This is a genomic window from Pseudarthrobacter cremeus, assembly GCF_051857465.1.
GTDB lineage: Bacteria > Actinomycetota > Actinomycetes > Actinomycetales > Micrococcaceae > Arthrobacter.
On sequence record NZ_JBPZHC010000006.1, the window covers coordinates 167,537 to 222,420 of the forward strand.

Annotated in this window: 54 protein-coding genes and 3 tRNA genes (2 of these 57 running past the window's edge); 38 read left to right on the forward strand and 19 right to left on the reverse strand. The window is 64.8% G+C overall.

Features of this window, described 5'->3' with window-relative positions; translation table 11 throughout:
* From ACS5PJ_RS12910 to ACS5PJ_RS12925, 4 genes are all read right to left on the reverse strand, one after another.
* On the reverse strand, positions 1 to 496 hold the 5' end (the start) of the coding sequence (locus ACS5PJ_RS12910; RefSeq protein WP_439435281.1) for a C40 family peptidase. The gene continues 983 nt to the left of window position 1, outside the view; only the first 496 of its 1,479 coding nucleotides appear in the window; the start codon lies at positions 494 to 496; the stop codon falls past the left edge of the window.
* A gap of 218 nt (positions 497 to 714) precedes the next feature.
* Complete coding sequence (locus ACS5PJ_RS12915; protein ID WP_439435282.1) at positions 715 to 1,635, reverse strand: cation diffusion facilitator family transporter; 921 nt, start codon at positions 1,633 to 1,635, stop codon at positions 715 to 717.
* Between the two features lie 10 nt (positions 1,636 to 1,645).
* Complete coding sequence (locus ACS5PJ_RS12920) at positions 1,646 to 2,074, reverse strand: metallopeptidase family protein (RefSeq protein ID WP_439435283.1); 429 nt, start codon at positions 2,072 to 2,074, stop codon at positions 1,646 to 1,648.
* A gap of 39 nt (positions 2,075 to 2,113) precedes the next feature.
* The gene (locus ACS5PJ_RS12925; protein WP_439435284.1) at positions 2,114 to 3,094 is read right to left on the reverse strand and encodes a DMT family transporter; all 981 of its coding nucleotides are present in this window, start codon (positions 3,092 to 3,094) and stop codon (positions 2,114 to 2,116) included.
* 126 nt (positions 3,095 to 3,220) lie between these two features.
* On the opposite strand from ACS5PJ_RS12925, the gene ACS5PJ_RS12930 reads away from it, so the two are divergent.
* On the forward strand, positions 3,221 to 3,904 hold the full coding sequence (locus tag ACS5PJ_RS12930; RefSeq protein WP_439435285.1) for a DsbA family protein: 684 nt from the start codon (positions 3,221 to 3,223) through the stop codon (positions 3,902 to 3,904).
* Positions 3,905 to 3,910: 6 nt separating this feature from the next.
* Here the strand turns inward: ACS5PJ_RS12930 and ACS5PJ_RS12935 are convergent, their stop codons facing one another.
* Positions 3,911 to 4,930: a PHP domain-containing protein gene (locus ACS5PJ_RS12935; RefSeq protein WP_439435286.1), complete on the reverse strand. Its 1,020-nt coding sequence runs from the start codon at positions 4,928 to 4,930 to the stop codon at positions 3,911 to 3,913.
* Positions 4,931 to 5,097: 167 nt separating this feature from the next.
* On the opposite strand from ACS5PJ_RS12935, the gene ACS5PJ_RS12940 reads away from it, so the two are divergent.
* The 8 genes from ACS5PJ_RS12940 (at position 5,098) to ACS5PJ_RS12975 (ending at position 7,879) form a co-directional block, all read left to right on the forward strand.
* Positions 5,098 to 5,170: transfer RNA gene (locus ACS5PJ_RS12940), tRNA-Glu, on the forward strand.
* A 91-nt stretch (positions 5,171 to 5,261) separates the two neighbouring features.
* A tRNA-Asp gene (locus ACS5PJ_RS12945) sits at positions 5,262 to 5,335 on the forward strand.
* 48 nt (positions 5,336 to 5,383) lie between these two features.
* Positions 5,384 to 5,459: transfer RNA gene (locus ACS5PJ_RS12950), tRNA-Phe, on the forward strand.
* 120 nt (positions 5,460 to 5,579) lie between these two features.
* Positions 5,580 to 6,062, forward strand: coding sequence for an Asp23/Gls24 family envelope stress response protein (locus ACS5PJ_RS12955; protein ID WP_439435287.1), 483 nt, complete (start codon positions 5,580 to 5,582; stop codon positions 6,060 to 6,062).
* On the forward strand, positions 6,059 to 6,250 hold the full coding sequence (locus ACS5PJ_RS12960; protein ID WP_108599379.1) for a DUF2273 domain-containing protein: 192 nt from the start codon (positions 6,059 to 6,061) through the stop codon (positions 6,248 to 6,250). The genes ACS5PJ_RS12955 and ACS5PJ_RS12960 overlap by 4 nt, the downstream gene beginning before the upstream one ends.
* Positions 6,247 to 6,627, forward strand: a complete 381-nt coding sequence (locus ACS5PJ_RS12965; protein ID WP_439435288.1) for a hypothetical protein — start codon at positions 6,247 to 6,249, stop codon at positions 6,625 to 6,627. Before ACS5PJ_RS12960 ends, ACS5PJ_RS12965 begins: the two co-directional genes overlap by 4 nt.
* Positions 6,624 to 7,271 carry a hypothetical protein gene (locus ACS5PJ_RS12970; RefSeq protein WP_439435289.1) on the forward strand — a complete coding sequence of 216 codons (648 nt, stop codon included), beginning with the start codon at positions 6,624 to 6,626 and terminating at the stop codon, positions 7,269 to 7,271. The genes ACS5PJ_RS12965 and ACS5PJ_RS12970 overlap by 4 nt, the downstream gene beginning before the upstream one ends.
* The gene (locus tag ACS5PJ_RS12975; RefSeq protein WP_439435290.1) at positions 7,268 to 7,879 is read left to right on the forward strand and encodes a hypothetical protein; all 612 of its coding nucleotides are present in this window, start codon (positions 7,268 to 7,270) and stop codon (positions 7,877 to 7,879) included. The genes ACS5PJ_RS12970 and ACS5PJ_RS12975 overlap by 4 nt, the downstream gene beginning before the upstream one ends.
* Positions 7,880 to 7,905: 26 nt before the next feature.
* On the opposite strand, the gene ACS5PJ_RS12980 is transcribed toward ACS5PJ_RS12975, so the two are convergent.
* Entirely contained in the window at positions 7,906 to 9,741 is a 1,836-nt protein-coding gene (locus ACS5PJ_RS12980) for a glycoside hydrolase family 13 protein (protein ID WP_439435291.1), read from the reverse strand.
* Positions 9,742 to 9,868: 127 nt separating this feature from the next.
* Between ACS5PJ_RS12980 and ACS5PJ_RS12985 the strand changes: the two genes are divergently transcribed.
* From ACS5PJ_RS12985 to ACS5PJ_RS13005, 5 genes are all read left to right on the forward strand, one after another.
* Positions 9,869 to 11,161, forward strand: coding sequence for an ABC transporter substrate-binding protein (locus tag ACS5PJ_RS12985; RefSeq protein WP_439435292.1), 1,293 nt, complete (start codon positions 9,869 to 9,871; stop codon positions 11,159 to 11,161).
* A 7-nt stretch (positions 11,162 to 11,168) separates the two neighbouring features.
* Positions 11,169 to 12,206 carry a carbohydrate ABC transporter permease gene (locus tag ACS5PJ_RS12990; RefSeq protein ID WP_439435293.1) on the forward strand — a complete coding sequence of 346 codons (1,038 nt, stop codon included), beginning with the start codon at positions 11,169 to 11,171 and terminating at the stop codon, positions 12,204 to 12,206.
* On the forward strand, positions 12,203 to 13,099 hold the full coding sequence (locus tag ACS5PJ_RS12995) for a carbohydrate ABC transporter permease (RefSeq protein ID WP_439435294.1): 897 nt from the start codon (positions 12,203 to 12,205) through the stop codon (positions 13,097 to 13,099). The genes ACS5PJ_RS12990 and ACS5PJ_RS12995 overlap by 4 nt, the downstream gene beginning before the upstream one ends.
* Entirely contained in the window at positions 13,096 to 13,347 is a 252-nt protein-coding gene (locus ACS5PJ_RS13000; protein ID WP_439435295.1) for a hypothetical protein, read from the forward strand. The genes ACS5PJ_RS12995 and ACS5PJ_RS13000 overlap by 4 nt, the downstream gene beginning before the upstream one ends.
* A 147-nt stretch (positions 13,348 to 13,494) precedes the next feature.
* Positions 13,495 to 14,562, forward strand: a complete 1,068-nt coding sequence (locus ACS5PJ_RS13005) for a LacI family DNA-binding transcriptional regulator (RefSeq protein WP_439435296.1) — start codon at positions 13,495 to 13,497, stop codon at positions 14,560 to 14,562.
* Between the two features lie 56 nt (positions 14,563 to 14,618).
* Here ACS5PJ_RS13005 and ACS5PJ_RS13010 read toward each other — a convergent pair whose 3' ends face one another.
* Both ACS5PJ_RS13010 and ACS5PJ_RS13015 read right to left on the reverse strand, forming a co-directional pair.
* Complete coding sequence (locus ACS5PJ_RS13010) at positions 14,619 to 15,629, reverse strand: DUF8083 family protein (RefSeq protein ID WP_439435297.1); 1,011 nt, start codon at positions 15,627 to 15,629, stop codon at positions 14,619 to 14,621.
* Positions 15,630 to 15,663: 34 nt separating this feature from the next.
* Complete coding sequence (locus tag ACS5PJ_RS13015) at positions 15,664 to 16,470, reverse strand: exodeoxyribonuclease III (protein WP_439435298.1); 807 nt, start codon at positions 16,468 to 16,470, stop codon at positions 15,664 to 15,666.
* Between the two features lie 277 nt (positions 16,471 to 16,747).
* Here ACS5PJ_RS13015 and ACS5PJ_RS13020 point away from each other — a divergent pair, with 277 nt between their 5' ends.
* Genes ACS5PJ_RS13020 through ACS5PJ_RS13040 form a run of 5 tightly spaced genes read left to right on the forward strand, consistent with a single transcriptional unit; the run spans position 16,748 to position 21,805 of the window.
* Positions 16,748 to 18,247, forward strand: a complete 1,500-nt coding sequence (locus ACS5PJ_RS13020; protein ID WP_439435299.1) for a CoA-acylating methylmalonate-semialdehyde dehydrogenase — start codon at positions 16,748 to 16,750, stop codon at positions 18,245 to 18,247.
* Entirely contained in the window at positions 18,247 to 19,347 is a 1,101-nt protein-coding gene (locus tag ACS5PJ_RS13025; RefSeq protein WP_439435300.1) for an enoyl-CoA hydratase/isomerase family protein, read from the forward strand. Before ACS5PJ_RS13020 ends, ACS5PJ_RS13025 begins: the two co-directional genes overlap by 1 nt.
* Positions 19,340 to 20,311, forward strand: a complete 972-nt coding sequence (gene mmsB, locus ACS5PJ_RS13030) for a 3-hydroxyisobutyrate dehydrogenase (protein ID WP_439435301.1) — start codon at positions 19,340 to 19,342, stop codon at positions 20,309 to 20,311. Before ACS5PJ_RS13025 ends, mmsB begins: the two co-directional genes overlap by 8 nt.
* On the forward strand, positions 20,308 to 21,084 hold the full coding sequence (locus ACS5PJ_RS13035) for an enoyl-CoA hydratase (protein WP_439435302.1): 777 nt from the start codon (positions 20,308 to 20,310) through the stop codon (positions 21,082 to 21,084). Before mmsB ends, ACS5PJ_RS13035 begins: the two co-directional genes overlap by 4 nt.
* A gap of 43 nt (positions 21,085 to 21,127) precedes the next feature.
* Complete coding sequence (locus tag ACS5PJ_RS13040) at positions 21,128 to 21,805, forward strand: DedA family protein (protein WP_439435303.1); 678 nt, start codon at positions 21,128 to 21,130, stop codon at positions 21,803 to 21,805.
* Between the two features lie 66 nt (positions 21,806 to 21,871).
* Here ACS5PJ_RS13040 and ACS5PJ_RS13045 read toward each other — a convergent pair whose 3' ends face one another.
* On the reverse strand, positions 21,872 to 22,378 hold the full coding sequence (locus ACS5PJ_RS13045) for a MarR family winged helix-turn-helix transcriptional regulator (RefSeq protein WP_439435304.1): 507 nt from the start codon (positions 22,376 to 22,378) through the stop codon (positions 21,872 to 21,874).
* A 166-nt stretch (positions 22,379 to 22,544) separates the two neighbouring features.
* Between ACS5PJ_RS13045 and ACS5PJ_RS13050 the strand changes: the two genes are divergently transcribed.
* Positions 22,545 to 23,678: an acyl-CoA dehydrogenase family protein gene (locus ACS5PJ_RS13050; protein ID WP_439435422.1), complete on the forward strand. Its 1,134-nt coding sequence runs from the start codon at positions 22,545 to 22,547 to the stop codon at positions 23,676 to 23,678.
* An 87-nt stretch (positions 23,679 to 23,765) separates the two neighbouring features.
* Here the strand turns inward: ACS5PJ_RS13050 and ACS5PJ_RS13055 are convergent, their stop codons facing one another.
* The gene (locus ACS5PJ_RS13055; RefSeq protein WP_013599688.1) at positions 23,766 to 23,969 is read right to left on the reverse strand and encodes a cold-shock protein; all 204 of its coding nucleotides are present in this window, start codon (positions 23,967 to 23,969) and stop codon (positions 23,766 to 23,768) included.
* Between the two features lie 145 nt (positions 23,970 to 24,114).
* On the opposite strand from ACS5PJ_RS13055, the gene ACS5PJ_RS13060 reads away from it, so the two are divergent.
* Complete coding sequence (locus ACS5PJ_RS13060; RefSeq protein ID WP_439435305.1) at positions 24,115 to 24,864, forward strand: glycosyltransferase family A protein; 750 nt, start codon at positions 24,115 to 24,117, stop codon at positions 24,862 to 24,864.
* Between the two features lie 16 nt (positions 24,865 to 24,880).
* Here ACS5PJ_RS13060 and ACS5PJ_RS13065 read toward each other — a convergent pair whose 3' ends face one another.
* From ACS5PJ_RS13065 to ACS5PJ_RS13085, 5 genes are all read right to left on the reverse strand, one after another.
* On the reverse strand, positions 24,881 to 25,807 hold the full coding sequence (locus ACS5PJ_RS13065) for an alpha/beta fold hydrolase (protein ID WP_439435306.1): 927 nt from the start codon (positions 25,805 to 25,807) through the stop codon (positions 24,881 to 24,883).
* A gap of 36 nt (positions 25,808 to 25,843) precedes the next feature.
* A complete protein-coding gene (locus tag ACS5PJ_RS13070; protein ID WP_439435307.1) occupies positions 25,844 to 26,875 on the reverse strand; it encodes an alpha/beta hydrolase in 1,032 nt (343 codons plus the stop codon).
* Positions 26,876 to 26,973: 98 nt separating this feature from the next.
* The gene (locus tag ACS5PJ_RS13075; RefSeq protein ID WP_439435308.1) at positions 26,974 to 28,185 is read right to left on the reverse strand and encodes an acetyl-CoA acetyltransferase; all 1,212 of its coding nucleotides are present in this window, start codon (positions 28,183 to 28,185) and stop codon (positions 26,974 to 26,976) included.
* Positions 28,182 to 28,883, reverse strand: a complete 702-nt coding sequence (locus ACS5PJ_RS13080) for a 3-oxoacid CoA-transferase subunit B (RefSeq protein WP_439435309.1) — start codon at positions 28,881 to 28,883, stop codon at positions 28,182 to 28,184. The genes ACS5PJ_RS13075 and ACS5PJ_RS13080 overlap by 4 nt, the downstream gene beginning before the upstream one ends.
* A 28-nt stretch (positions 28,884 to 28,911) precedes the next feature.
* Positions 28,912 to 29,628: a CoA transferase subunit A gene (locus ACS5PJ_RS13085; protein WP_439435310.1), complete on the reverse strand. Its 717-nt coding sequence runs from the start codon at positions 29,626 to 29,628 to the stop codon at positions 28,912 to 28,914.
* 209 nt (positions 29,629 to 29,837) lie between these two features.
* Here ACS5PJ_RS13085 and ACS5PJ_RS13090 point away from each other — a divergent pair, with 209 nt between their 5' ends.
* Positions 29,838 to 30,623, forward strand: a complete 786-nt coding sequence (locus ACS5PJ_RS13090) for an IclR family transcriptional regulator (RefSeq protein ID WP_439435311.1) — start codon at positions 29,838 to 29,840, stop codon at positions 30,621 to 30,623.
* A 93-nt stretch (positions 30,624 to 30,716) separates the two neighbouring features.
* Positions 30,717 to 31,631 (forward strand): NADP-dependent oxidoreductase, encoded by a 915-nt coding sequence (locus tag ACS5PJ_RS13095; protein WP_439435312.1) that lies wholly within the window; start codon positions 30,717 to 30,719, stop codon positions 31,629 to 31,631.
* 34 nt (positions 31,632 to 31,665) lie between these two features.
* Here the strand turns inward: ACS5PJ_RS13095 and nadE are convergent, their stop codons facing one another.
* Together nadE and ACS5PJ_RS13105 are read right to left on the reverse strand one after the other, a co-directional pair.
* Positions 31,666 to 32,487: an NAD(+) synthase gene (nadE, locus tag ACS5PJ_RS13100; protein WP_439435313.1), complete on the reverse strand. Its 822-nt coding sequence runs from the start codon at positions 32,485 to 32,487 to the stop codon at positions 31,666 to 31,668.
* 33 nt (positions 32,488 to 32,520) lie between these two features.
* Entirely contained in the window at positions 32,521 to 33,534 is a 1,014-nt protein-coding gene (locus ACS5PJ_RS13105; protein WP_439435423.1) for a LacI family DNA-binding transcriptional regulator, read from the reverse strand.
* 220 nt (positions 33,535 to 33,754) lie between these two features.
* Between ACS5PJ_RS13105 and ACS5PJ_RS13110 the strand changes: the two genes are divergently transcribed.
* From ACS5PJ_RS13110 to ACS5PJ_RS13180, 15 genes are all read left to right on the forward strand, one after another.
* A complete protein-coding gene (locus ACS5PJ_RS13110; protein ID WP_439435314.1) occupies positions 33,755 to 34,612 on the forward strand; it encodes a sugar phosphate isomerase/epimerase family protein in 858 nt (285 codons plus the stop codon).
* Entirely contained in the window at positions 34,609 to 35,622 is a 1,014-nt protein-coding gene (locus ACS5PJ_RS13115; protein ID WP_439435315.1) for a Gfo/Idh/MocA family protein, read from the forward strand. Before ACS5PJ_RS13110 ends, ACS5PJ_RS13115 begins: the two co-directional genes overlap by 4 nt.
* A gap of 194 nt (positions 35,623 to 35,816) precedes the next feature.
* Positions 35,817 to 37,343 carry an ABC transporter substrate-binding protein gene (locus tag ACS5PJ_RS13120; RefSeq protein ID WP_439435316.1) on the forward strand — a complete coding sequence of 509 codons (1,527 nt, stop codon included), beginning with the start codon at positions 35,817 to 35,819 and terminating at the stop codon, positions 37,341 to 37,343.
* Positions 37,344 to 37,461: 118 nt separating this feature from the next.
* Positions 37,462 to 38,403 (forward strand): ABC transporter permease, encoded by a 942-nt coding sequence (locus tag ACS5PJ_RS13125; RefSeq protein WP_439435317.1) that lies wholly within the window; start codon positions 37,462 to 37,464, stop codon positions 38,401 to 38,403.
* On the forward strand, positions 38,400 to 40,292 hold the full coding sequence (locus ACS5PJ_RS13130) for a dipeptide/oligopeptide/nickel ABC transporter permease/ATP-binding protein (RefSeq protein WP_439435318.1): 1,893 nt from the start codon (positions 38,400 to 38,402) through the stop codon (positions 40,290 to 40,292). Before ACS5PJ_RS13125 ends, ACS5PJ_RS13130 begins: the two co-directional genes overlap by 4 nt.
* Positions 40,289 to 41,194 (forward strand): ATP-binding cassette domain-containing protein, encoded by a 906-nt coding sequence (locus tag ACS5PJ_RS13135; protein WP_439435319.1) that lies wholly within the window; start codon positions 40,289 to 40,291, stop codon positions 41,192 to 41,194. The genes ACS5PJ_RS13130 and ACS5PJ_RS13135 overlap by 4 nt, the downstream gene beginning before the upstream one ends.
* Before the next feature lie 48 nt (positions 41,195 to 41,242).
* A complete protein-coding gene (locus ACS5PJ_RS13140; RefSeq protein WP_439435320.1) occupies positions 41,243 to 42,112 on the forward strand; it encodes a sugar phosphate isomerase/epimerase family protein in 870 nt (289 codons plus the stop codon).
* Positions 42,113 to 42,142: 30 nt separating this feature from the next.
* Positions 42,143 to 43,309: a Gfo/Idh/MocA family protein gene (locus ACS5PJ_RS13145; RefSeq protein ID WP_439435321.1), complete on the forward strand. Its 1,167-nt coding sequence runs from the start codon at positions 42,143 to 42,145 to the stop codon at positions 43,307 to 43,309.
* Positions 43,310 to 43,334: 25 nt separating this feature from the next.
* Positions 43,335 to 44,402, forward strand: a complete 1,068-nt coding sequence (locus ACS5PJ_RS13150; RefSeq protein WP_439435322.1) for a LacI family DNA-binding transcriptional regulator — start codon at positions 43,335 to 43,337, stop codon at positions 44,400 to 44,402.
* A 74-nt stretch (positions 44,403 to 44,476) separates the two neighbouring features.
* Positions 44,477 to 45,883 carry a glucuronate isomerase gene (uxaC, locus tag ACS5PJ_RS13155; RefSeq protein ID WP_439435323.1) on the forward strand — a complete coding sequence of 469 codons (1,407 nt, stop codon included), beginning with the start codon at positions 44,477 to 44,479 and terminating at the stop codon, positions 45,881 to 45,883.
* Complete coding sequence (locus ACS5PJ_RS13160) at positions 45,880 to 47,289, forward strand: mannitol dehydrogenase family protein (protein ID WP_439435324.1); 1,410 nt, start codon at positions 45,880 to 45,882, stop codon at positions 47,287 to 47,289. The genes uxaC and ACS5PJ_RS13160 overlap by 4 nt, the downstream gene beginning before the upstream one ends.
* 254 nt (positions 47,290 to 47,543) lie before the next feature.
* Complete coding sequence (gene uidB / locus ACS5PJ_RS13165) at positions 47,544 to 48,950, forward strand: glucuronide transporter (RefSeq protein ID WP_439435325.1); 1,407 nt, start codon at positions 47,544 to 47,546, stop codon at positions 48,948 to 48,950.
* 35 nt (positions 48,951 to 48,985) lie between these two features.
* Positions 48,986 to 50,215: a D-mannonate dehydratase ManD gene (gene manD, locus ACS5PJ_RS13170; RefSeq protein ID WP_108600586.1), complete on the forward strand. Its 1,230-nt coding sequence runs from the start codon at positions 48,986 to 48,988 to the stop codon at positions 50,213 to 50,215.
* 76 nt (positions 50,216 to 50,291) lie between these two features.
* Complete coding sequence (locus ACS5PJ_RS13175; protein WP_439435424.1) at positions 50,292 to 52,565, forward strand: gluconokinase, GntK/IdnK-type; 2,274 nt, start codon at positions 50,292 to 50,294, stop codon at positions 52,563 to 52,565.
* 143 nt (positions 52,566 to 52,708) lie between these two features.
* A complete protein-coding gene (locus tag ACS5PJ_RS13180; protein ID WP_439435326.1) occupies positions 52,709 to 53,980 on the forward strand; it encodes an FAD-dependent oxidoreductase in 1,272 nt (423 codons plus the stop codon).
* Here the strand turns inward: ACS5PJ_RS13180 and ACS5PJ_RS13185 are convergent.
* A complete protein-coding gene (locus ACS5PJ_RS13185; RefSeq protein ID WP_439435327.1) occupies positions 53,959 to 54,201 on the reverse strand; it encodes an acyl carrier protein in 243 nt (80 codons plus the stop codon). The genes ACS5PJ_RS13180 and ACS5PJ_RS13185 overlap by 22 nt on opposite strands.
* On the reverse strand, positions 54,198 to 54,884 hold the final stretch of the coding sequence (locus ACS5PJ_RS13190) for a dihydrolipoamide acetyltransferase family protein (protein WP_439435328.1). 834 nt of this gene lie beyond the right edge of the window; 687 of the gene's 1,521 nt are visible here — the last part of the coding sequence; its start codon lies beyond the right edge, outside the window; the stop codon is at positions 54,198 to 54,200. The genes ACS5PJ_RS13185 and ACS5PJ_RS13190 overlap by 4 nt, the downstream gene beginning before the upstream one ends.

Consider the following 54,884-nt stretch of genomic DNA (forward strand, 5'->3'; position numbering starts at 1 on the left):
CGGCCTGCTGCAGGGCTTCGCCGTTGCCGCTGACGAAGGTGGTCAGGGTCGGGTTCAGTCCGCCGTTGCGGTAAAGGTCGCCTGCCAGTTGGCCCACCTGCTTGCGGGTCCTGTCCTGCAGGTCTGCTGCAGTTTTTGCCTTGGCGGTGGCAGCATCAGCTGCCAGCCGGCGGTCCTGCAGTTCCACCAAGGACTCACCGTAGGCGTTGTTTGCCTGCAACGTCAGGGCGAAGGTGGCCTGCTGGGCGTTCGCAGCATCGGCCAGGAGGCGTTCGATGGCGGTGACCTGGTCCGCAGTCGCGCTTTCACTGGACTTTGCAGCCGCGATGTCTTCCGCGGAGGGAACCTCCGGCGACGCCGGCCGCTGGCCGGCTGCGGCGGTGACACCGGTCAACTGGGAAACGGGGTCTGCCTGGGCGGGGAGTGCAAGGCTTCCGGACAGTACGACGGCGGCGCACAGTACGGCGGCGGTCAGGCCTGATCCAGTCAAACGCATTCGCAGAACCTCGCACGATAAGGCTGGGGAGCGAGGTTCGGTGGCGGCACAATAAGCCCCTCTACTGATCTCCCAGCAGTCCGAGGCTACGTGACGCCCTGCACTTTAGCAACACTGGTCACATCAATAACATAAACAACAAGAGTGTGATTCAGGCACATCCGCATCGGCGTGTCTGGAATGTGACGGGCCGCGGTGCCGCTGGCACCGCGGGGGCGTTACGCGTGCTGGCGCGACTCGTGTTCTGAATGGCTGGCGGGCTCCAGCTGGAAGGTGCAGTGCTCGGTGTCGAAATGGGAGCCGAGGCAGGTGGTGAGCTTGTCCAGCAGCTGGTCCGCGCCGCGGGCGTTCAAAACGCCGTCTTCCACCACCACATGTGCCGAAAAGACCGGCACTCCGGAGGTGATGGTCCAGATGTGGATGTCGTGGACATCCACCACGCCGTCAACGCTGAGGATGTGTTCGCGGATCATCTGCACCTCCACGCCCTTGGGGGTTGCCTCAAGCAGGACGTCCACCACATCGCGGAGCAGGTTCCAGGCCCGCGGCAGGATCATCAGGGCAATGAGCACCGAAGCGATGGTGTCGGCCGCCTGGTAGCCGGTGAACAGAATGACCACTGCAGCGATGATTACGGCGATGGAGCCCAGGAGGTCACCGAGTACTTCAAGGTACGCGCCGCGGACGTTCAGGCTGTCCTGGTGTGCCCCGCGCAGGATCAGCAGTGAGACCAGGTTGGCAACGGCGCCCAGGACCGCGGCGATGAGCATGATGTCGGTGTGAACCTCGGGCGCGTCACCAATTCGCCGGATCGCCTCCGTGAAGATGACCACCGAGATGACCACCAGGATCAGCGCGTTGGCCAGCGCGGCCAGGACTTCGGCCCGCTGGTAGCCGTAGGTGCGCTGGTCACTCGCCGGCCGGCCGGCGATCCATGCGGCCAAAAGCGCAATGGTCACCCCGGCAGCGTCGGAGAGCATGTGCCCGGCATCGGCAAGCAGTGCCAGCGATCCGGAGAACGCTGCACCCAGTACCTGTACGGCGACAACGGCGAGGGTGATGGCCAGGACGGCGACAAGCCGTTTGCGGTGACGGCCCGTTGCCGTGATCCCGTGGGTATGGCTGTGATCGTGTCCCATGCCTACAAGGCTAGTCCCAGCCGAGCTCGTGCAGCCGCTCGTCGTCGATGCCGAAGTGGTGGGCAACTTCGTGGACCACGGTGACGGCCACCTCGTGGATCACCTCGTCGCGTGAGGTGCAGATATCCAGGATGGGCTGCCGGAAGATGGTGATGCGGTCCGGAAGGGAACCGGCGTCCCACCAGGAATCCCGTTCAGTCAGCGGAACACCCTCGTAGAGGCCAAGAAGAACAGTGTCCGGGTCCTCGCCTGGAGACGGGATGTAGTCGTCCTGGACAAATACCGCCACGTTGTCCATGACGGCGGCAAGCTTGGCGGGGATCCGGCCCAGGGCGTCGGTGACGGCGGATTCAAAGTCGTCGTCCGACATCTCAAAGGGAATCGGCTCCTGGGGCCCATCCGGGATGATGGGCAGTCCGGGCGGCAGGTTGGCGGGCATGACCTGACTTTAGCGCGATCCGCGGATCCACCGCTGTGCCTACGGTATCCGGGCCACCCGGGTCCTGCGGCGGGTCAGTCCCACACCCACCAGGCAGACCACGCCGCCCACCAGGCCCCAGATGGAGGGGACTTCGCTGAGCAGCAGCCAGGAGATGAGGATGGTGGTGCCCGGCACCAGATACGTTGTGGCGGCCAGTTTTCCTGCGTCGATCAAGGACAGTGCGTAGGCCCAGGTAGTGAAGGCGATGGCGGTGGGAAAGACGCCCAGATACACCAGGCCCAGGGTCGCGGGCAGCGGGGCGGCCTGCAGTTCGGACACAAGCTGCCCGGTGAAGGGCAGGCAGCAGAGCGCACCCACCATGATCCCGAACCACGTGGCCTGGCCGGCCGGGAACTTCCGCAGCACCGGCTTCTGGATAATGACGCTGACGGCGGCGAGCACGGCGGCAAGGAGGCACAGCAGCACACCCGCGACATCCGCCGTCGGACGTTCCCCCGAACCGGCGCCGGAGCCCGATCCAAGCGCGATCAGCGCGACGCCGCCGAACGCCACCAGGCTGCCGATCAGCAGCCACCGGGGGAAGCCCTCTTTGAGAAAGAAGCCGGCCATGATGGCAACAAGGATGGGGTTGACGTTGATCAGCAAGGCGGCGGCCCCGGCATCCAGCAAATGTTCCGCGGCGTTCAATGCCACGTTGTAGCCGCCGAACCACATCACGCCATAGCCGAGGATGGGCCACCACTCGCGGCCGCGGGGCAGGAGCCGGCTCTTGAACAGTTGCGGCAGCACCAGCGCACCGAGCACGACGGCGGCAACCGCCAGCCTGCCAAGGGTCAGGGGCCCCGGAGAAAAGGTGGGTCCGATGGCCCTGATTCCGACGAAGGCCGATGCCCAGAGCACGACCGTGACCAACACTGCGGCCACGCCGAGGGCGCTGCCGCCTCCGGCCGGTGCAGTAACGGTTGCGGGTGGGGCGGCGTCGGTACGGGGGTTTGACGCGGGGTGGGTTGAAGCCATGCTGCCAATCTAGCCCGGATGCTGCGCTGCGGGCTGGCGGAAATCAGCCACCTCTAGTCGAGTTCCTGCCAAAAGGGCGCGGCCTGGCATCCCGGCGAAATAAGTCCCTCCATGAGGATGCATTCCATGGCCTCAGCTTCCATTTCTTCCCCACGCGACACAGCCAGGCGCGCACGCCTTGTCCTCTGGATCCTGCTGGCCGTCCTCGTGGCAGTCGGGACCGCCTGGTACTTTGCGCTGACCCCGGCCAAGCCGTCCCAGGCGCCCGCGGTGGCAGGGGCGGAACAGCTCGTCCGCACGGAGAGCCACCGGCTGACATCCCCTGCAGTTGAAAAAGCGCAGCTTGTGCAGTTCCTGGACTTCGAATGCGAAGCCTGCCGCTCGATTCACCCCTTTGTGGAGGAGTTGAAACAGGAATTCGGCGACAGGATCACCTTCGTCACCCGCTACTTCCCGCTGTCCTCGCACCCAAACTCGGGCCAGGCCGCCCTGGCGGTTGAAGCAGCCGCACGGCCGGGCAGGTTTGAAGCGATGTCAGCCAGGATGTTTGAGACCCAGGAACAGTGGCATGGCAAAGCCGAGTCGCAGGCACCGCTGTTCAGGACCTTCGCCGGCGAACTCGGCCTGGACCTCGCCGCGTTCGACGCCGCCGTTGCCGACGGCAATACGAAGGAACGCATCCGGGCGGACATCACCGACGGCACTGCCCTCGGGGTGACGGGCACCCCAACGTTCTTCCTCAACGGCGAAAAGCTGACGCTGAGCACGAAGCAGGATTTCCGGCAGAAGCTCCTCGACGGCGTGAAGTAGCCCCGCTCAGGACTTTTTCGCCCACTCCAGGAGCCTGTCCAGGGGCCAGGTGGTGATGATCCGTTCGGCAGGGACGTTGTTCTTGGCGGCGCGGGCTGCCCCGTACTGGAGGAAATCGAGCTGCCCCGGCGCATGGGCGTCACTGTCGATGGAAAAGAGGCACCCGGCTTCCAGGGCGAGCTGGATCAGGCTGTCCGGCGGGTCCTGCCTTTCGGGGCGGGAGTTGATCTCCACCGCCACGTTGTGCTCGGCGCAGGCGGCAAACACCTTTTCAGCATCGAACTCGGACTGCGGCCGGGTCCCGCGCGATCCTTCCACCAGGCGGCCTGTGCAGTGGCCCAGCACATTGGTGTGCGGATCCCTGATGCCACCGAGCATCCGTTCGGTCATGGTGTCCCGGGCGGACCGCAGCTTGGAGTGGACGCTGGAGACCACAATGTCCAGCCGGTCCAGCATCTCCGGAGACTGATCGAGCTCACCGGACTCCAGGATGTCCACCTCGATTCCGGTCAGGAGCCGGAAGCCGTTTGCGGTGCTGCCGTTAAGGTCCGCCACCACGTCCAACTGCTCGGTCAGGCGCTCGGCGCTGAGGCCGTTGGCAACTGTCAGGTTGGGAGAGTGATCGGTGAGGGCAAGGTATTCGCGGCCCAGAAGCCTTGCGGCGTCAGCCATCAGGGGGATGGGCGAACCGCCGTCGGACCAGTCGCTGTGGCTGTGGAGATCGCCGCGAAGTGCGGCGTAGAGCCCGCCCCCCTCAGTCGTGAGCGGCTCGGCACTGCGCTCCCGCAGGTCCGCAAGGTATTCGGGCACCTCGCCATCCACCGCCTGGCGGACCACCTGGTAGGTCCTGTCGCCGATTCCCTTCATGCTTTTCAGCCTGCCGTCCCGCGCCCTGGCCGCGACTTCGGCAGGGTCGAGCCCGGCGATGATCCCGGCGGCCTTCCGGAAAGCCTGGACCTTGAACGTGGCAGCGCGTCCGCGCTCCAGCCAGAAAGCGATCTCGTTGAGCGCAGCGGCAGCATCCATGTGTCCATCTTCGCCTGTCCCGGCCACCGCATTCACGTGCAGGCAGGCCGATTTTGGATAATTCCTGCGGAGGCCCTATAGTTTTAGAGTCCAGTTCGGAGAAACTGCAAACGAAAAGACTGAGAGCCTCGGCTTGAAGCCTTTTATTTTGTGCCGAACGGGTTCTGGCCCCCATCGTCTAGCGGCCTAGGACACCGCCCTTTCACGGCGGCGGCACGGGTTCGAATCCCGTTGGGGGTACGCAAGGAACTGGTCAGGCAGGCAGTAAATGTCTGGTAGGCTGGAAGCCTTGAAAAAAGCGGTAGCGATACTGCGGAAGCAAGAAAAGCAAGGCCCTGTAGCGCAGTTGGTTAGCGCGCCGCCCTGTCACGGCGGAGGTCGCGGGTTCAAGTCCCGTCAGGGTCGCTCTGATTGTCGGAAGAGATTTCGGCTGTCATGGTGACTAGTCACCTAGGCTCTGTAGCTCAGTTGGTAGAGCGTTCGACTGAAAATCGAAAGGTCACCGGATCGACGCCGGTCGGAGCCACCACTGGGAAGCATCAGTTCTTCGGAACTGGTGCTTTTCTTCTTTAACCTCACTGCCCCCGGATTCCACCGCTGTGGCTGATCCACGGGATAGGGTGGGGATCAACAGAAGGGGGAGTGCCTGATGGAGTACCAGAATCCACAACCCGATGCGGGCGTCGAGAGCCAAATGGTTGCCACCCAACATGCTTCCAGTCCCGTGCCTGAACACGCACCTGGGGTTGGCCGCACAGTGATCGCCGAGACCGCCGTGGCAAAAGTCGCCGGCATAGCCGCCCGCGCTGTTCCGGGCGTCTATTCCCTGGGGTCGGTGCCGTCCCGGGCGCTCGGAGCCATCCGCGACGCCGTCGGCAGCTCCGACCACGCCGCCGGTGTCCGTGCGGAGGTCGGCGAGACCCAGGTGGCCGTGGACATCAGCCTGGTGGCCACCTACGGCACGCCCCTGCATTCCCTGGCCAACCAGGTCAGGGCCGCGGTCTATCGTGCCGTGGAAGAACTGGTGGGCCTGCAGGTCATCGAAGTCAATGTCGAAATAACCGACGTGTTCGTGGCGCCGCCGCCGAAGTCAGCTTCGCCCGCCGGCACAGAAAGGGAAGCCCTGCTGTGAATCTGACCGTTGTAGGCATCGCCGTGGGCGCCTTCGTGGCGTTTATGTCCTTCCAGTTCGGGTTGTGGGGCTTCCTTGTCGCCCTGCTCTTTATGGCCATCGGTGCCCTTCTGGGCCGCGCTGCGGAAGGGAAATTGGACCTTCGCGGCGTCTTGGATGCCATCATCGGCCGGCGCTCCTCGTCATGAGCGCATCCGCCCCTTCCCTTCAGGGTCAGGCCCTGAGCGGCCATAACCGCATCAGTACACAGGCGCTGACCAGCCTCGCCAAGGCAGCTGCCGCAGAGGCCCTGGGTGTGGACACACACGATGTCAGGGCGGACTGGGCGGACGACGCCGGTCTGCTGGCTCTGTCCCTGGTGTCGCCCATCAGGATCCCGCCACTGCCTGCAGTGGTCCGGGATGCAGGCAGGGTCGCCGCCTTCGGGGGATCAATCCTGGAGCGCACCGTCGCTGCCAAAGCCCGGATCCTGTCGACCGTCACGGCCCTGAGCGGAGCCCGTCTGAGCCGCGTGGACATCCGGATCAGCGGCGTCAAACCCATCGAGGGAGGCAGGGTCCTATGAGCCAGGGTTCACTCGGCGGGAAGCTGATGGACACCGCGGACGGCAACCCGGCGTCCGGGGAACGGAAGCCTGATATGCGCAGGATCCTCTACCGGGAGACCCATTCCTCCCGTGCGGCAGTGGCAACGGTCGCCGCAGTCCTGGTGATGGCAGCGGCGGCGTACGGCCTCTTGGAGTCCGGAGTGCACGCCATTGGGCAGCCCGCGTGGCTGATCGAACCCCAGCTGGCGGCGGAGCGCATTGTCGCCCTCCCGGCCGGCATCCCGCCCCTGCTGCTCGGTGCCAGCGGCGCCGTGGTGGCCATGGCCGGACTTTTCTTCCTGCTCAACGCTGTCCTGCCCGGCAGGCGCGCCCGGCATGTTCTGGACGGCATGGGGACTTCGGCTGCCGTGGTGGTGGATGACGAGGTCATCGCGTCCGCCCTGGCCCGCAGCGCCCGGCTCGCAGCCAACGTCACTCCTGAACAGGTGATGGTGGTCGTCTCCCAACGACAGGTCATCGTCAATGTCCGCCCCACCTCGGGAGTCCCCGTCGCCGAAACAGCTGTGCTGGCCGCAGTACAGGAAGAGGTCCGCGAGATGTCCCTGTTTCCGTTGCCGGAGGTCCGCGTCAACATCGCCACTGCCGGGGTGATCGGGGCATGAACAGCACCCCGTCAGTACTTAACCGGATCCTGATCGGGATCCTCGGACTGATCCTGCTCGCCGTGGGTTCCCTGCTGGTTGCGCTGGCCGCGGTGCCCTCGGTGGGGCCGTGGTGGCACACGTGGTCGCGGTCGGCCTGGGACGGCCTCAACCAGGCGTTCGACGACACCCGGTTTCCCGGCCGTCCCGAAAGCTGGCTATGGATCGTCATGGCCGTCGCCCTGCTGGTGCTGATCGGGCTCATGGTTGCCTGGATTGCGCAGCAAGGCAAGGGCCGGAGCGACGTTCTTGCCGCGGAGTTCGATCCCGGAACCGTGGCCGGGGACGTGCGGATCGCCGGCGGAGTGGCTGAACAGGCACTGAAGCATGCCCTTGCCGAGCGGCCGGACCTCGCCGGGGCCACAGTGGCCACCTACGACGTTCACGGCCGCCCGGCCCTGAAGATCCGGCTGCAGCCGCGTCAAGGCGTGGCCCCGCACCTTTTGGCGGCCGACGTCTCTGCCCTCGTGGACGCCTTGGACGAGGTGGTGGGGAAACGGATCCCGGCGGTTATCCACATCGGTGCCGGCGCCAGGACGCGGTTCAGCCGAGCCGAACGCGTGCGCTGACAGCACGCAGCGGATTCACCATGCCCTCACTTGGTCAGGAAGACCGTGCAGTCCGGCGGCACCTCGGTCACGGCGCCTGCTGCCACGGCTGTGCTTGTCATCGCGACGACATACCCGGTCGGGACCGGCACCGCGGTCCGCCCCAGATTGCTCAGGACCAGGACTTTCCGGTTGTGGAATGCCAGTACACCGAGACCCGGCTGATGGACATCGGCCCACCGGAAATCTCCGGATCCCAGCCCTTGGGCGGCCCGGAACGCCAGCGCAGAACGATATAGCTCCAGGGTGGATCCTTCGACGCCGTCCTGCCTGTCCACGGCGAGCTCCCGGAATGACCCGGGCTGGGGCAGCCAGGGTGCTGCCGGTTGGCGAGGGGCTGACCCCGCTGCGCCGCCGTCGTCCCCGCCCGGACTGAACGCCGCTGCAAAGCCGTAGCCGGGCTCCGAAGCCTTCCACGGCAATGGAACCCTGCAGCCGTCGCGGCCGATCTCCGCACCGTTGGTGCGGAAGAATGTGGGATCCTGACGCGCCTCGTCCGGGAGCGTGGTGTGCTCCGGGAGGCCGAGTTCCTCGCCCTGGTAAAGATACGCGGAGCCGGGGAGTGCCAAGGAGACCAGCGTGGCCGCGCGGGCACGCGCCAACCCCAGGGCTGCATCGGGCTGCTCGTCGTGTGCGCCGAGGCCCTTGGGGAACGTGGTCGGATCTTTCAGCCCGAACCGGGTGGTGTGCCTGACGGTGTCATGGTTGCTCAGCACCCAGGTGGACGGAGCCCCCACCGAGGCCGCGGCTTTCAGCGAGTCCTCGATGGCCTCGGCCATCCGCTCGGCGTCCCAGCCGGCCAGGAGGAAGTCGAAGTTGAAGGCCTGCTGCATTTCGTCCCGACGGACATAGCGGGCCAACCGTTCGGCCGGTTCAACCCAGGCTTCGGCAACCATCATGCGGTCGCCGTCGTACTCCGCCAGTACTTTGTGCCAGTCCCTGTAGATCTCATGAACGCCGTCCTGGTCAAAGAAGGGCGACGGCGGGTACAGCGGGGACACGGCGCGGTGCGGTTCCTGGGAGTCCGTGTGCGCGCCGGGGGCATCACCCGGCGGGGTATGCCGCCTGTCCGCCGTCTCAGCAGTGCCTTCCACCATGGCCGCCACGCCTTCCCAGTCCGGAAGGCCCGCCTCCTTGACCATGCCATGGGCAACGTCCACCCGGAACCCGTCAACGCCACGGTCCAGCCAGAAGCGGATCACGGCGCGCATTTCCTCCCGGACCTCGGCGTTTTCCCAGTTCAGGTCCGGTTGTTTGGTGTCGAACAGGTGGAGGTACCATTCGCCGGGGTTGCCGTCCTGTTCAGTGACACGGCTCCAGGCCGGTCCGCCGAAGATGGACTTCCAGTTGTTGGGGGCCAGGTTTCCGTCGCCGGACCCCGCGACTTCGTCCTTGCCCGGCCGGAACATATAGCGGTCGCGTTCCGCGCTGCCCGGGGCGGCGGCCAATGCCTGCCGGAACCACACATGCTCATCCGAGGTGTGGTTCGGTACGAGGTCCACAATGACCTTCAGGCCACGATCGTGAGCATTCTGCAACAATGCGTCGAAATCGGCCAGGGTACCGAACAGCGGATCGACCTGCCGGTAGTCCGCTACGTCGTAGCCGCCATCGGTCTGGGGCGACTTATAGAAGGGGGACAGCCAGATGGCATCCACGCCCAGCTGCTGAAGGTACGGCAAATGGGCTGCTATTCCGCGCAGATCACCCATTCCGTCCCCGTTGGCATCCGCGAAGGAGCGAGGGTAGACCTGATAGACAACAGCGCTTGCCCACCAGGAACCGATGCCGGAAGCGGGTGTGGGAACGGATGGGTGGGGCATTTGGTTCCTCTCAGGTAACGTTTTGATGTAAACGCTTGCATAAGCCGCAGCAACCTTACTAGTGTGATGGTCACCACATCAACCGCACTGTCGACTATCTTGTCACTCAGCGAGGAGCCTCAAGCATATGAAAACCCGAAAATTCCTAATCCCGGCAGCGACTGCCGGCGTCCTGGCACTGACGCTTTCGGCCTGTGCAGGCGGGGGCGGCGGCGGGACCACCGGCGGCGGCGGCGGAACTGACGCCGACGCAAACCTCGACGGCCGCGGGCCTATCACTTACGTGCAGGGCAAGGACAACAACAACGTTGTCCGGCCTTTCATTGAGAAGTGGAACGCCGCCCACCCGAACGAGAAGGTCACCTTCAAGGAGCAGACCGACAAGGCCGACCAACAGCACGATGACCTGGTGCAGCACTTCCAGGCGAAGCAGTCTGACTACGACGTCGTCAGCGTGGACGTCATTTGGACGGCCGAGTTCGCGGCCAAGGGCTGGCTGCAGCCGCTCAAGGACAAGATGGCCATCGATACCTCGAAGATGCTCAAGGCCCCGGTCGAAGCCGCGTCCTACAAGGGCACGCTGTACGCCGCACCCAAGGATTCCGATGGCGGCATTCTCTATTACCGCAAGGATCTTGTCCCCACGCCTCCCAAGACGTGGGACGAAATGATGGGCATGTGCTCCATCGCCAAGACCAACAACATCGGCTGCTACTCCGGCCAGTACAAGCAGTATGAAGGTTTGACTGTTAACGCCGCTGAAGCCATTAACTCCGCCGGTGGATCTGTCCTGAACAAGGACGGCAAGCCCAGCCTGAACACGCCTGAGGCCAAGGCCGGACTCGAAAACCTGGTCAAGGCGTACAAGGATGGCAACATTCCGCAGGAAGCCATCACTTTCCAGGAAGAGGAAAGCCGCCGCGCGTTCCAGTCCGGCAACCTGCTCTTCCACCGCAACTGGCCTTACATCTACAGCCTGATCACCACTGAAGGCTCCTCAGCTGTCAAGGACAAGTTCGGCATGGCACCCCTGCCGGGCAAGAGCGGCCCCGGCGCCTCCTCCCTCGGCGGCCACAGTGCAGCCATCAGCGTCTACTCCAAGAACAAGGCCACGGCCCTGGACTTCATCAAGTACATCGACAGCGAGGAGAACCAGAAGTTCTTCGCGAACCAGGCGTCCTTGGCCCCGGTTCTTGCGGCACTGTACGAGGACAAGGACCTGACCACCAAGCTGCCGTACCTGACGGTCCTGAAGGAGTCACTTGCCAACGCGGTGCCCCGCCCGGTCACTCCGTTCTACCCCGCCGTGACCAAGGCAGTCCAGGAGAACGCCTACGCTGCACTGAAGGGCGAAAAGTCTGCCGAGCAGGCACTGTCTGACATGCAGAAGTCCATCGAGTCTGCTGGCGCAGGATCGTAGTTTAGTCATGGCAACCGAATTAGGCCCGACGCCGGCAACCAAGCCGGCGCCGGGCGGGACCCCGGTCCACCACGCACCAAAGGGTGTGGGGGAGGACAACAAGATCCTCAGCCAGGGCAAGTGGGCTTCCTGGCTGCTGGCACCCACCATCATCGCCTTGGGCGTTGTGATCGTCTATCCGATCATCAGCGCCATCGTGATGTCCTTCCAGAAGGACGCCGGCCTGGACCCGGCCACGGGCCTCTTCACCGAAGGCGGCCCCGCGGGCATCCAGAACTATGTGAACTGGCTGGCGCAGCAGTGTGCTGCCCCGGGCGGCGGCACGGTGGCCTGTCCGCCGGGCACCCTCGGCGGTCAGTTCTGGTCCGCTACGAGCACCACGTTCATCTTCACGGTCATCACCGTGATCTTTGAGACGGTCCTCGGCTTCTGGATGGCCATGATCATGGCCCGCACCTTCAAGGGACGCAGTATTGTCCGGGCTGCCGTACTGGTGCCGTGGGCCATCCCCACCGCCGTTACCGCCCAGCTCTGGCTCTTCATGTTCGACTTCAACGGCATCATCAACAAGCTGTTTAACGTTTCCATCCTCTGGACCGGCAGTGAGTGGCCGGCCAAGTGGGCGGTCATCATCGCCGATACATGGAAGACCACGCCGTTCATGGCCCTCCTGATCCTCGCCGGGCTGCAGATGATCCCGGCAGAGGTCTACGAGGCAGCCAAAGTTGACGGAGCAACGGCCTGGCAGCGGTTCCGGATGATCACGTTGCCGCTGGTGAAACCGGCGCTTATGGTGGCTATCCTGTTCCGCACCCTGGATGCCCTGCGGATGTTCGACCTGCCGTACATCCTCACCGGCGGTGCCAACAACACCACCACGCTCTCGATCCTGGTTATTCAACAGGTCAGACAAGGGTTCAACGCGGCGGCGGCGCTCTCAACCATCACGTTCATCATCATCTTCTTGGTCGCTTTCATCTTCGTCCGGTTCCTGGGCGCAAATGTAGTAGAACAAAGCGGCGCCTCAGGTAAGGGGAAGAAATGACCACCTCGACAGCCTCCACGGAGCTGCGCGCCAAGCAGGACGCGGGACGTAAAACGGCCCAGAACCGCGAGAAGTGGGCGCAGGGCCGCACGTACATCAGTGCTGCTGTCATCCTGATCTGGTGCCTTGCCCCTGCTTATTGGATGGTGGTGACGGCGTTCCGCGAGGTCGGTTTCACGTACGACACCTCGGTCCTGCCGACCCATGTGACGATGGACAACTTCACCACCGCATTCGATACGTCCTTCGGCAACAGGTTCGGCCAGGCGCTGCTGAACAGCATCTTCATCGGCATCGTGGTGACGGCAGTGTCCCTGCTGATCGGCGTGTTTGCGGCCTATGCGCTGGCACGGCTGAACTTCAGGTTCAAGTTCCTGGTTCTGGGCTTCATCCTGGGAGCTTCGATGTTCCCCGGCGTTGCCCTCATCACCCCGCTCTTCCAGCTCTTCACCAACATCGGCTGGATGGGCACCTACCAGGCGCTGATCATCCCGAGCATCTCGTTTGTGCTTCCGCTGACTGTCTACACGCTGACATCCTTCTTCCGCGAAATGCCGTGGGAGCTCGAGGAATCAGCACGTGTTGACGGGTGTACCCAGGGGCAGGCGTTCCGGAGGGTCATCATGCCGCTGGCGGCGCCGGCCATCTTCACCACGGCCATCCTGGCGTTCATTTCCTCGTGGAATGAATTCCTTATTGCCAGCCAGCTGTCCAGCGACGCAACCCAGCCGGTTACCGTGGCCATCGCCAACTTTGCCGGTGCGCAGCCAAACCAGATTCCGTACACGGCCATTATGGCCGCCGGCACTATCGTCACCATTCCACTGGTGATCCTGGTGCTGGTCTTCCAGCGCAAGATTGTGGCCGGCCTCACGGCGGGTGCAGTCAAGTGACGAAGGGCGTTTCCCGCCCCCCGCAGTCCAAGGGGGCGGGAAACGGGCGCCGGTTGGTTCGTTCCGGTGAGGACTTCGACATCATTATTGGGTTCCTCGGCTTCTGGGCCGTGGTTCTGCTGGTGGTAACGGTGTGGATGGAAGTGACCGGCCAACCCGCGCTCTGGTGGGCGTTGGGGTTGTTGGCCACCCTTTTGGCAATCTACGGAATGGTCCGGCTGCGGCGGCGGCTTCCGGACCGGAGATAACGCAGTGTCAGCCGCGCAGCGGCAACCGCTGCGCGGCTGACACTGACCGGGCAGCCCGGACCAGAGACACGCGGTCAACGATCAGGGGCGTGGGGGTATCGCAAGGACGCCGTGCGGATATTGCATGAGCCCATAAGGGGGGACACGGTGGCACGTATAACTGAAAGGTCCCAGCGGGGCGGCCACAGCGGCGTCAGTATCGAAGACGTGGCAGCCGCGGCCGGAGTTTCAACGGCCACCGTGTCCAGGGCGGTTCGCGGGCTGCCGCGGGTTTCGCCCGCCACGCGCGAGAAAATCCTGGAAGTGGCGGGCGCCCTTGGTTATGTTGCTTCCTCTTCGGCATCAGGGCTGGCCACCGGCCGCACCAAGACCATCGGCGTGCTGGCGCCCTTCGTGAGCCGGTGGTTCTTTTCCAAGGCCATCGAGGGGGCTGACCGTGAACTCCATGCCCGCAACTACAACCTCTCGTTGTTCAACCTGGGCGGCCACGGCAGCCACCGGGAACGGCTCTTCAGCAAGACCATGGTGTACAAACAGATTGACGCGCTGCTGGTCCTCTGCATGGCCCTGACACACGAAGAGCTGGACCACCTTCAGAAGCTCGATATCCCGCTGGTGGTGGTGGGCGGGCACGTGGAAGAGTGCGCGTACATCGGCATTGATGACTACGCTGCTGCCTCCACGGCCGTCCAGCATTTAATCGATCTGGGCCACCGGGACATTGCCCTCCTGCACGGCGACGACGAGACAGACCTCAACTTCGATGTTCCCCGCGTGCGGATCCTCGCGTTCAAGGACGTGATGTCCGCCGCAGGCCTCCCCGCCCGGCGCGAATGGGACGAGGTGGGAGACTTCACGGTCCGCAGCGGCCAGGAGGCGTTCCGGCGCCTGTGGGCCCAGCGGGGTCCCAAGCCCACGGCCATGTTCTGCGCTTCTGACGAAATGGCCATGGGGGTAATTTTCGAGGCATCCCGGTTGGGGGTGCGGGTCCCGGAGGACCTGTCAGTGGTGGGGATCGATAACCACGACTTTGCCGACGCCGTGGGCCTGACCACCGTGGGCCAGCGCCCCGACGAACAGGCCGAGCTGGCCACCAAGATGCTCCTCGACGAATTGGACGGCATCGGCGGGGCAGTGCGCTCCGCCATCGCACCCCATCAGCTCATTGTGAGGCGTACGACGGCGCCGCCCCCTTCCCGGGGAACGGCAGCTTAGCGGCCGGTCCAGCGCCCAGGCTTTCGTGGGGCCGGCCACCGTTAACAGGGCAGCGCTCAGGAAGCGCGGGCCAGTTGCCTGATGGGAATCCAGCGGGAGGCAAGCCGGCGGTAGGCCGCTGCGGCGCCGGTCATGTCGCCTTCCGCCAGGCATTCGATGCCCAGCCTGATATCCATGGGCGACTCGTCCGGATAGACCTTGTCCGCCACCGCGCCGTAGTCCAGTTCCACCATGGACTGGACGTGGAACTGCTCCAGCCACTCGGTCAGCTGGGCCAGGTCATCGAGCATGTCAAGGTCCGGCGCGGCCAAAGCCAAGTGGGCCACCGCATAGCGTGCCCGCTCAATCGCCTCCGTGATCGGAGCCCAGACCCTGACGGTCAGGATACGTCCGCCGGATTCCACCACATCCTTGCGGTCGGTATCCATAAACAGCGAGAACCAGCTGAACGGGATACCCCACGTGGAGGCGCGGGTGTGTACCCGGATGGAACCGTCGCGGGCTTTGACCTGGTCAATCCGTTCCTGGTGCTTGTCGCGCTGTTCTTCCGGTATGAGCATTTCAGCCAGCGGCCCGTGAATGCCTTCCATCAGTGCATTAGCGGCCAGCCCGGCGCGAAGGACCAGCTGGCTGGGGCAATACAGCAGCACAGGCGGGCCCGCAGGCCCGCCCTCTGTTCCGGGTCCATCTCCGGCCCCGGAAGCGGAAGCCGAAACGGCGCCTGAGCCGGGACCGGCACCCGCGTGGGCACCGCCGCCCGGGGTGGCGTCAGCACCGTCGTCGGACGTTCCAGCCTGTGCTTCGCGCCCTGGCGGGACGCCGGGAACGGTGGTGACCCTGACCAGATCCGTGCGTCCGGTGGGAAACGGGTCCCCGCCGGAGCGGGTGATCCTGCCCAGTGATGCAAGGAGCTCGGCGTTTTCGACGGCCGCCCGGGAGGCTGTCCGCGCACCGGCGGCCCGGATGGCTTCCCGTTGTCCTTCCGGAAAAGCATCCAGGGGTTCGTAGACCCGCAGGGTGGAGGAGAAGGGCAGGCCGGCCTGGCCCCGGTAGAGATTTCCGGTCACTGCAGTCTCCTTTCCTGGGTCCACGTTGCGGCCATCAGTCGGCCAGGTCCACCAGCACGGGGGCGTGGTCGGAGGCGCCTTTGCCTTTGCGTTCCTCGCGGTCGATCGAGGCGCCGGTGACGCGGGCAGCCAGCGCGGGTGAGCCCAGGACGAAGTCGATCCGCATCCCCTCCTTCTTGGGGAAGCGGAGCTGTGTGTAGTCCCAATAGGTGTAGACGCCCGGCCCTGGGGTGTACTGGCGCGCCACATCGGTGAAGCCTGCCTCTTCAAAGGCGTGGAACGCCGCACGTTCCGGCGGGCTGACGTGCGTGTAGCCCTGGGTCAGGAACAGGTTAATGTCCCAGACGTCCTCGTCCAGCGGCGCGATGTTCCAGTCACCCATCAGGGCAACCTGCGCAGCGGGATCTGCCGCGACCAGGCTCTGGGCGTGATCTTTGAGGGACTCGAGCCATTTGAGCTTGTACGGCATGTGTTCGTCGTCGAGGGAGCGGCCGTTGGGCACGTAGAGGCTCCAGATCCGGACCCCGGCGCACGTTGCGGCCATGGCGCGGGCCTCCTGGACGGGGTCCTTGCCTGCCTTGCCGAACGGAGGCTGGTCCAGGAAAGTCCGTTCCACGTCTTCGAGGCCCACCCGGGAAGCGATGGCCACACCGTTCCATTGATCCACGCCGAAATGGGCCACTTCGTAGCCGAGGCGTTCGAACAGCTCCCACGGAAAGTTCTCGTCCTTGCACTTGGTCTCCTGGATGGCCAGGACATCGCAGTCGCTGCGCCGCAGCCAGGCCTCCACGCGGTCGGCGCGGGCACGGAGGGAGTTCACGTTCCAGGTAGCAATCTTCACAGTCCCTAACTTACCGAACTTGGGCGCCCGGCATAGCCGGTGGCGGGCGCCGCCCGGGCCGCTGCCGCCGAAACAGGGCATATTGGCGCGGACACGCCGTCAAATTGCGCCGCCGCGCTTAATGTCCGGCTCAAAGTGCCCGACGACGGCGCGGTGCCGGTACCAGCCACGACGACGGCTGTGCCACAACAGCAGCCGCGTCTGGAATTTAGTAGGAAGTCCGAGTATATTCGCTTGCAAAAGATGATCTGGATCACATGCGAAGGAGCATTCAGCCATGGTGCGCGAACTATCCCATTACGTCGGAGGCCAGCGGGTCGACGGGAACTCAGGCCGCTACAGCGACGTTTTCGATCCCTGCACAGGCCAGGTCCAGGCCCGGGTTCCCCTGGCCAGCCGGGAGGAAGTCCAGAACACGGTGGCCGCCGCGGAGAAGGCCCAGCTCGAGTGGGGCGCCATGAACCCCCAGCGCCGCGGCCGGATTCTGCTGAAGTTTGTTGATCTGGTCAATCAGAACCTGGACGAGTTGGCCACCTTGCTCTCCTCCGAGCACGGCAAGACGTTCGCGGATTCCAAGGGCGACATCCAGCGCGGCATCGAGGTGGTGGAGTTCGCGGCAGGCGCCCCGCATCTGCTCAAAGGCGAGTTCTCCACCGACGCCGGCCCGGGAATTGACATCCATTCCCTCCGGCAGCCGCTGGGCGTCGTCGCAGGCATTACGCCTTTCAACTTCCCTGCCATGATCCCGCTCTGGAAGTCCGGCCCGGCACTGGCGGCAGGCAACGCCTTCATCCTCAAGCCCTCCGAAAGGGACCCGTCGGTTCCCCTGCGGCTGGCCGAACTGTACTCCGAAGCGGGTGTCCCGGACGGCGTGTTCAACGTGGTCAACGGGGACAAGGAAGCCGTCGATGCGCTGCTTGAGGACCCGCGGGTCAAGGCGATCGGCTTTGTCGGCTCAACCCCCATCGCCCAGTACATCTACGCAACCGCCGCCGCGCACGGCAAACGCGCCCAGTGCTTCGGCGGCGCCAAGAACCACATGGTGATCATGCCCGACGCCGATCTGGACATGGCCGCCGACGCCCTGATCGGAGCCGGCTACGGTTCCGCCGGTGAACGCTGCATGGCCATTTCCGTGGCCGTACCCGTGGGGGAAGACACCGCCAACCGGCTGGCCGGCAAACTCCAGGACCGGATCAAGGGGCTCAAGGTGGGCCACAGCCTGGCCAAGGATTCCGACTTCGGCCCCGTGGTGGCCCCCAGCGCCAAGGAACGGATCGAGAGCTACATCCAGTCCGGCGTGGACCAGGGCGCCACCCTGCTGGCCGACGGGCGTGGACTTACGGTGGAAGGCTACGACGACGGCTTCTGGGTGGGTCCCACGCTGTTTGATCACGTCACCAAGGACATGAAGATCTACCAGGAGGAAATCTTCGGCCCTGTGCTGAGCATCCTCCGGGCGGCCGATTACGACGAGGCCCTCCGCTTGTGCAGCGAGCACGAGTTCGGCAACGGCGTCGCCATTTTCACGCGCGACGGCGATGCTGCCCGCGACTTCGCGAGCCGGGTGGAAGTAGGCATGGTGGGGATCAACGTGCCCATCCCCGTGCCGATCGCCTACTACACCTTCGGCGGCTGGAAGGCCTCCGGCTTCGGCGACCTCAACCAGCACGGCGCCGATGCGTTCCGCTTCTACACCAAGACCAAGACGGTCACCACGCGCTGGCCGTCCGGGATCCGCCAGGGCTCCAGCTTCGTCATGCCGGAAGGAAGCTGATGACTGTTACTCCGGAGAGTGCGGCGGCCCCGGAAAACGGTGCCGCTGAGGTGTTGTTCGCCCGCCGCGGCCACCTGGGCATCATCACACTGAACCGGCCCAAGGCGGTCAATGCGCTGACGTTCGGAATGGTGCGCGCCATGCTGGAGCAGCTCACCATCTGGGCGGACGACGACGGCGTGGCCACCGTCCTGGTCCAGGGCGCGGGGGAGCGGGGCCTCTGCGCTGGCGGGGACATCGTGGCGATCTACCGGGACCTGCTCACAGGAGGGACCCAAACTGCCGGCTTCTGGGCGGAAGAGTACCGCCTGAACTCCCTCATAGCCCGCTACCCCAAGCCCTACGTGGCGTTCATGGACGGGCTGGTGCTCGGCGGGGGCGTCGGAATATCGGCGCACGGCTCTTACCGGGTGGTCACCGAACGGACCCGGACGGGGATGCCGGAAACCACCATCGGCTTTGTACCCGACGTCGGCGGCACCTTTTTGCTCGCCAGGTCGCCGGGGGAGGCGGGAACCCATGCGGCGCTCACCGGGGCCCACCTCACGGGGGCGGATGCGCTTTTCCTGGGCCTGGCGGACCACTTCGTCCCAGCGGACAGCCTTCCGGGGCTGGCAGCCGCGCTCGAAAACGAAAGCGCGGAAGCCGCCGTCGTACGTTGTGCCCGGGCCTCGCCGCCCTCAGTGCTGGCGGGGCAGCGCGGGTGGATTGATGAAGCGTATGCCAGCGACGACGCCGAGGACATAGTCCGCAGGCTGCGCGACGTTGAGGGGGCGGCGATGGCGGCGGCGGAAGAGGCAGCGGACACCATTGAAGCCAAATCACCCACCGCCGTGAAAGTGGCGTTGGAGTCCCTGCGGAGGGCCAAAGACCTGACACTGGATGAGGCCCTGGCGCAGGAATACCGGGTGGGACTTCGGTTCCTGGCCGCGCCGGACTTCCGTGAAGGAATCCGGGCGCAGGTGGTGGACAAGGACCGCACGCCGCTCTGGAAACCGGCCACGCTGCACGAGGTGCGGCCGGCTGATGTTGACCGCTTCTTCGAGCCGCTCGGAGACCGGGAGTTAACCCTTCAGCCCAAGGAGACGGACCATGTCTGAGAACCCAGTTGTCGTCCCTGAAGATTCGGCTGGCGGGTCCGGGAAGCCTGCTGTTGCCTTCCTGGGCCTGGGCCACATGGGCGGGCCGATGGCGGTGAACCTGGTCAGGGCCGGCTATCCGGTGGCGGGTTACGACGTTGTGCCCGCCGCGCTCGAGGCCGCGGCCGCCCATGGCGTGGCGACGGTGCCCGATCCGTTGGCTGCCGTGGCCGGCGCCGGCGTAGTGCTCACCATGTTTCCCAGCGGCCGGCATGTGCTGGACGCCTACCGTGGCGTGGACGGGAAACCGGGGCTGCTGGAATCGGCCGCCCCGGGGACCATGTTCCTGGACTGCTCCACCATCAACGTGGACGAGGCCCGGGAGGCCGCGGCGCTCGCCGTCGGGGCGGGCCACCGGTCCGTTGATGCGCCTGTGTCCGGCGGGGTGGTAGGTGCTGAAGCGGGCACGCTGACCTTCATGGTGGGCGCCGAAGCGGAAGACTTCGAATCGGTGCGGCCGATGCTGGAGGCGATGGGCAAGCGGGTGGTCCACTGCGGCGGACACAGTGCCGGCCAGGCGGCGAAAATCTGCAACAACCTCATCCTGGGCGTCTCGATGATCGCCGTGAGCGAGGCGTTTGTGCTGGGCGAGAAGCTGGGCCTGACACACCAGGCGCTGTTCGACGTCGCCTCCGCGGCCTCCGGTCAATGCTGGGCGCTGACCACCAACTGTCCTGTTCCCGGCCCGGTCCCCACCAGCCCGGCGAACCGCGGCTACCAGCCGGGCTTTGCCGGGGCGCTGATGGCCAAGGACCTGCGGCTCGCGCTGAACGCTCTCGAAAGTACGGGCGTGGCAGCCCGCCTGGGGCCGCTCGCGTCGGAAATCTACGATACGTTTGCGGCTGAAGGCGGCGCTGACCGCGACTTCTCCGGAATCATCACGGACATCCGGGCGAAGTCGCACAATGACGGGAGTCCGGCATGACCGAGTACACGAACATCCTGGTGGAACAGCGCGGCAGGGTAGGCCTGGTCACGCTCAACAGGCCAGAGGCGCTCAACGCACTGGACCACGCCACCATGATCCAACTCGTGGCTGCAGTGTCCGCCATGGACGCTGATCCGGCTGTGGGAGCAGTGGTGATCACCGGTTCCGCCAAGGCCTTCGCCGCCGGAGCAGACATCAAGGAGATGGCAGCCCAGGGCTACATGGACATGTACGCCGCCGACTGGTTCCGCGGCTGGGAGGACTTCACGCGGCTCCGCATCCCCACCATCGCTGCAGTCTCCGGCTTCGCACTGGGCGGCGGCTGCGAACTGGCCATGATGTGCGATCTCATCATCGCCGGCGACAACGCCAAGTTCGGCCAGCCGGAGATCAACCTGGGCGTACTCCCCGGCATGGGCGGCTCGCAGCGCCTGACCCGTGCCGTGGGCAAGGCAAAGGCCATGGACATGATCCTCACCGGACGATTCATCGGCGCTGACGAGGCCGAACGCGCGGGCCTGGTCTCGCGTGTGGTGCCCGCAGCGGACGTCGTGGACGAGGCGCTCCAAGCCGCCGAGGTGATTGCGTCCAAATCCAAGCCGGTGGCCATGCTGGCCAAGGAAGCCGTGAACACCGCCTTCGAGCTCGGCCTGGCCCAGGGCGTCGTGTTTGAGCGCAGGCTCTTCCATTCACTTTTCGCCACCGAAGACCAGAAGGAAGGCATGGCCGCCTTCACGGAGAAGCGCCAGCCGGAGTTCAACCACCGCTGACCCAGTTAAGCTTCCAGCCAGGCGGGTGCTGTGTATACCTGGCGTGAACTACCTAGTGGAACGGGGACCTTTGGGACAGGCTGCAGCGGACACCGGAACAGCGGAAAACCTTGGCGGCCTCGTGGGAGTGGCGGCCCAGGCAATCGACAACCTCGGTGAATGGGGCGTAGGCGCGTTTACCCTGGCGGAAACCGTGGTCCCGCCCATCCCCAGCGAGGTGATCCTGCCGCTGGCCGGATACCTGGCGAAGCAGGGGTCCCTGAGCCTCTTTCTTCTCTTTGTCACCAGCACGCTGGGAGCCTACCTGGGAGCGTTGCTGCTGTACTGGCTGGGGTTCAGGCTCGGGCTGGAGCGATCCATTCGTGGCCTGTCCCGGCTTCCGCTGGTGGACCGCCAGGACTTTGAAGGCGCTGCAGGCTGGTTCGGGCGCCATGGCAGGTCCTCCATTTTCTTCGGCAGGCTGCTCCCGGGGGTCCGCAGCCTGATTTCCCTGCCGGCCGGCGCCGCCAAAATGCACCTGGGGACCTTCAGCCTCTTCACGTTGGGCGGAAGCGGCCTCTGGAACGGGACCCTGATCGGACTGGGATTCCTTCTGGGAAACCACTACCGGCTGATAGAGCAGTATTCGCGCTTCCTCAACTATGCCGTCTATGGAGCGCTGGCGTTGAGCGTGGCCTGGCTTGTGGTGCGGAGGATCCGGCGACGCAGGGCGCCGCGCTGAGCAACTGCGGCGCCGACCAACAGGCGCGCTGAGCAACCGCGGCGTCGCCTCCAGCGGCTGGCCGGCTCAGCCGCTGAAGTCCCCGGCGCTCCTGCGGAAATCGGCCAGGATCCGGATCATGTGGTCCACATCCTCGGAGCTGAATCCAGACTGACTGAACACCTCGGAGTTCAGGGCCGCCGTGGCGCTCCTGGCAAGGCTGCGGCCTTTCGCCGTGAGTTCGATAAGCGTGGTGCGGCCGTCCGTGGGATGCGGCGTGCGCGCTACCAGCCCGGCCTTTTCGAGACGGTCGACGGCGTTGGTCACCGAGGTCGGATGGACCTGGAGCAGGGCGCTTGCCTTGTTCATGGGCAGCCTCCCGCTGCGGGTGAAACTCAGGAGGGCAAGCAGTTCGTAGCGCGCGAACGTCAGGCCCAGCGGTTTGAGGATGCCTTCCACGCGGGCCAGCAGGATCTGCTGGGTGCGCATAATGGCCGTGATGGCGGCCATGGGCCCGGCCTCGGTAAACCAGCCCTTGTCCTCCCAGTTACGCCGGGCGTCCGCGATGGGATCACGGGGGAGTGGTGTGGTCATCATCATCCGCCTTTCGCCACGTGATGCATCTCACTTTGTCTTCGATCCTGTGCAATATACTAGGACATCCAAGGGTCTGGAAGAGCGAAGGGATGGACTACCCGTGCAGCCACAGGGAGACGGGCGCGCAAATCCGGAGGGGTTGCCCTTCCCGGACGCCGACCTGATGTACGTTGTCGACCTCTTACCGGCTTCCGAGCGGGAGAGGTACCTGGATATCCGCGCTTTCCTCCAGGCATCCGTGCGGCAGGCGTCGATCGAATACTGGAACCGGGAGGAGTTTCCGTTCGGCCTGCTCAAGGAAATGGGCCGGCACGGCCTGGGCTGCCTGCAGACCGACGGCAGGTCCAAGCTGTTCAAGGGCCTGATGTACACGGAGGTGGCCCGCGCGGACGTCTCGCTTTCCGCTTTGGTGGGCATCCATAACGAACTGATCGTCGGCATGATCGATGAACTGGGCTCCGAGGAGCAGAAGCTCCGCTGGCTTCCCGGGCTGGCGGACTTCAGCCAGCTGGGAGCTTTCGCCCTGACGGAGCCGGACCATGGCTCCGACATCGCCGGCGGCCTGGCCACGTCTGCCCGCCTTGACAACGGGGAATGGGTCATCAGCGGCGCCAAACGCTGGATAGGCGCCGGCACCATTGCAGACTTCGCTTTGGTGTGGGCCCGAGACGTCACCGACGGGCACATCAAGGGTTTCATCGTGGAGACGGACCGGCCGGGGTTCACGGCCACCAAAATTGCAAACAAGATCGGCCTCCGCATCATGCAGAACGCGGACATCGTCCTGGCGGACGTCAGGATTCCCGAGTCCAACCTGCTCCCGGGCGCGACGGACTTTTCCAAAGCCAACGCGCTGCTGCGGGACTCACGTGCCTGGGTTGGCTGGCAGGCCGCCGGAATCCAGCTGGCCGCGTTCGACGTCGCGCGTTCCTATTCGCTGGAACGAAAGCAGTTCGGCAAGGAACTTGCCCGGTTCCAGCTGATCGCCCAGCAGCTGGCGGAAATTCTGGGCAACGCCTCGGCGTCACTGGCGCTGATGGCCCAGCTGGCCAGGATCCAGGAGGACGGAAAGCTGGACATGGTGCAGGCCGCCATGGCCAAGTCCACCTGCACTCGGCTGGCCCGGGCGTCCGTCGCAATGGGCAGGTCGCTCCTGGGCGGCAACGGCATCAGCACGGACTACGAGATGGGCAAGCTTTTTGGCGACGCGGAGATCCTGTACACGTACGAGGGCAGCTATGAGATCAACTCACTGATCGTGGCCCGCGCCGTGACAGGGAAGTCGGCCTTTGTGTAGACGCAAAAATCCCGCTGAAACTGATGTTTCAGCGGGATTCTTGGTGTAGCAGGTGCTGCGGCCGGGCCGCAGCGTTACATCGAGCTATTAGAGCGGACGGATGTTCTCTGCCTGCGGGCCCTTGGGGCCCTGGGTCACATCGAATTCGACCTTCTGGTTCTCATCCAGCGAGCGGTAGCCGCTGCTGGCGATTGCCGAGTAGTGCGCGAAAACGTCGGCTGACCCGTCGTCGGGGGCAATGAAACCAAAACCCTTTTCGGCGTTGAACCATTTAACTGTGCCTGTTGCCATGCTGCATTCCTTCGTGTGACTCTGAGTTGCCCCGTCGGCAATAGGCCCCCGGTGCTGCGAACTTCATCCGCTGTCCCAAACGTACGGGGCTGAAGCTCTGCTTGCAAGGGTATTTCTCCCTATGTGGCCCGATAGTCTGGGCAGCATGGGATCCATCTCGGTGGTGATACCGACACGAAACGATGCTGACATGTTGGCGTCATGCCTTGCAATGCTCAAAATCCAGACCCGCCCTGCCGACGAAATCATCGTCGTCGACAACTCAAGCACCGACCACACCGCTGCCCTCTGTGACGCGGCGGGCGTGCGAAGGATCCCTGTCAGCCTGCCGGGAATTGCCGCTTCCACCGCGGCCGGCTTCGATGCTGCCGGATCGGACATCATTGCCCGGCTGGACACTGATTCGCGGCCGCCTGCGGATTGGCTCGAACGCATCGAAGCCACCTTGGAAGGGACCGGGCCATTGTCGGCAGTGTCCGGCCCGGCATATTTTTACGGGGCGAACAGGCTCGTCTGTTGGCTGGGGCGCCATCTCTACCTGGGCGGTTTCTTCTGGGCTGTGGGCCTCCTGATGGGCCACAAACCCCTTTTCGGCTCGAACTTTGCCGTCCGCTCCGAAGTCTGGGCAAGGCTCAGCGGTACGGTCATCAGGGACAATTCCCTGGTCCATGACGACTTCGATATTTCCTACCACCTGCGTCCCGATATGACCGTCACCTACGATCCCTTGCTCGAGGTGGGAGTCTCAGCCAGGCCGTTCGCCAACCTCCAGGCCATGCGAAGCAGGATGGCGATGACAATGGAGACATTCCGGGAGGAGTTCACCGCCGAGCCGCCCTTGCGGCGCCTTGCCGAGCGGCGGCGGTGGGAGCGGGAGCACGGCCGCCGGCCCTAGGCCGGGAAGGGCAGTCCTAGCCGGCCTCGGCGTAGAGGGCAAGGAGATCCCGCGCGAACTCGTGCGGGGAAGTCTCGGAGGGGCTGTGGCCGCCGCGGTATACGGCGATGCGGGCACCGATGGACTCGGCGAATCGCTCATGCAGTTCAAGCGGCCAAAGATCGTGTTCACCCACCGCGACGAACTTCGGCAACGTGGCGGCCGCCAGCTCCTGCCGGAGGTCCGGCGCCCGCTTCATCAGTTCATAGATATCACGCACGGACTGCCGGCGGGTGAACCGGAACCGGTGCCGGACAAACGTCAACCGGTGGGGGGTTATTTTGTTGAAATTCCGGCGGATTCCCCAGATCATCAGGGCGGCACCTACCCGGCCGTTGGCCCAGCCACTGAACCTCCCGAACCTGTTGACGCCCCTGAAGCCCTGCCCTGGTTCTGGCGGGCAGCTCAGGAGGGTCAGGCTGCGGAAGAGCTCAGGCCGCCGCGTGTACGCAATCTGCGCCACTATGGCGGCGAAGGAGTACCCGACGACGTGGGCCGGGCCTTCGCCGGATTCGAGGACCGCGAGAAAATCGCCGACAAAGAGCTCATAGTCGTAGTGCCTCCGGGGCGGGACAAGATTCTCCGGGCCGGCACCGGCCGATTCGTATTGCCCTGCCAGATCGTAGCTCACCACATGGAAACCGGCTTCGGCCAGGTCAGGCATCATGATGGCAAAGTCCTCTTTGGAACCCGTGACTCCGGGCACCAGCACCACGCGCGTGTTCCGGGGCTTTCCCATTGCTGCCATCGCGAGGCTGCCGCTGGGAGCTGCGAAACGGTAAGTTTCCGAGCCTTCGGGCAGGACCGACCAGTCCCAGTCCCGGACTTCCGCATCTTCCCCGGTGACGTCGTCCGTGGGCCCGGCTGGAGGGGCTGCGGGTTTCTTCTGGTCGCGGGACGCCATGGATCAAAGATAGCCCCCGCAGCCGGCAGGAGCGGGTTACCCGGCTACCCGTTCCACAAATGCCTGAAGCCTGCGGTAGACCTCCTGCGACTCGGGATAGCGGTAGTTCTGCTGCCAGGTGTGTTCGGTGTTGGTCCGGGCCCAGTCGTACACCAGGGCGTCAACGGGCACGGAGTGCTCGCGCAGGCGGTTGATGTAGTTCAGGTTCGCTTCGTAGAAGTAGTCACGCTCGGAGGTGGTGACGAACACCGGCGGATGACGGGAATCCAGCCACTCGATCGGCGAGAGAAAACGCGATGCCCGGCGCAATCGCTCGTGCCGTCCCGGTTTGGGTCCTTTGGCGCTGCGGCCAGGGAGAAGCATCCGGACGAAGTTCAGGCTGAGGACGAAACCTTTCTCAAAAAATACCGAGAAGTCCACCACGCTGCAGTGCTGCACCAGCCCCCTGATGTCCTGAACGACGACGGCGGGGTTGAGGCTGTAATGGCGTGCCAGTTCAGGACGGATCGTCGCAGCCGTGAGCAGCGCCGCGATCTGGCCGCCGGCGGAGTCGCCGCCCAGAACCAGACGGCGGGGGTCCCCGCCGAACCGGCCGATGTTCCGCTGCACCCAGTTCAAGGCCGCGTTCGCATCGTCCAGGACGTGTGCCATGTGGAATTCGGGGGCTACCCGGTAGTTGACGTTGGCCACCACCATGCCGGCCTCGGCCTGGCTCGCGCAGTACTTGGTGAGAGCCGCTTTATCGCCGGAGGTCCACCCGCCGCCATGGAAGTAGACGTACACGGGAAGGGCCGTGGAGCCGTTCCCGGCCGAGGACGGAGTGATCACATCCAGGAGTTGGTAGCGGTGGCCCGCACCGACAAAGTCGACGTCGAAGGTATATTCCAGGCCGGTGATGGGGTCTTTGTTGAAGCGGGCCTTTTCGCTGGAACTCACGCTGTGCATCAGCAGGCGCCACACCCAGACGGGCACCCGGCGCAGGTAGCGCCGGACCCTGCGGGCAAGGGCAAAGGTGCCAGGTTGGGTCTTCACGGCACCGACACGGCGGTGGCGAACCGCGGAAATCATGTCCTCATCGTACTCCGCTCTTTTTGAAGCAACGCGGGGTCAGATACGACCCAATAAACCCGGTTTATCGGGCAGGATCTGACCCCGCGTTGGTTTGCTCAGACCGCTTCGAGGACGCTGACGTAGTTGGCGATGCCCACTCCGCCCATGTTCTGCACGGCGGCGCGGCGGGGGCCGGCGAGCTGCATGCCGCCGGCGGTGCCCGTGAGCTGCATCGCGGCGATGACGTGCTGCGATACTCCGGTGGCGCCGACCGGGTGGCCCTTGGCTTTGAGGCCGCCGGAGACGTTGATGGGCAGCTTCCCGTCCTTGAAGACCCAGCCTTCCTCGAGCGCCCGGGCGCCCTGCCCGGGGTCGGTCAGCCCCATCGCCTCGTACATGAGCAGTTCGGCGATGGTGAAGCAGTCGTGGACTTCGGCGAAGTCCAGGTCCTCGAGCCCGACGCCGGCCATCGCCAGTGCGCGCTGCCACGATACGCGGGTGGCAGCGAAGGCGGTGGGGTCCCGCCGTTCCGCGGGGAAGAAGTCGTTCGCGTGGCCGAACCCGGCGAGCCGGACCGGCGAGGTGGCGGCCGACGACGGGGAGGTACTGAGTACGACGGCGGCGGCGCCGTCGGACACGGGGGAGCAGTCGGTGCGGCGCAGCGGGTCAGCCACCATGGGGTTTTTGTCCGAGACGGTGCGGCAGAATTCCTCACCGAGGTCCTTGCGAAGCTGGGCGTAGGGGTTGTCCACGCCGTTGCGGTGGTTCTTCGCCGCGATGGTTCCCAAAACATCGCCGAGCTTGCCTGAACCCGATTGTCCCGATCCGCGCCCGTAGCGTTTCTCGTAGTGCTTGGCGACATCGGCGAACAGGCCGGTGAAGCCCGTGGTGGAGGTCTGCCCGGCCATGTCGTAGTCGGCGCCAAGCAGGGCGGCACCCACAATGTCGGCGCCGGCGTGGGTCATCTTTTCGGCCCCGATCACCAGCACGGTTTTGGCGGTGCCTGCCAGCAGGGACTTGGTCCCCTGCTGGAAGGCGGCCGATCCGGAGGCGCAGGCGTTTTCCACCCGGGTGGCGGGGACGTAGGCCAGCTGGTCCGAGACCTGCAGCGCGAGCGAGGACGGGAACGCGAGCGGCATCATGCCGGAGTTGAACTGGCCAAGATAGATCTCGTCAATCTGCCCGGGCTCAATCCCGGCGTTGCTGATTGCTTCCGTGGCCACCTGGACAATCAGCGATTCGAGGGTCTCGTCGGTGAGTTTGCCGAACCGGCTGTGGCCCCAGCCGGTGAGCAGGACATCCTTGCCGAACTGTTTGCGCAGGCTCATGCTGTTGCTCCTTCCAAGGCAGGAGCGGTCTCTTCCAGGGCGACCGTGAAAGCAGCCCCGGTCTTCCCGCGGAGTTCGTCCACGGTGACCCCGGGCGCCAGGCGCGTGAGCGTGAGCTGCCGGCCGCCGTCGTCGTCCGTTCCTTGCTCGTTCCTGGGCAGGTCAAAGACCGCGAGGTCGCTGATGATCCGGTCCACACAGCTCAGTCCGGTGAGCGGCAGGGTGCATTCGGTGACGATCTTGGCCGTGCCGTCCTTGGCATTGTGTTCGGTCAGCACCACCACGCGCGGCGTTCCGGCGACGAGGTCCATGGCCCCGCCCATTCCCTTGACCATCTTGCCGGGGATGGTCCAGTTGGCGAGGTCGCCGTTGCCCGAGACCTGCATGGCGCCGAGGATGGCCACCTTGACGTGGCCGCCGCGGATCATGCCGAAGGACGCGGCGGAATCGAAGATGCTGCCGCCGGGCAGGACCGTGACCGTCTGCTTGCCGGCGTTGATGAGGTCGGCATCCTCGTCGCCCTCGAACGGGAACGGTCCCATTCCGAGCAGGCCGTTTTCGCTTTGCAGGACAACGCGGACGCCGTCCGGGAGGTTGTTGGCCACCAGCGTGGGGATGCCGATGCCGAGGTTGACGTAGTCGCCGTCGTTCAGTTCTTCGGCTGCGATGGCAGCCATTTCATCCCTGGTCCAGGCCATGGGGTTCTCCTTAGTTAGATTCAGGGGGTCAGGCAGATGCGAGTTCGGCGCGCGGACGGACGGTCCGCTGTTCAATGTCCTTGATCCGGTTGCTTGCCTGGACCAGCCGCTGGACGAAAACACCCGGGGTGACGATGTGGTTCGGATCCAGGGCGCCCGGCTCCACAATGACTTCGGCCTCGGCGATGGTGACCGCGCCCGCGGTTGCCACCACCGGGTTGAAGTTCCGTGCCGTGTAGCGGTAGATGAGGTTCCCGTCGGTGTCCGCCGTGTGCGCGTGGACGAGCGCGACGTCGGCCCTGATGGCGCGCTCCTGCACATACGTTTCGCCGTCGAACTCGGCGAGCTGTTTGCCTTCGGCCACCAGGGTGCCCACACCGGTTTTGGTGTAGAACGCCGGAATGCCGGCGCCGCCGGCGCGGAGGCGTTCGGCGAGGGTTCCCTGCGGGGTGAATTCGACTTCCAGCTTGCCGGCAAGGTACTGCTCGGCGAAGAGTTTGTTCTCGCCCACATAGGACGCGATGACCTTCCGGACCTGCCCGGCCTCGATCAGGACACCGAGGCCCTTTCCATCCACGCCCATGTTGTTGGAGACAACGGTCAGGTCCCTGACGCCGGAATCGCGGACGGCCTCGATGAGGTCAGCCGGAATGCCGCTGAGGCCAAAACCGCCGACGGCGATGGTCATGCCGTCGCGCAGGACATCCGCCAGAGCACTGGTGGCATCGGATTTAAGTTTGGACATTGACGTCTCCTCGTTGAGAGTTGCGTTCCTGCAATGGCTGCCCGGCATCGATCCACTTTGTGGACTATGGGCCTGACTTGGGAGCGTACGGGGCTGTATGAGGGCCTGTCAAGGCTGGAAATTCACTGAAAAACAGCTATTTCTACACTGTGGACGATACACTCAAAGGTATCCACAATGTGGATATTTTGAGTGGAATGAGGAGTGGGATGAAGCAACTTCCCGTGCAGGGCGCCCAGGTTGTCAGCCGCATCGCCGGACTGCTGCGCATCGTCGGGCGCAGCGCTGACGGTGCTTCCCTGGTGGAGCTGGTGCGGGAATCCGGCCTCACCCGGCCAACCGTCCACCGGCTCCTCAGTTCGCTGGCGTCCGAGGGGCTGCTGGACCACGATGCCCGCACCGGCAATTGGGTCCTGGGACCGGAAATCCTGCTGATGGGATCGGTGGCATCTGCCCGGTTTCCGCTCGAGGACATTGCCCGGCCCAGCCTGCGCAGACTGGCTGAGGAAACCGGCGAAAGTGCCTTCTTTTCCATTCGCCGCAGTTCGGAGACGGTATGCCTGCTGCGTGAGGAAGGCAGCTTCCCGGTCAGATCGTTTGTGCTCCACGAGGGCGTACGTTTTCCGCTCGGTGTCGCCTCGGCCGGAACAGCGATCATGGCCTTCCTCCCCGCGGATGAACAGGAACAGCTGCTGGCACACTGGGACGGGCACGCCGGCCCGTTCGCAGCGGCGCACACCGTCGAAGTTGTCCGGGCCAACCTCGCCAGGACCAGGCAGGCAGGCTACGCGGTGAATCCCGGCCTGGTGCTGGAAGGCAGTTGGGGGATGGGGGCCGCCGTCTTCGACCAGGCCGGCCGGCCGGCCTGGGCGCTCTCCCTGACCGGCATTGAACCGCGCTTCCGCGCCGAACGGCAGGAGCTCCTGGGCCGGCTGCTGATGGAGGAGGCGCACCGGATCACGGTGCAGCTGGGGGCCGGCAAAGACCTGTTGTGAAGCCCGGGCAGCGGCCCTACCCTAGCCGTAGGGCCCGGCCGCCAGGGAGCCGGCAGGGGGCAGGCATATGGAGCCGGCAGTAAGGAAGCAGATATGAGCACGAGGATCTACTTCACCGAGTACGGCGAGCCGGCGGTGCTGCAGGTGGGCCCCGAAGAACTTGCCCCTCCCGGTCCAGGACAGGTCAAGGTGGAATTCCGGGCCGTCGGCGTCAATCCTTTTGACTGGACCCTCGTGGCCGGCGTCCTCAAGAACTCCGCGCCCCTGGAATTTCCGGCCGTCCCGGGCAGCGAGGCGGCGGGCGTCGTGACTGAGGTGGGGCCGGCCTTCGAGGGCTTTGCCATCGGTGACGAGGTGATCTGGAACGGCTTTACCGGCGGCTACCGGACCGAGGCATTGGTGTCTGCGGAACAACTGACACCCGTCCCGGTGGGGGTCAGCCTGGAGCAGGCAGCCTGCATCCCGGTTGCGGGAGGAACCGCATATTCGGCGCTGAGGCAGGCGAAGGTTGGCCCCGATGACGTTGTCCTGATCCACGCGGCCGCCGGGGGAGTGGGTTCCGCCGCAGTCCAGATCGCCCAGGCTTTCGGTGCCAGCGTGATCGGGACAGCCTCTGAAAATAACCAGGACTACCTGCGGGAACTGGGTGCGTTTCCGGTCACCTACGGGCCGGGCCTGGCTGAACGTGTCAGGTCCGTCGCTGAAGAAGTGGGGCCGGTCACCGCGGTGCTGGACGCGGTGGGTACCGAGGAGTCCGTGGCGGCAACAATCGAGCTGCTTCCGGACCGCGGCCGGGCCGTGATCACCGTGCCTGGCCGGCACTCACGGGACGCCGGGATTGCCAAAGTCCGGCTTGAGGATGGTCGGGTCTGGGAAGCCGCCACCCTTGCAGCGGAAGGCCTGTTGACTTTCACGATCTCCCAGCGATTCCCGCTCATCGAAGCCGCTGACGCGCTGGAGGCCAGCCGGACCGGCCACGTCCGCGGAAAGATCGTGCTCCTGCCCTAGAGATCACGTTGCCTGGAGCCAGGCCGGAGTGCCGCTACTTCCACCACGTGTCGAAGATGGTGACGGGAACGGTGCGCTTGTGCCGGGTCCGCAGGTACTTTTCCTCGATCTTCCCGGCCACTTCGTTGGAGACCTCCCGGCCTTCAAGGTAATCGTCGATCTGGTCGTAGCTGAGGCCCAGCTCGTCCTCATCCGTGCGTCCGGGCCGGTCATCCAAAAGGTCGGCCGTGGGAACCTTGTCCCACACGCGGGCAGGGGCACCCAGTTCGGCCAGCAGGGCCCGGTTCTGCCGCTTGTTCAGGCCGAACAGCGGCAGGATGTCCGCGCCGCCGTCGCCGAACTTCGTAAAGAAACCGGTGACGGACTCTGCGCCATGATCGGTACCGATCACGAGGTAGTTGTGCTCGCCTGCCAAGGCGTACTGGGCGATCATCCTCGTGCGGGCCTTGGTGTTTCCCTTGTGGAAATCTGAAATCTCCGAGCCCACGGTCTTCTCGAATTCGTCCTCGAAGCCGTCCACGGCAGCGGAAATGTTGAAGGTCCATTCCGTCTTGGCCCGGACGAAGTCCAGGGCCGCCTGGGCGTCATCTTCGTCATGCTGAACTCCGTATGGAAGACGGACCGCAACAAAGTTGGCCTCTACGCCCTCAGCTTCCAGTTCCTCCACGGCCAGCTGGGCGAGGCGGCCCGCCAGCGATGAGTCCAAACCGCCGGAGATCCCCAGGACAAAGCCCTTGGTGTGGGTCGCCTTGAGGTAATCCTTAAGGAACTCCACACGTTTGCGCACCTCCCCGGCGGGATCGATCCGGGGCTGAACGCCCATTTCCTCAATGATGGTGGCCTGGAGTTCGCGCATGTGACCCAGCCTAGTCAGCAGTGTCAACAGCGCTCAACTGTGTCGCACCGGTCCTGTGGAGCCGCGGACCGTGAGGTGCGTGGGCATCAGGGACCGGCTGCGGTTGCCCCCGCCGGCAAGGGGGTTCAGCTGTGCGAGCAGCATCGAGACCGCCACCCGGCCGGCCTGTTCGATCGGGGAGGCCATGGTGGTCAGGGGAGGATTGCAGAAATCCGCTCCGAAGATATCGTCGCAGCCCACAACGCTCATATCTTCCGGGACCCGGATTCCGCGTTCACGGAGGCGCTGAAGCATGCCGATGGCGATGAGGTCGTTGAAGGCGATGCAGGCCGTGACGCCGGAGTGAACCGCCGCGTCCGCTGCGGCGGCGCCGGATTGTGTCTTGGGGGCGAACGGCCCCAGCCTGCGCACGTCCACGCCCCGATCCTCCGCGGCGGCCGCCAGGGCGTTCCAGCGCAGCGTGCTGGACTGGGACGTCAGGGGGCCGGCCATGTACGCGATGCGCGTATGACCCAGGGAAATCAGATGGTCCAGTGCCTGGCTGGTGGCCGACGGCGTATCGATGACGACGGCGGGCACCCCGACGACGTCGCGGTTGATCGTGACGATGGGTACCTTCGCCGCGGCCGCCAGCAGTGCCTCATCGCTGAGCCTGGAGGCAGTGACGATGATGCCGTCCGCACTTTTGCGCAGCTGCTCCATGCTGCTGGCTTCCACCTCGTCCGATTCTTCGGTATCCACGAGGAGTTGGGTGTAGCCCGCGGCCTTGAGCTGCAGCTGGGTGCCCCTGATGAGATCGAAGTAGAAGGGGTTGGTGATATCCGGCACGAGGACGCCCACCGCGCCGGTCCGGCCAGAACTCAGGGCTTTTGCCTGGTTGTTTGGCGTGTAGTTCAGCTCGGCCGCCGCAGCTTCGATGCGGGCCCGGGTGCGGATGTTGACCCGCGCCGGTGTGGACAGTGCCCGTGAAACGGTGGACGCGGCCACTCCGCACATGGCAGCGATGTCGTGGATGGTGGCAGGACGGTCGGTTCCGGCTGCTTGCATCGCCATGGCGTTCCTCTCTGAACGGGATGACATGGGGTATTGTGACCGTTGCCACAGCCCCGTACGTCCTAGATTGCCACAAGCTGTCAACATTTGGCAATCGGTTGTCATCGGGAAGCGGGGTGTCTAGACTTATTGAAGAACTGTTGTGAACTGAGTCACCCGCGCGCCGGAGCGGCAATTAGGCTGCCCCGTCGCGGGCATAACCTAGGAGATTCCCGTGACCGAAACATCGAACGCAGCAAAAACCGTCTGGCCGCTTTCCGGGTTCGGCGATGAAGTTGATCCTGACCCCGCGATCCAGGCGGCGGTCCTGCTGGCTCTCGGAGCACGCCACATCGAGGTGCGGAGCGCCTGGGGCGTCAACGTTTCCGAGCTGACCCCGGAACAGGTCGCAGAACTGAAAGCAGTCCTGGATTCGAACGGACTGAAGGTGTCGGCAGTGGCCAGCCCCATCGGCAAGGTGGACATCGGCCTTCCGGTGGACCACGAAGTGCAGCGCCTCCGGCAGATCATCTCCGTGGCCAAGGGCCTGGACACCAAATACATCAGGATTTTCTCGTTCTACCCGGCCGAGGGCCAGGGGCCCGAAGACATTCGTGAGGACGTCATCACGCGCATGCGGGCGCTGGCCGCTGAAGCCGAGGGTGCCGGCGTCGTACTTTTGCATGAGAACGAAAAGGGCATATACGGCGATACTCCGCAGCGGGTGCTGGACATCATGGAATCGGTGGATTCTCCCGCCCTTCGCGTCGCCTGGGACAACGCCAACTTTGTCCAGGTGGGCGTCAGGCCGTACACCGACGGCTACGCCATGCTGCGCCCTTACCTCGAATACCTGCAGGTCAAGGACGCCGTGATGGCCACCGGTGCCGTTGTGCCCTCCGGCGAGGGGGACGGCGAATTGGATGCCACCATCGCAGCCCTGAAGGCTGACGGCTACGCCGGCTTCGCCTCCCTTGAACCCCACCTCGCGAGCGCCTTTGAACTTGGCGGCTTCTCCGGCCCGGTAGCGTTCGGCGTCGCGGCCCGGGCCTTCGCCACCCTGGCAGCGAAGAACGGAATCGAACTTTCGTGACCGGCCTGAAGGCCGCGGTCATCGGCTGCGGTGACGTGTCGACCGTTCACTTCGAGGCCATTGCAAAGCTCGACGGCGCGGGGCTGGCTGCTGTCTGCGACGCCGATCCCGGCCGCCTGGCGGCCGCCGTGGCGGCGTACGGCGTGCCCGGATTCCCTGACCACCACAGCCTCATCGAGGCCGTGGGACCGGATGTTGTCCACATCACGACGCCGCACAACAAGCATGCCTCCATCGCTGCTGACTGCCTTGACCGCGGCGTCAATGTGATCGTGGAAAAGCCGTTGGCCCACACGCTGCAGGAAGGCCGCCGCCTGGTGGAGGCGGCCAAGGCGAGCACCGCCAAAATCGCTGTCTGTTTCCAGAACCGCTACAACGCGACCTCGCAGGCCATGCACGGCCTGCTCTCCACCGGCGAACTGGGCCCGGTGGTGGGGGCTTCGGCCACCGTACTCTGGCACCGGGATGCTGACTACTACCGCAGCCGGCCCTGGCGCGGCACGTGGGAGGGCGGCGGCGGAGGGCTCATGATGAACCAGGCGATCCACACCGTTGACCTGTTGCAGTGGCTGGTGGGAGACGTGGTCTCCGTGTCCGGAAATGCTTCCACCAGGTTCCTGGGCGACACCATTGAAGTGGAGGACACCGCGGAATTTGTTGCGGTGCATGCGAACGGTGCCCGCAGCGCTTTTTATGCCACGCTCGCCAACGCCGTGAATGCGCCCGTCACCCTGGACATCGTTGCCGAAAAAGCCACGCTGAGCCTGCGCGGGGACCTCACAGTCACTTATGCGGACGGCAGGGTGGATGTAGTGCCCGAGCGTGTGGTGGAGTCCGGCGGACGGGCGTACTGGGGCGTCTCGCACGAGTTGCTCATCAACGACTTCTACTCCCGGCTCAACGAGCCCGGTCCTTTCTGGATAGACGCGGAAGAGGCGGAGAAATCCCTGCGGACCGTCAAGGAAATCTACCGGCAGAGCTATCCCGACGCGGCGGACAAGGTGTCCTGAAGCATGGATGGCAACCGGTTGTAACTTATAAAACGTTTCATTTAAGGACTTCTGAAGTAATTGTTGCAACGGTTTTGACAATCGGTTGCCAAACTTGGCAATTCTGCGTACTCTGAATCTCGCAAGGCCGGTGTGGCTCAGGCCACACCGGCCGGATTCGTCTCTCTCACGTTCCACAGATTCAGGAGCCAACAATGAAGTTAGGTCCCCAGGCGGCAGCTGCCGCCATTTTCGTCAGCGCAGGCCTCGCACTGACAGCCTGCGGCGGCGGTGCCACCGGCGCCCCCAACTCCGCACCGAAGACAACCACGTTGACTCTGGGCGCTGTTCAGGAAATTCGCTCCTGGGACCCGGCCCAGGCCCACGTAGGACACTTCCTCCAGCCCTACCAGGCGGCCTATGATTCGCTGCTCCTGCGGGAGCCGGATGGCAAGCTCAGCCCGATGCTCGCCACAGGATGGAAGTACAACGACACCAACACGAAGCTGACCGTGGACCTCCGTACGGACGTGACCTTCAGCGACGGTGCCAAGTTCGACGCTGACGCGGCCAAAGCCAACCTGGACCACTTCAAGAAGGCCAACGGCCCGCAGATGGCCCAGCTCACGGCGGTCTCCGACGTCACGGTTGTTGACGCCGACACCGTCGAACTCAACCTCACCGCACCGGACCCCTCCCTGGAGTTCTACCTCAGCCAGGCGGCCGGCCTGATGGGCAGCCCCAAGGCGCTCGGCACCGAAGCCATCAAGACCGAGCCCGTGGGCAGCGGTCCCTACGTGATGGACAAGGCGGCCACCGTCAAGGACTCACAGTCCGTCTTCACAGCCCGCAAGGACTACTGGAACAAGGCCAACCAGAAGTTTGAGAAGGTCACCTTCAAGATCCTGCTCGACCTGACCGCCCGCACCAACGCACTGGTTTCGGGGCAGGTTGACGCTACGCTGCTGGATCCCAAGACCGGCAAGCAGGCAGAGGGGTCCAAGATGACCCTCGCGGCGAACGAGGTGGACTGGCAGGGCCTGACACTGTTCGACCGCGATGGCACCAAGAACCCGGCATTGAAGGATGTGCGCGTCCGCCAGGCCATCAACTATGCGTTTGATCGCAAGACCATTCTGGACCAGGTCCTGCTGGGCCAGGGGACGCCCACGTCCCAGCCCTTCGGCAAGGCCAGCGGAGCCTGGGTTGAAGACCTCGAGAACAAGTACCCCTATGACCCGGCCAAGGCGAAAGCACTGCTGAAGGAAGCCGGCTTCGAATCTGGCGTCGTTCTTGAACTCCCGTCGGTTCCCGGGTTTGAAACCCAGCTCGCTGTGGTCAAGCAGCAGCTCTCCGACGTCGGCATCACGGTTAACATCGGTGCAGCGATCACCAACACCTACACCACGGACATCGCCGGCCAGAAGTTCACCAGCATGTACTTCTCGCTGTTCCAGGGAGAGCCGTGGGTGGCCGTCAACCAGATCATCTCCACGAAGGCCCTGTACAACCCGTTCAAGAACACCACCCCCGAGCTGCAGGCCAAGATCGACGCCGTCCAGAAGGGCGGAAAAGACGCAGGCAAGCTGGCCCAGGAGGTCAACAAATATGTGGTGGAGCAGGCATGGTTCGCCCCGATGTTCCGGGTCAACCAGATGTATTACCACAACTCCAAGATCGAAGTAACGCCGCAGGTCCAGCAGGCAGTCCCGTCCATCTACAACTACTCACCCGCCAAGTAAGACCGGGTCAGGAAGCAACATAAACCGGCGCAGGTCCGGCAGCCCGAGCACACGGCGGGCTGCCGGTCCGGGCTGCCGGACCAGGCAGTCAAACCATGCCAGTTCAATGGAGCCAGCAATGATCACTTTCATCCTTAAACGCCTGGGCAGCGGAATAGTTGTCCTGTTCGCCGTCTCGGTCCTCGTGTTTTCCCTGCTTTACATCTCCAGCGGCAGCATTGCCCGGAACATCCTGGGCGACCAGGCAACACCGGAGCAGTTGGCCGTGAAGGAAGCCGAACTGGGACTCGACCAGCCCATCATCACCCGTTACTTCAGCTGGCTCACGCACGCACTGAGCGGGGACCTCGGCACATCCTGGTTCACCTCCGAGCCGGTCGCCAACGCGCTGGCCACCCGCATCCCGGTCACCATGACCATGGTCTTTACAGCCATGCTCCTGATCTCCATCATCGCCACCCTCATCGGTGTCGCCGCGGCAGTAAAGCGTGGCTGGGTGGACAGATTCGTACAGATCGGCGCCATCGTCGGTGATTCCGTTCCCGGCTTCGTGATCGGCATCATCCTGGTGACCATCCTGGCCATCCAGATGGGGCTTTTCCCTGCCACCAGCACTATCTCGCCCGGTGTCGGAGCGGACGCCTGGGTATTGTCCCTGACACTTCCGGTGATCGCGTTGCTGATCAACGGAGTAACCGGCGGTGCACAGCAGATCCGCAGCGCCGTCATCAAGCAGCTCGAACGTGATTACGTCCGCACGCTGCGCAGCCGCGGAATCGGTGAGACCGAGGTCCTGTTCAGGCACGTCCTGCGCAGCGCCGCTCCGGCCGGCCTGACAGTGCTCAGCCTGCAGCTGATCGGCATGCTGGGCGGTGTGGTCATCATCGAGCAGATCTTTGCCTTGCCCGGTATGGGTCCGCTTGCCGTGGCCGCCACCGCCCAGAGTGACCAGCCCGTGGTTATGGGCGTCGTTATGTACACCGTCGCCGTTGTCATTGTGGTCAACCTCATCGTTGACCTGCTCAACGGCTGGCTTAATCCGAAGGTGCGTGCCTCGTGACCGAGTCCGTCGAAACCACAGCCCTGACGTCCGCTCCCGGAACCGCCGGTTCTGGAAACACCGGCCAGACCGGAACCGTTGTCCGGTCAACAGTCCTGAGTCGACTGCTGAAGAATCCCCTCGGCATCATCGCCATCGCCATCCTCCTGGCCATGGCCATCATGGCCATTTTCGCCGACGTCCTGGCCCCGTTCGACGAGAACTTTGCCAACATTTCCAAGACCCTCGCCGCGCCGGACGCTGTCAACATCCTTGGCACGGACAGCTCGGGACGTGATGTCTGGAGCAGGCTGCTGTTCGGGGCCCAGCTGACACTGAGCTCGGCGCTGCTGTGCGCCGCCGTGGCCATCGCCATCGGCCTGCCGGCGGGCCTGATCGCCGGCTACTACGCCGGTAAGTTCGAAGCGGCCTCCAACTGGATTGTCAGCATCCTGATGAGCCTCCCGGGCCTGATCGTCCTCCTCACCATCCGGGCCGCGTTCGGCCCGTCAGTGTGGATTGCCATGATCGCCTTCGGCGTCCTGATCAGCCCGTCCTACTTCCGGCTGACCCGGTCCGCGGTGCAGTCTGTCCGCAACGAACTCTATGTGGATGCTGCGCGGGTCTCAGGGCTCTCCGATTTCAGCATCATCGTCCGGCATATCTTCTCCGTGGTCCGCGCCCCGATCATCATCCAGACGGCAGCGATCGCCGGCGTAGCCATCGCCATCCAGTCCGGACTCGAATTCCTCGGGCTGGGGGATCCTGCCAAGGCAACCTGGGGTGTGATGCTCAGCGAGGGGTTCAAGAATGTCTACCTCACGCCGACGCTGCTCTTCTGGCCCGCGTTTGCCATGGCACTGACCATCGGCGCCCTGGTGCTCCTGGGGAACGCCCTCCGGGATGCCTTGGAGGACGGCGAAAAGATCAAGCACCGCAGGAAGAAAGCACACGACGCCGAGGGTGCAGTGTCAGCCAGCGCCGTCAAGGCAGCCCGCAGGACCGTTGCCGCCGTCGAGTCCGGAACCGAACACCACCTGGTCAAGGTGACCAACCTCGGCGTTGGATACCCCCAGGCGGACGGCTCAGTCAAGAAGGTTGTGGACGACGTCTCGTTCCATGTTGACCGCGGCGAGATCCTCGGCATCGTGGGCGAATCCGGCTCAGGCAAATCGCAGACCGCGTTCTCGATCCTTGGCCTGTTGCCCGATACCGCACGGATTGTCGGCGGCGCCATCCAGTTCGATGGCAACTACACCGTGGCTCCGGGGGATGACAGGGTCAACCAGGACCGCCTGTCAAAGCTCCGCGGCAAGAGGATCTCCTACATTCCGCAGGAGCCCATGAGCAACCTGGATCCGGCCTTCACCATCGGCTACCAGCTGGTCACACCGATGGTCCGCGTCCTGGGAATCTCCAAGGCCGAAGCCACGGAACGGGCCATGAAGCTGCTCTCCGACGTGGGCATCGTCCACCCCGACCGGACCTTCAAGGCGTACCCGCATGAGGTTTCCGGCGGAATGGCCCAGCGCGTGCTCATTGCCGGTGCCATCAGCTGCGAACCGGACCTCATCATCGCCGATGAACCCACCACGGCCCTTGATGTCACGGTGCAGGCCGATGTGCTGGACCTTATCCGCGATCTCCAGCGCCGCCTCGGCGTCGGAGTCATCCTGGTGACCCACAACTTCGGTGTGGTGGCTGACCTCTGCGACCGCGTGGTGGTCATGCAGAACGGCCGCCTGGTCGAAGAAGGCCCGGTGCGGGAAATCCTGCGCGAACCGAAGGAAACCTACACCCGGACCCTGCTGGCCTCGATGCTCGAAGGCAAGGAACCCATGACCATGCTGGTGCCAGCCGCCGGATCGGCAACTGCCGGATCGACAACTGCGAAGGAGAACGTACTGTGACCGAAACAGCAGCCCTGGACGCCGCGGGATCAGCTCCGGAACGCGACGAACTGCTTCGGGTGGACAACCTGGTGGTGGAGTACGCCGGCAAGGGTTTCCGGGCCAAGAAGTTCCGCGCCCTGACTGACATCAACATCACCATCGGCCAGGGCGAAACACTCGGCCTGGTGGGGGAGTCCGGCTCCGGCAAGACAACCCTGGGCCGGGCGGTGCTGGGCCTCGCCCCGGTGACCGGCGGCAGGATCACCTTCGAGGGCAAGGACATCAGCCACGCCACGCGCAGCCAGCGCCGGGTCCTGAGCCGGGACCTGCAGGTGGTGTTCCAGGATCCGTACACGTCCTTGAACCCCGCGCTCGAAGTCGGAGACATCCTCGCGGAGCCACTGGGTGTGCAGGGCATGGATTCCGCCGCAGCGAAGAAGCGCGTGAAGGAGCTCCTGGACCAGGTGGGACTGCCGTCCGACGCCATCCACCGGCTTCCCCGCGAGTTCAGCGGCGGCCAGCGGCAGCGCGTGGCCATTGCCCGCGCCCTGGCGCTGTCTCCCAAGCTCATCGTCTGTGATGAACCGGTCAGCGCGTTGGACCTGTCCACCCAGGCCCGTGTCCTGGATCTGTTCCTGCAGATCCAAAGGGACACCGGCGTCTCCTACCTGTTCGTCTCCCACGACCTTGACGTGGTCCGCCACATCAGCCACCGTGTGGCTGTGATGTACCGTGGAGAGATCGTGGAGCAGGGGCCTGCTGAGGTTGTCACGCGCGACCCCGAACACCCCTACACGCAACGGTTGCTCCTCGCTTCTCCGGTTCCGGATCCGGACCGCCAGGAGCAGCGCCGCAACGACCGCCACCGGCTCCTTGAAGAGCAGCGGATGCAGGCCGAACAGGCAGGCGTCCCCGCCTAGGCCCGTGCAGGAACAAACTCAACAGCAACCACAATGGAGGGCTTAAAAATGGCCAACTCAGCCAAAATCGGCGTGCAGGCAATGATGCTGAAGGACAGCTTCGCCGAAACCGGAGCATTCGAGACGCTCCGCAAGGTCAGCGACATCGGCTACAACGCCGTCGAGATTTCCCAGATCCCGATGACGCCGGAGAACGTGGCTGAACTGGACCGTTCCCGCACCGAACTCGGGATGGACATCGCAGCGCTTTCGGTGATGCTCGAAAAGCCGGAAGGCCGCCCCGGTGATTCCCTGCGGGACGATTTCGAGAAGATCGTTGACGACGCCAAGCGGCTGGATTCCAAGCTGCTGCGCATCGGCATGCTGCCGTTCCCCGCTATGAAGTCCATCGATGCCGTGATCGGCTTCGCCAAGGAAACCAACGGATATGCCGAACGCCTCCGGGAACACGGCATCAGCCTGTACTACCACAACCACCACATCGAATTCGCGAAGTTCGACGGCAAATACATGCTGGACATCATCGCGGAGAATTCCCCGGCCATGGGGATGGAAATCGACGTTCACTGGGTCCAGCGGGGCGGCCTTGACCCCGTCCGGACCATTGAGAAGTATGCCGACCGCACTGCCATGATCCACCTGAAGGACTACCGCATCGGCACCATGCCCGAAGCCGCCTTCGAGATGATGGGCAGCGGCGACTTTGCCGGCTTCATGCAGGAATTCAAGAACGTGGTCCAGTTCGCCGAAGTCGGCGAGGGAAACCTCGATTTCCCGGCGATCATCGCAGCCTCGGAGGCTGCCGGAGCAGAGTACATGCTCGTGGAGCAGGATGAACTCTATGGCCGCACGGTGTGGGAAGCGCTGCAGACTTCCCATGACAACCTCGTCGCCATGGGGTTCTCCGACCGCTTCTGAACAGCACCCAAACGAAAAGGATAAACAACTGTGAGCAAGAAAGTACGCCTCGGCATCATCGGCCTGGGCCAGCAGGGCGGCGCCTACGCCAAGTTCATCACAGACGGCATGGTCCCCAACATGGAGATCGGCGCCATCTGCGATATCGATCCCGCCAAGAAAGAACTCGCCGCCACCACCTACCCGGACGTCCCCTTCCATGAGGACTACATCGCCATGCTGGAAAGCGGCGACGTCGACGCCGTCGTGACCTGCGTGCCGCACTTCCTGCACCCCGAAATGGGCATCGAGGCCCTCAAACACAACATCCACGCGCTCGTCGAGAAGCCGGCCGGCGTCTACACCAAGCAGGTCAAGGAACTGAACGAGTTCGCTGCCGGCAAGCCGGAGCTCACCTTTGGCATCATGTTCAACCAGCGCAACAACCCGCTGTACCAGAAGCTCAAAGAGATTGTCGATAACGGCGAGATCGGCAAGATCCGCCGCAGCAACTGGATCATCACCAACTGGTGGCGTCCGCAGGGGTATTACAACTCCAGCGAATGGCGCGCCACCTGGGGCGGCGAGGGCGGCGGCGTCCTGGTCAACCAGGCCCCGCACCAGCTGGACCTGTGGCAGTGGATCTGCGGCGTGCCCAAGTCCGTCTACTCCAAGGTTGCCTACGGTTTCCGCCGGGACATCGCCGTCGAGGATGAGGTGACGGCAGTGGTGGATTACGGCGACGGCGTCACCGGCGTCTTCGTCACTGCCACGCACGACCTGACCGGCACGGACCGCTTCGAGATCCTGGGCGACCAGGGAAAGATCATAGTGGAAGGCAGCAAGACCGCCACCGTCACCCGCCTGGTCAAGCCCGAGCGGGAACTCAGCGACGGCATGGACATGGACGACGTGCGGAAGCTCTTTATGGGCGAACTTAACCCGGAGCAGTACTACACCACCGAGGTCATCGAATTTGAGTCCGCATGGGGCAGCCAGCACTCAGGGGTCCTGGAAAACTTCGCCGCCAACATCCTGGATGGCACGCCGCTGCTCGCCCCGGGCTCCGACGGCATTAACGGCGTCCGCCTGGCCAACGCCATCCACCTCTCGAGCTGGACGGGCAAGGAAGTGGGGCTGGACTTCAATGAGGACGAGTTCCTGGCTGAACTGAACAAGCGGATCTCCGAAGAGGGCAAGTTCGCACAGCGGTCCTGAGCCGCTTTCTCGCTAGGATGGGGCGGTGACTGAACCCACGGCGCCACACGCCGCCCCATCTTCCGGCCCTGGCAAGAAGCCCGGCCGCACCGGAAAGTCCAACGCGACGATCTACGACATCGCCAAGGTGGCCGGTGTCAATCCCTCCACGGTGTCCCGTGCCCTCAGTAAGCCGGGCCGGGTCAGCGCCAAGACGCAGAAGCTCATTGAGGAAGCCGCCGCCGGCCTTGACTACCAGGTCAACCCGTATGCGCGCGCCCTTCCGACCGGCCGTACCAACACGTTCGGGCTGATCGTCGCTGACATCACCAATCCGACATTTTTCGATATCATCCGCGGCGCCGAGACCACTGCAACGGGCCGGGATTACACCCTGGTCCTCGCCGAGTCCGCGGAATCGCCGTCAACCGAGCTGACGGCCGCCCGCAGGCTCATGGCCACCGTGGACGGCCTCATCCTGGCGAGCCCGCGCATGGACGATGACAACATCCGTGCCCTGGCACTGGCCAAACCGGTGGTGGTCATCAACCGCGAGGTCGAGGGCATTCCGTGCGTGGTTCCGGATGTCAACAAGGGAATTGGCGAGGCGGTCCGCAGCATGGCCGCAAATGGACACCGGAAGGTGGCCTACGTCGCCGGGCCGCCGGAATCATGGATGTCTGAGCGGCGCTGGGAAGGCGTGCAGGCGGCCTGCGAGTGGTCACGGCTGGAAGCCGTGCGGCTCGAATCAGCCAAGCCAACGGTCGACGGCGGCCGGCAGACGGCGCGCGACGTCCGCGCCAGCGGCGCCACGGCAGTCCTGACCTACAACGACCTCCTGGCCATCGGGCTGATGCAGGAGCTCCAGGCGGCCGGAATCGTGGTGCCTGACCAGGTCAGCATCGTGGGCTTCGATGACATCTTCGGAGCGGACTTCACGACGCCGCCGCTCACCACTGTGCGGTCGCCCCTGGGGGAGTGCGGGGAGGCAGCCGCGACCCGCCTTCTGGACCTGCTGGGCGGGAGCGGGGATCCCGCTGGCACCCTGCGGGTGGAGACTGAACTGGTGCTGCGCGGATCCAGCGGACGAATCCTGCCCAACAGCAGGTCCTGACCGGCCGTTCCCGCAATTTGGCAATTCATGGCAACCGGTTGACAAAGCGCAGGGCCAAGCCCGAATATTGAGCTATGTCACAGTCGATTGCTGCCAACCCAGACCGGCTCCTGCCCGCGGATCCAGGAACGCGCAGCATCGCGCGCGACCTCCTGCAGCGTGTCCAGGACCTCCCCATTATCTCCCCGCACGGCCACGTTGACGCCGCCGTCATCGAGCAAAATACTCCCTTCCCGGATCCGGCTGCCCTGCTCGTCAGCCCGGACCACTACGTCACGCGCCTGATCCACGCCAGCGGCGTCCCGCTGGACCGGTTGCGCGGTTCCAGCTCCTCGCAGCCTGACTCCCGCGGCGTCTGGCACGAATTCTGCAAGGCCTGGCCACTCTTCGACGGGACGGCCTCGGGCTACTGGCTGCGAACGCAGTTCGACAGCGTTTTCGGGCTGGAGCAGGAAATCAGCGCCGAGACCGCCGACGCCAGCTACGACGCCATATCCGCCAGGCTCCTCGAGCCCGGCTTCCGGCCACGCCAGCTGTTCAAGGACTTCAACATCGAGGTCCTGGCCACCACCGACGATCCGCTGGACACCCTGGACAGCCACAAGGCCATCGCCGATGACCCCACCTTCAGCGGCCGGGTCCTGCCGACCTTCCGCCCGGACGCATACCTGAACATCGCCCACCCCACCTGGTCTGAAAACGTTGACCGCCTGGTGGCCGCTGCCGGTGACGGCGGTTCGGGCTACAAGGGCTACATCACGGCCCTGGAGAACCGCCGCCGCCACTTCGTGGACCGCGGCGCGGTCTCCGCGGACCACGGTGTCCGCACGCCGGCAACGCTGAAACTGGACGACGCAGAAGCGCACAAGCTGTTCGAAAAGGCCCGCTCCGGCCAGGCAACCGCCCAGGACCGCGACGATTTCGAAGCGCACATGATGTACCAGATGGCCAGGATGTCCGTGCAGGACGGCCTGGTGATGACCATCCACCCGGGCTCGTACCGCAACCACCACGAGCCAACGTTCAACGCCTACGGCGCGGACACCGGCCACGACATCCCGTTCGCCATCAACTACACCGAAGCCATCAGGCCACTGCTGCAGGACTTCGGGACAGCCAAGGACTTCCACCTGGTGCTGTTCACCCTTGATGAGACCGTGTTCTCCCGCGAACTCGCACCGCTGGCAGGCTTCTACCCCGCGGTCTACCTTGGCGCGCCCTGGTGGTTCCTGGACGCTCCGGATGCCATGCTGCGCTTCCGTTCCGCCGTGACGGAGACTGCGGGCTTCTCGCGCTCTTCGGGCTTCATCGACGACACCAGGGCCTTCTGCTCCATCCCGGCACGCCACGATGCATCGCGCCGGATCGAAGCATCCTTCCTGGCCCGGCTCGTGGCCGAGCACCGGGTCAGCGAAGACCGCGCCCATGAACTGATCGTCGACATCGTCGACGGATCCCCGCGAAGGGTTTTCAAGCTATGACCGCCGAACAAGCCGGGCTTCCGCAGCTGAACCGGACCCTGTACCCGTCCCCCAAGCCCCCGGTGCGGATCGTGCACCTCGGACTGGGCGCCTTCCACCGGTCCCATCAGGCCTGGTACACCCACAAAGCCGGCGACGCCGCTGACTGGGGAATCGCTTCCTTCACCGGACGCCGCCCGGATGCAGCCCTTGCCCTTGCGGAGCAGGACGGCCTCTTCACCCTGGTCGAGCGAGCGGACAGCGGCGACTCGTTCACCGTCATCGGCAGCATCGCCGAAGCAGTGGACGGCGCGGACGTCAAGCGCCTCGCGGAGCTCGTTTCAGCGCCTGCCACCGCCGTCGTCACCCTGACCATCACCGAGGCGGCCTACCGTCTCGGAGTTGACGGGCAGCTTGACGCCGCAGCGCCCGACGTCGTCTCCGACCTTGCGCTCCTGGCGTCCGGCGGAGAGCCACTGACACCGCTGGGCCGGCTGGTCCTTGCCCTCGGGGCACGCCGTGCTGCCGGCGCGGGGTCCCTCGCCGTGGTCTGCTGCGACAACCTTTCGGACAACGGCACGGTGGCCCGCAACGCGGTGGCAGGCCTTGCCCGGTCATGGGACGCCGGCCTGGCGGACTGGATCGAGGCGAACATCAGCTTCGTCAGCACGTCGGTGGACCGCATCACGCCGCGCACCACGGACGCCGACATCGACGCCGTCGCCCGGGCCTGCGGCTACCGGGACAATTCGCCGGTGGTTGCCGAACCCTTCGCCAACTGGGTGCTCAGCGGCGACTTCCCCGCCGGGCGTCCTCGGTGGGAAGACGCCGGCGCGGTCTTCGTTGACCACATCGAGCCCTACGAAAACCGCAAACTGTGGCTGCTTAACGGCGCCCATTCCCTGCTGGCCTACGCTGGCCAGCTGCGCGGACACACCACAGTTGCACAGGCGCTCGCTGACCCTGTTTGCGTGGACGCCGTGGAACGCTTCTGGGACGAGGCTGAAGCCAACCTGTCCGGTGCCGGTGCGGGCGGTGCGGACCTGCAGATCCCTGCCTACCGCGCCGCGTTGCTGGATCGCTTCAGCAACGCCCGCATTGCGCACCACCTGGCACAGATTGCCATGGACGGCAGCACCAAGCTGCGGATGCGGGCCGTGCCGGTGATGTTGGCCGAACGCTCGCAGGGCAGGTCCGGTGCTGCGGCGGCACTCATGATTGCCGCCTGGATGGACTTCAGCGCTACGGCGGAGAATTTCCAGGATCCGCTGGCAACAGACGTGGCCGCCGCAAACCTCCTGGCCGGGACCCAGCGCGTCCAGGCATTGCTGGCGCTGGTGGATCCGGCCGCCGCTGCGGACACCGCCGTCGTCGGGTTGGTGGCGGGCCTGCTGGGTACTTTCGCTGCCGCAGCGCCGCGGCCGTAGCCGGCATTCTGCCAAGCGCTGCCTGGTCCTGATCGCGGACCGGGCAGCGCTTTTTCATGAAGTTTCAACAAAAATATTTGGCAACCGCTTGCCATTCCGTTGCCAAGTGATTACGATTACATACAACGGAAAAGACGTGGCGGCACTCGCCGGATGCGGCACAGCAGCCCCCGGTATCGCCAGGATTCACCGCTTCATGGCATTTCAATAGTTCGCCGGCCCTCAGGCAGGCAGCGGGTAAAGGAGCCCAAATTATGAAAAAGCTGAACAAGCTCAGCATCGTCGGCTATGGTGCCGGCGACGCCGCGAACAACCTTGCTTTCACCACCGCCACCATGTTCCTGCTCGTGTACTACACCGATGTGGCCGGGATTTCCGCCGCCGCAGCAGGAACCCTGCTCCTGGTGGTCAGGCTTTTCGACGCCTTCGCTGACGTTTTCGCCGGCCGGATTGTGGACCGCACCTTCAGCAAGCGGTTCGGCAAGTTCCGCCCGTTCATCATGTTCGGCTCCATCCCGCTGCTCCTCCTGAGCGTGGCCACGTTCTCCGTGCCGCAGCTGGGCGAGTCCGGAACGTTGCTCTACGCCTACGTCACCTACGCCGCCCTCGGCCTCGCGTACAGCCTGGTCAACATTCCCTACGGGTCACTGGCCGGAGCCATGACCCAGGATCCGGGCGAGCGCGCCAAGCTGGGCTCGGCCCGCATGGTCGGCGCACTCCTGGTGGGCTCCAGCCTGGGAATCTTCGTGGCCCCGCTGATCAAGCCGGGTGCTGACCTCCAGTCGACATTCACCACCATCACCCTGATCTTCGTAGTGATCGGTACGGCGCTCTACTTCTTCACGGCACTGACCGCCAAGGAACGCGTCCACCGCGACGTCCCCAAGGTGACGTTCAAACAGAGCATGGACACGCTCAAGACCAACAAGCCCCTGATGATGCTTTGCCTGAGTTCCTTCTTCTTCCTCACCGGCTACCTCGCCCTGACGTCCGTTCAGCTGTACTACCTGCGCGACGTCCTCGGCCGTCTGGACCTCTACCCCGTACTGTCCATCATCCAGCTCGCGCTCACCTTCGTCCTCGCCGCCTTCATGTCGCGGCTGGTCCGGAACCTCGGGAAAAAGCGGGTCTACATCTACTCCTCCTTCGTCTCCGTGGCCGGCGGCCTGATCATCTTCTTCGCCCCGGCCGGACAGGTCTGGATCGGCTTCAGCGGACTGGTCATCAGCCTCGTGGGCGTCCTTGCAGTGAATATCGTGGTGTGGGCCCTGGAAGCAGACACCGTTGAGTACGGCGAATGGAAGACCGGCGTCCGCACCGAAGGAATCACCTACGCGCTGTTCTCCTTCACCCGCAAGTCGGGCCAGGCCGTCGGCGGCGCACTCGCCGCCTATGCGCTTGCCCTCGGCGGCTACAAATCCGGAGCGGTCCAGACCGCCGACGCACTGTCCGCCATTCAGTTTGCCGCCGGGGCCATTCCCGCCGTCCTGACGATCCTTGCGGTATTGGTGATGTCCAAGTACAAGTTGACTGATGCCAAGCATGCGGAGATCCTCAGCGAGATCAAAGCACGCCGGACCACGCCGGCTGATGCGGGCGCCCCGGCGGACTCCAGCGGCAGCACCGTCGCTCCCCAAGCCCTGGCAACACACTCCAAGTAAGAGCACCTGACCTAAAGTCCTTGAAAGGATCTGCCGTGAAAATCATTGCCGCGGAAGTCTTCGTGACGAGCCCGTCCCGTAACTTCGTGACCCTGCGCATCACTACGGACGACGGGGTCACCGGCATCGGTGACGCCACGCTCAATGGCCGCGAACTCGCTGTCGCCGCATACCTCAAAGAGCATGTTGCCCAGTTGCTGATCGGCAAGGACCCGCACAAGATCGAAGACACGTGGCAGTTCCTGTACCGCAGCTCCTACTGGCGCCGCGGCCCCGTCACCATGGCGGCCATCGCCGCCGTCGACATGGCACTGTGGGACATCAAGGGCAAGATGGCCAACATGCCCGTCTACCAGCTGCTCGGCGGGGCATCCCGCAACGGCCTGCGCGCCTACGGCCACGCCTCGGGCGCGGACATCGAGTCGTTGTTCGACTCCGTCCGCGAGCACCTCGAGCTGGGCTACAAGTCAGTCCGCATCCAGACCGCCGTTCCCGGCATCAAGGCCGTCTACGGCGTTGCCGCCCAGGCCCAGGCCTCCGGGGAGCGCTATGACTACGAGCCCGCCGGCCGCGGCGCGTTCCCCGTGGAAGAGGACTGGGACACCCGTGCCTACCTGCGCCACCTGCCCACCGTCTTCGAGGCAGTGCGCAACGAATTCGGTCCTGAACTGCCCCTGCTGCACGACGGCCACCACCGCATGACCCCCATCCAGGCTGCCAAGCTCGGCAAGGCGCTGGAACCGTACGATCTGTTCTGGCTTGAGGACTGCACCCCGGCTGAAAACCAGGAGGCCCTGCGTCTGGTCCGCCAGCACACCACCACCCCGCTGGCCATCGGTGAAATCTTCAACACCGTGTACGACTACCAGACCATCATCAAGGAACAGCTGATCGACTACGTGCGCGCTGCCTCCACCCACTTCGGCGGCATCTCCCCGCTGAAGAAGGTCATGGATTTCGCCGCCCAGTACCAGATCAAGTCCGGCTTCCACGGCCCCACGGACATCTCCCCGGTGGGCTTCGCGGCCCAGCTGCACGTGGGCCTGGCCATCCACAACTACGGCATCCAGGAATACATGCAGCACTCGGACAAGACCAACGAGGTCTTCGAGCAGTCCATGACGTTTGTGGACGGCTACCTGCACCCGGGCGACAAGCCCGGCATCGGCGTCGAATTCAACGAGGAAGCCGCGGCGGCCTACCCGTACCAGCAGGCCTACCTGCCCTACAACCGCCTCGTTGACGGAACCGTCCATGACTGGTGAGGCACGCCCCGTGATCAGCAACCAACCATCAGCCGGGGAGGGAACCAAAGCCGGTTCCAAGGTCCGCCTCATTGTCATGGGCGTCTCAGGCTGCGGCAAGACCACCATCGGTGACCTCGTGGCCCGCGAACTCGGTGTCCCCTTCCTGGACGGCGATTCGCTGCACCCGGTGGAGAACGTCGCCAAGATGGCCGCCGGGACGCCGCTGACCGACGAGGACCGCTGGCCCTGGCTCGCCACGGTGGGCAGCGAACTCGCTGCCGCCGGAGACGGCGGCCTGGTCCTGGCATGCTCGGCGCTTCGCCGCAGCTACCGCGACGCCATCCGCGCCCAGGCGCCGGACACCATCTTCCTTCACCTGCATGGCAGCAAGGAAGTCCTCGGGTCACGGCTCGAGGGCCGGACCGGCCACTTCATGCCGGCAACGCTGCTCGAATCCCAGCTGGCAACCCTTGAACCGCTGGAATCTGACGAGGCAGGTGTGGTGGTGGACATCGCCGCTCCGGTGAATGATGTTGTGGCTGCGGCACTGGCCGGCATTGCTGCCGCCGTCGTGAAGGGCTCAGGCGGGCCCTCCGCCAGTGCCTCCGCCGGCACCCAGGGCCGCCAGTTCGACGTCGACCTCCAGGCCGCGCCGTTCAACCTCGATGAGGCCGCTGTCGAGTGGGTCAACAGCACCCTGGCGGGAATGACCCTCGAGGAAAAGATCGGGCAGCTGTTCATCAACCACAACAACGACTACTCCCCGGAGTACCTCGATGGTGTGCTGGAGAATTACCACGTGGGCGGCATGCGTTACCGTCCAGGGCCCTCGGCGGCCGTACAGGAACATATCCGTTACGCGCAGTCCAAGTCCAAGGTGCCGCTGCTGGTGGCGTCCAACCCGGAAATGGGTGGGGCTGGAAGCTGCGATGACGGCACGTTTGTCTCCACGCACCTGCAGGCAGGCTCGCACCCGGACAAATCCATCGCACGCCGGATGGGCCAGGTGGCCGGCGTCGAAACCGCTGCCCTGGGCTGCAACTGGGCCTTCGCCCCGATCGTGGACATCCACTACAACTGGCGGAACACGGTCATCTCCACCCGGGCGTTCGGCAACACCCCGCAGATCGTGGTGGAACGGGCCAAGGAGTACTTCGACGGCATCACCGAGTCGCCCACCGTGTGCGCCATGAAGCATTTCCCCGGCGACGGAATCGACGAGCGCGACCAGCACGTGGTCACGTCCTACAACACCCTCGGCTACGACGAGTGGAACCGGACCTACGGGCACGTGTACCGCGAGATGATCGGCCACGGCGTGCAGTCCATCATGATCGGGCACATCGGGGCGCCCGAGCTGTCCCGGCACTTCCGTCCGGGCCTGGCGGATGCGGACATCAAGCCCGCCACCCTGGCACCTGAACTGCTGCAGGATCTGCTGCGCGATGAGCTCGGCTTCAACGGGCTGATCCTGACCGATGCCTCGCAGATGATCGGCCTGACCCAGGCGATGAAGCGCAAGGACCTGGTCCCTGCCACCATCGCCGCCGGCTGCGACATGTTCCTGTTTTTCAGGAATCCTGCAGAGGACTTCGGGTACATGCTGGACGGCTACAAGTCCGGCGTCATCACCGAGCAGCGCCTGCACGATGCCCTGCGCCGCATCCTGGCGCTGAAGGCGAGCCTGGGCCTGCACCGCAAGGAACGCAGCGACCTGGTTCCTCCGGTGGAGGCGCTGGCCGCCATTGGCAGCGAAGCCCACCGGGCCATCGCCGCGGAGATTGCGGACAAGACCGTCACCCTGGTCAAGGACACCGCCCACAACCTGCCCATCACGCCGGAAACGCATCAGCGGATCCGCCTGTACGGCATCTCCGGCGGCTCGGACTTCACCCGGGCGGACCCGCTGGCCTACCTGGACACGGTCAAGGACGAGCTGGAAAAAGCCGGCTTCGAGGTACACGTGTTCAAGACTGCCGATCAGCGGGAAGCTGCGGGGGAGACGGGCGTGAACTTCATGTCCGTCATCTCCGAGGAGGCCACCGGCGATTACGCGGACAAGTATGACGCCGCGTTTGTCTTCGCCAACGTCAAGGGCTTCGCCCAGGAAGCGGCCATCCGGATCAAGTGGTCCACTCCGATGGCGGCAGAGATCCCCTGGTATGTAACCGAGGTTCCCACGGTGTTTGTCTCGCTGAACCAGCCCAACCACCTGATCGATGTGCCGATGGTCAAGACCGCCATCCACGCCCACGCAGGATCAGTGGAGGCCATCCGCGCCACCATCGAGAAGATCATGGGCAAGTCCGGGTTCCAGGGAACGTTCAACGAGAACGTCTTCTGCGATTCCTTCGACACCCGGCTGTAGCTTTCCCGCTACTGTTTGTCACTCACGCCCCGCATGCAAAATGGCGCTACGCAGATATGCGTAGCGCCATTGCGTTTCTGCGTCGCGTAGCGATTTCCGTAGCGCCGGTATCCTCCGCTGCGACCCCGGCGTAGCGTGGTTTCATGCAAAGGACCGGGTGCGCTGTTGTGGGTGGAGGCCCTGCGGGCATGATGCTGGGGCTCCTGTTGGCCCGGGCGGGCGTGCAGGTCACGGTCCTGGAAAAACACGGCGACTTCCTGCGGGATTTCCGCGGCGACACGGTGCACGCCTCCACCATCCGGCTGATTGACGAGCTGGGCCTGGGCGAGGCATTCCGCGGCCTTCCCCAGAGCAGGTTGAGCAACGTGGCCTTGCCCATCCCCGGCGCGGGGCTGGTGACGGTCGGTGATTTCGCGTCCTTGAAGCCGCCGTACAACTACATCGCCATGATGCCCCAGTGGGACTTCCTGAACTTCCTGGCCGGCGAGGCCGCACGCGAACCCAGCTTTACGCTGCTGATGGAACACGAAGCAACGTCCTTGATGTTCGACGGCGGACGCGTCACCGGTGTCCGCTACCGGACACGCGCCGGCGCGGAAGGTGCAGGTACGGCAGGGGAGCTGTACGCCGGCCTGGTGGTGGCGACGGACGGCAGGCATTCGGTCCTGCGGCGGGCCGCCGGCCTCCAACCGAAGGAGTACCCGGTGCCGTTCGATACCTGGTGGTTCAAGCTGCCGCGCCACGCTTCGGAGAAGGGGGCGTTGGCCGGCGTCGTGCCGGCCTTCCGGGAGCGTGAGGCGATGATTGCGCTGTTCCGGGACGACTACTACCAGATGGGTTACCTCGGCCCCAAAGGGCAGGACGAGCGGATCCGTTCAGAGGGGGTGCAGCGGTTCAGGGAGCGTGTTGCAGGGCTTCGTCCGGACCTGGCAGACCGCGTGGACTCGATCCGTTCCCTCGATGACCTTCACTGGCTGGATGTCCGGCTGGACCGGCTGCGGCGCTGGTACGTGGACGGGCTGTTGTGCATCGGCGATGCCGCCCACGCGATGTCCCCGGCGGGCGGTGTGGGCATCAATCTGGCCATCCAGGATGCCGTAGCAGCAGCGGCCACGCTGGCGCCTGCCCTGCTCCGGGGGCGGGTGACGGTGAAGGATCTTGCTGCCGTCCAGCGGCGGCGCCGGATGCCCACCGTTGTTGTCCAGACAGTCCAGCGGATCATGCACCGGGTGGTTTTCGTTCCGTTGTTCGAAGGAAAGCGGATCGAGGCGCCATCGGTCCTGGTGTTTGTGCTCCGGCATGTTCCGGTGGCTCGGCGGCTCCTGCCGCGGATGATCGCGTTCGGACCCAGACCCGAGCATGCGCCCGGTTTTGCCCGCCGCCCCGGCCGCACTCAGCCGCGTGAGGCAACGTAGTCGATCAGGCCCTTAACGGTGGTCACGGCGCTGTAGTCGCTTTCGGGAATGTCCACGCCGGTGGCTTCGTCGATGGTCTCCACGAGCCTGAGGAAATCCAGGGAATCCAGTTCGAGGTCCTGCCGCAGCCGGGACTGTTCATCCAGGCCGTCGAATTCCACATCCGGGGCAATCTGGCCGATGGCCGTGTGCACGGCCTGCCGTGCGTCCTGCTCGTTCATAGCTCCTCCGGTTTTTGCAGCAGTTCATCGATGCGGGCCAGGAAGCGGCCGCCGCGGAGACCGTCGCTGACCCTGTGGTCGGCGGACAGGGTTGCCGTGACCGCGGGCCGCACACCCAGCATGCCGTGATGCGCCCAGGGCTGCTCCACCACCTTGCCCAGCCCGACCATCGCCACCTGTGGCGGATAGATGACTCCGTAAACGGCCTCGACGCCGAGGTCGCCCAGGTTGGTGACCGTGATGGTGGGATCGGCCATTTCGGCGCGCTGCAGCCGCCCGGCCCGTGCCCGGCTGACCAGGTCGCGCAGCTGCCGCATCAGCACGTCCAGGGCCAGGGTGTCGGCGTCGTGGATGGCAGGGGCCACCAGGCCCCCGCGCCGCAGCGCCACCGCCACGCCCAGATGCACGGAACTGCTGGGCCGGAACACCCCGTCCGTGAAAAATCCGTTGACTTCCGGGACCTCCCGGGCGGCCACTGCCGTTGCCTTCAACAGCAGGGCAGAGGGCACCAGCCGTTGGGCCACCGGCCGCTGCACGTTGACCTGCTGCATCCATTCGACGGCGGCGCGCAGGTCCAGCGTGGTGCTCAGGTAATAGTGCGGGATGGACTTCTTTGACCGGCTCATCAGGGAGCCGATGGCCCGCCGGAGACTGGCCACGCGGTCCTGCGCCTCCGACGCCGG

What these genes read in the sequence shown, in the direction of transcription:
- ACS5PJ_RS13140 (WP_439435320.1), top strand. Translation starts at nt 41,243, where the DNA reads ATGGCCAACTCAGCCAAAATCGGCGTGCAGGCAATGATGCTGAAGGAC.
- ACS5PJ_RS13065 (WP_439435306.1), bottom strand. Translation starts at nt 25,807, where the DNA reads ATGGCGTCCCGCGACCAGAAGAAACCCGCAGCCCCTCCAGCCGGGCCC.
- ACS5PJ_RS13125 (WP_439435317.1), top strand. Translation starts at nt 37,462, where the DNA reads ATGATCACTTTCATCCTTAAACGCCTGGGCAGCGGAATAGTTGTCCTG.
- ACS5PJ_RS13035 (WP_439435302.1), top strand. Translation starts at nt 20,308, where the DNA reads ATGACCGAGTACACGAACATCCTGGTGGAACAGCGCGGCAGGGTAGGC.
- ACS5PJ_RS13175 (WP_439435424.1), top strand. Translation starts at nt 50,292, where the DNA reads ATGGGCGTCTCAGGCTGCGGCAAGACCACCATCGGTGACCTCGTGGCC.
- ACS5PJ_RS12970 (WP_439435289.1), top strand. Translation starts at nt 6,624, where the DNA reads ATGAGCCAGGGTTCACTCGGCGGGAAGCTGATGGACACCGCGGACGGC.
- ACS5PJ_RS12930 (WP_439435285.1), top strand. Translation starts at nt 3,221, where the DNA reads ATGGCCTCAGCTTCCATTTCTTCCCCACGCGACACAGCCAGGCGCGCA.
- ACS5PJ_RS13105 (WP_439435423.1), bottom strand. Translation starts at nt 33,534, where the DNA reads ATGCAAGCAGCCGGAACCGACCGTCCTGCCACCATCCACGACATCGCT.
- ACS5PJ_RS13120 (WP_439435316.1), top strand. Translation starts at nt 35,817, where the DNA reads ATGAAGTTAGGTCCCCAGGCGGCAGCTGCCGCCATTTTCGTCAGCGCA.
- ACS5PJ_RS13055 (WP_013599688.1), bottom strand. Translation starts at nt 23,969, where the DNA reads ATGGCAACAGGCACAGTTAAATGGTTCAACGCCGAAAAGGGTTTTGGT.
- ACS5PJ_RS13085 (WP_439435310.1), bottom strand. Translation starts at nt 29,628, where the DNA reads ATGTCCAAACTTAAATCCGATGCCACCAGTGCTCTGGCGGATGTCCTG.
- ACS5PJ_RS12985 (WP_439435292.1), top strand. Translation starts at nt 9,869, where the DNA reads ATGAAAACCCGAAAATTCCTAATCCCGGCAGCGACTGCCGGCGTCCTG.
- ACS5PJ_RS13060 (WP_439435305.1), top strand. Translation starts at nt 24,115, where the DNA reads ATGGGATCCATCTCGGTGGTGATACCGACACGAAACGATGCTGACATG.
- ACS5PJ_RS12925 (WP_439435284.1), bottom strand. Translation starts at nt 3,094, where the DNA reads ATGGCTTCAACCCACCCCGCGTCAAACCCCCGTACCGACGCCGCCCCA.
- ACS5PJ_RS12920 (WP_439435283.1), bottom strand. Translation starts at nt 2,074, where the DNA reads ATGCCCGCCAACCTGCCGCCCGGACTGCCCATCATCCCGGATGGGCCC.
- nadE (WP_439435313.1), bottom strand. Translation starts at nt 32,487, where the DNA reads ATGCGCGAACTCCAGGCCACCATCATTGAGGAAATGGGCGTTCAGCCC.
- ACS5PJ_RS12965 (WP_439435288.1), top strand. Translation starts at nt 6,247, where the DNA reads ATGAGCGCATCCGCCCCTTCCCTTCAGGGTCAGGCCCTGAGCGGCCAT.
- ACS5PJ_RS13070 (WP_439435307.1), bottom strand. Translation starts at nt 26,875, where the DNA reads ATGATTTCCGCGGTTCGCCACCGCCGTGTCGGTGCCGTGAAGACCCAA.
- ACS5PJ_RS13020 (WP_439435299.1), top strand. Translation starts at nt 16,748, where the DNA reads ATGGTGCGCGAACTATCCCATTACGTCGGAGGCCAGCGGGTCGACGGG.
- ACS5PJ_RS13095 (WP_439435312.1), top strand. Translation starts at nt 30,717, where the DNA reads ATGAGCACGAGGATCTACTTCACCGAGTACGGCGAGCCGGCGGTGCTG.
- ACS5PJ_RS12975 (WP_439435290.1), top strand. Translation starts at nt 7,268, where the DNA reads ATGAACAGCACCCCGTCAGTACTTAACCGGATCCTGATCGGGATCCTC.
- ACS5PJ_RS12990 (WP_439435293.1), top strand. Translation starts at nt 11,169, where the DNA reads ATGGCAACCGAATTAGGCCCGACGCCGGCAACCAAGCCGGCGCCGGGC.
- ACS5PJ_RS12995 (WP_439435294.1), top strand. Translation starts at nt 12,203, where the DNA reads ATGACCACCTCGACAGCCTCCACGGAGCTGCGCGCCAAGCAGGACGCG.
- uidB (WP_439435325.1), top strand. Translation starts at nt 47,544, where the DNA reads ATGAAAAAGCTGAACAAGCTCAGCATCGTCGGCTATGGTGCCGGCGAC.
- ACS5PJ_RS13025 (WP_439435300.1), top strand. Translation starts at nt 18,247, where the DNA reads ATGACTGTTACTCCGGAGAGTGCGGCGGCCCCGGAAAACGGTGCCGCT.
- ACS5PJ_RS12915 (WP_439435282.1), bottom strand. Translation starts at nt 1,635, where the DNA reads ATGGGACACGATCACAGCCATACCCACGGGATCACGGCAACGGGCCGT.
- ACS5PJ_RS13185 (WP_439435327.1), bottom strand. Translation starts at nt 54,201, where the DNA reads ATGAACGAGCAGGACGCACGGCAGGCCGTGCACACGGCCATCGGCCAG.
- ACS5PJ_RS12980 (WP_439435291.1), bottom strand. Translation starts at nt 9,741, where the DNA reads ATGCCCCACCCATCCGTTCCCACACCCGCTTCCGGCATCGGTTCCTGG.
- uxaC (WP_439435323.1), top strand. Translation starts at nt 44,477, where the DNA reads ATGTCACAGTCGATTGCTGCCAACCCAGACCGGCTCCTGCCCGCGGAT.
- ACS5PJ_RS13080 (WP_439435309.1), bottom strand. Translation starts at nt 28,883, where the DNA reads ATGGCCTGGACCAGGGATGAAATGGCTGCCATCGCAGCCGAAGAACTG.
- ACS5PJ_RS12955 (WP_439435287.1), top strand. Translation starts at nt 5,580, where the DNA reads ATGGAGTACCAGAATCCACAACCCGATGCGGGCGTCGAGAGCCAAATG.
- ACS5PJ_RS13090 (WP_439435311.1), top strand. Translation starts at nt 29,838, where the DNA reads ATGAAGCAACTTCCCGTGCAGGGCGCCCAGGTTGTCAGCCGCATCGCC.
- ACS5PJ_RS13045 (WP_439435304.1), bottom strand. Translation starts at nt 22,378, where the DNA reads ATGACCACACCACTCCCCCGTGATCCCATCGCGGACGCCCGGCGTAAC.
- ACS5PJ_RS13050 (WP_439435422.1), top strand. Translation starts at nt 22,545, where the DNA reads ATGTACGTTGTCGACCTCTTACCGGCTTCCGAGCGGGAGAGGTACCTG.
- ACS5PJ_RS13160 (WP_439435324.1), top strand. Translation starts at nt 45,880, where the DNA reads ATGACCGCCGAACAAGCCGGGCTTCCGCAGCTGAACCGGACCCTGTAC.
- ACS5PJ_RS13180 (WP_439435326.1), top strand. Translation starts at nt 52,709, where the DNA reads ATGCAAAGGACCGGGTGCGCTGTTGTGGGTGGAGGCCCTGCGGGCATG.
- ACS5PJ_RS12935 (WP_439435286.1), bottom strand. Translation starts at nt 4,930, where the DNA reads ATGGATGCTGCCGCTGCGCTCAACGAGATCGCTTTCTGGCTGGAGCGC.
- ACS5PJ_RS13075 (WP_439435308.1), bottom strand. Translation starts at nt 28,185, where the DNA reads ATGAGCCTGCGCAAACAGTTCGGCAAGGATGTCCTGCTCACCGGCTGG.
- mmsB (WP_439435301.1), top strand. Translation starts at nt 19,340, where the DNA reads ATGTCTGAGAACCCAGTTGTCGTCCCTGAAGATTCGGCTGGCGGGTCC.